This window comes from Streptomyces sp. NPDC015144 (assembly GCF_043079735.1).
Classification (GTDB): Bacteria; Actinomycetota; Actinomycetes; order Streptomycetales; family Streptomycetaceae; genus Streptomyces.
Genome location: NZ_JBIBUU010000013.1, coordinates 1 through 56,562, shown reverse-complemented (window position 1 = coordinate 56,562; position 56,562 = coordinate 1). Strand labels below are relative to the sequence as shown.

The 56,562-nt window shown below is 71.7% G+C and carries 47 protein-coding genes and 2 pseudogenes (1 of these 49 only partly in view); 19 read left to right on the top strand and 30 right to left on the bottom strand.

Features of this window, described 5'->3' with window-relative positions; all coding sequences use genetic code 11:
• Window positions 1-1,309, bottom strand: partial view of an acyl-CoA carboxylase subunit beta gene (locus tag ACF08W_RS22040; RefSeq protein WP_352276243.1) — the 5' portion only. Its footprint begins 275 nt before the window's first position; the window shows 1,309 of its 1,584 coding nt (coding positions 1-1,309); its start codon is at window positions 1,307-1,309; its stop codon lies beyond the left edge, outside the window.
• 251 nt (window positions 1,310-1,560) lie between these two features.
• A complete protein-coding gene (locus ACF08W_RS22035; RefSeq protein WP_392280277.1) occupies window positions 1,561-5,445 on the bottom strand; it encodes an endo-alpha-N-acetylgalactosaminidase family protein in 3,885 nt (1,294 codons plus the stop codon).
• A gap of 226 nt (window positions 5,446-5,671) precedes the next feature.
• On the opposite strand from ACF08W_RS22035, the gene ACF08W_RS22030 reads away from it, so the two are divergent.
• Complete coding sequence (locus ACF08W_RS22030) at window positions 5,672-6,472, top strand: MerR family transcriptional regulator (RefSeq protein WP_392280276.1); 801 nt, start codon at window positions 5,672-5,674, stop codon at window positions 6,470-6,472.
• A complete protein-coding gene (locus tag ACF08W_RS22025; protein ID WP_392280275.1) occupies window positions 6,469-7,683 on the top strand; it encodes a glycosyltransferase in 1,215 nt (404 codons plus the stop codon). The genes ACF08W_RS22030 and ACF08W_RS22025 overlap by 4 nt, the downstream gene beginning before the upstream one ends.
• Window positions 7,684-7,742: 59 nt before the next feature.
• Here ACF08W_RS22025 and ACF08W_RS22020 read toward each other — a convergent pair whose 3' ends face one another.
• Window positions 7,743-8,615 carry a 4Fe-4S domain-containing protein gene (locus tag ACF08W_RS22020; protein WP_392280274.1) on the bottom strand — a complete coding sequence of 291 codons (873 nt, stop codon included), beginning with the start codon at window positions 8,613-8,615 and terminating at the stop codon, window positions 7,743-7,745.
• Between the two features lie 302 nt (window positions 8,616-8,917).
• Here ACF08W_RS22020 and ACF08W_RS22015 point away from each other — a divergent pair, with 302 nt between their 5' ends.
• Complete coding sequence (locus tag ACF08W_RS22015) at window positions 8,918-9,535, top strand: DUF5701 family protein (RefSeq protein ID WP_392280362.1); 618 nt, start codon at window positions 8,918-8,920, stop codon at window positions 9,533-9,535.
• 217 nt (window positions 9,536-9,752) lie between these two features.
• On the opposite strand, the gene ACF08W_RS22010 is transcribed toward ACF08W_RS22015, so the two are convergent.
• The gene (locus ACF08W_RS22010; protein WP_392280273.1) at window positions 9,753-10,328 is read right to left on the bottom strand and encodes a hypothetical protein; all 576 of its coding nucleotides are present in this window, start codon (window positions 10,326-10,328) and stop codon (window positions 9,753-9,755) included.
• A gap of 135 nt (window positions 10,329-10,463) precedes the next feature.
• Complete coding sequence (locus tag ACF08W_RS22005; RefSeq protein ID WP_392280272.1) at window positions 10,464-10,898, bottom strand: ATP-binding protein; 435 nt, start codon at window positions 10,896-10,898, stop codon at window positions 10,464-10,466.
• 111 nt (window positions 10,899-11,009) lie between these two features.
• On the opposite strand from ACF08W_RS22005, the gene ACF08W_RS22000 reads away from it, so the two are divergent.
• From ACF08W_RS22000 to ACF08W_RS21990, 3 genes are all read left to right on the top strand, one after another.
• Window positions 11,010-11,837 carry a Scr1 family TA system antitoxin-like transcriptional regulator gene (locus ACF08W_RS22000; protein WP_392280271.1) on the top strand — a complete coding sequence of 276 codons (828 nt, stop codon included), beginning with the start codon at window positions 11,010-11,012 and terminating at the stop codon, window positions 11,835-11,837.
• A complete protein-coding gene (locus tag ACF08W_RS21995) occupies window positions 11,834-12,097 on the top strand; it encodes a DUF397 domain-containing protein (protein WP_392280270.1) in 264 nt (87 codons plus the stop codon). Before ACF08W_RS22000 ends, ACF08W_RS21995 begins: the two co-directional genes overlap by 4 nt.
• 200 nt (window positions 12,098-12,297) lie before the next feature.
• Window positions 12,298-13,089 (top strand): hypothetical protein, encoded by a 792-nt coding sequence (locus ACF08W_RS21990; RefSeq protein WP_392280269.1) that lies wholly within the window; start codon window positions 12,298-12,300, stop codon window positions 13,087-13,089.
• Window positions 13,090-13,115: 26 nt separating this feature from the next.
• Here the strand turns inward: ACF08W_RS21990 and ACF08W_RS21985 are convergent, their stop codons facing one another.
• Entirely contained in the window at window positions 13,116-14,465 is a 1,350-nt protein-coding gene (locus ACF08W_RS21985; protein ID WP_392280268.1) for a protein kinase, read from the bottom strand.
• A gap of 208 nt (window positions 14,466-14,673) precedes the next feature.
• Between ACF08W_RS21985 and ACF08W_RS21980 the strand changes: the two genes are divergently transcribed.
• Together ACF08W_RS21980 and ACF08W_RS21975 are read left to right on the top strand one after the other, a co-directional pair.
• Window positions 14,674-15,903, top strand: a complete 1,230-nt coding sequence (locus tag ACF08W_RS21980) for a glycoside hydrolase family 64 protein (protein WP_392280267.1) — start codon at window positions 14,674-14,676, stop codon at window positions 15,901-15,903.
• Between the two features lie 152 nt (window positions 15,904-16,055).
• Window positions 16,056-18,209, top strand: coding sequence for a DUF4157 domain-containing protein (locus ACF08W_RS21975; RefSeq protein ID WP_392280266.1), 2,154 nt, complete (start codon window positions 16,056-16,058; stop codon window positions 18,207-18,209).
• A gap of 78 nt (window positions 18,210-18,287) precedes the next feature.
• Here ACF08W_RS21975 and ACF08W_RS21970 read toward each other — a convergent pair whose 3' ends face one another.
• Complete coding sequence (locus ACF08W_RS21970) at window positions 18,288-18,884, bottom strand: hypothetical protein (RefSeq protein ID WP_392280265.1); 597 nt, start codon at window positions 18,882-18,884, stop codon at window positions 18,288-18,290.
• Between the two features lie 402 nt (window positions 18,885-19,286).
• On the opposite strand from ACF08W_RS21970, the gene ACF08W_RS21965 reads away from it, so the two are divergent.
• The 3 genes and pseudogenes from ACF08W_RS21965 to ACF08W_RS21955 form a co-directional block, all read left to right on the top strand.
• A complete protein-coding gene (locus ACF08W_RS21965) occupies window positions 19,287-19,949 on the top strand; it encodes a DUF4232 domain-containing protein (RefSeq protein ID WP_385211783.1) in 663 nt (220 codons plus the stop codon).
• 186 nt (window positions 19,950-20,135) lie between these two features.
• Window positions 20,136-20,270: pseudogene (locus tag ACF08W_RS21960) on the top strand (RNA-guided endonuclease TnpB family protein); the annotation flags it as partial.
• Window positions 20,271-20,293: 23 nt separating this feature from the next.
• Window positions 20,294-20,389, top strand: a pseudogene (locus ACF08W_RS21955) (transposase); the annotation flags it as partial.
• A gap of 674 nt (window positions 20,390-21,063) precedes the next feature.
• On the opposite strand, the gene ACF08W_RS21950 reads toward ACF08W_RS21955, so the two are convergent.
• Complete coding sequence (locus ACF08W_RS21950; protein ID WP_385211781.1) at window positions 21,064-21,498, bottom strand: Rrf2 family transcriptional regulator; 435 nt, start codon at window positions 21,496-21,498, stop codon at window positions 21,064-21,066.
• A 123-nt stretch (window positions 21,499-21,621) separates the two neighbouring features.
• Between ACF08W_RS21950 and ACF08W_RS21945 the strand changes: the two genes are divergently transcribed.
• Window positions 21,622-22,377 carry an SDR family NAD(P)-dependent oxidoreductase gene (locus tag ACF08W_RS21945; RefSeq protein ID WP_392280264.1) on the top strand — a complete coding sequence of 252 codons (756 nt, stop codon included), beginning with the start codon at window positions 21,622-21,624 and terminating at the stop codon, window positions 22,375-22,377.
• 207 nt (window positions 22,378-22,584) lie between these two features.
• On the opposite strand, the gene ACF08W_RS21940 is transcribed toward ACF08W_RS21945, so the two are convergent.
• The 5 genes from ACF08W_RS21940 to ACF08W_RS21920 all read right to left on the bottom strand — a co-directional run bounded on the left by ACF08W_RS21940 (window position 22,585) and on the right by ACF08W_RS21920 (window position 25,398).
• On the bottom strand, window positions 22,585-23,217 hold the full coding sequence (locus ACF08W_RS21940) for a hypothetical protein (RefSeq protein ID WP_392280263.1): 633 nt from the start codon (window positions 23,215-23,217) through the stop codon (window positions 22,585-22,587).
• Window positions 23,218-23,390: 173 nt separating this feature from the next.
• On the bottom strand, window positions 23,391-23,897 hold the full coding sequence (locus ACF08W_RS21935) for a GNAT family N-acetyltransferase (protein WP_392280361.1): 507 nt from the start codon (window positions 23,895-23,897) through the stop codon (window positions 23,391-23,393).
• Window positions 23,898-23,944: 47 nt separating this feature from the next.
• A complete protein-coding gene (locus tag ACF08W_RS21930; RefSeq protein WP_392280262.1) occupies window positions 23,945-24,175 on the bottom strand; it encodes a hypothetical protein in 231 nt (76 codons plus the stop codon).
• A 36-nt stretch (window positions 24,176-24,211) separates the two neighbouring features.
• Window positions 24,212-24,628 (bottom strand): hypothetical protein, encoded by a 417-nt coding sequence (locus ACF08W_RS21925; RefSeq protein ID WP_392280261.1) that lies wholly within the window; start codon window positions 24,626-24,628, stop codon window positions 24,212-24,214.
• Window positions 24,625-25,398, bottom strand: a complete 774-nt coding sequence (locus ACF08W_RS21920) for a methyltransferase domain-containing protein (protein ID WP_392280260.1) — start codon at window positions 25,396-25,398, stop codon at window positions 24,625-24,627. Before ACF08W_RS21920 ends, ACF08W_RS21925 begins: the two co-directional genes overlap by 4 nt.
• A gap of 221 nt (window positions 25,399-25,619) precedes the next feature.
• Here ACF08W_RS21920 and ACF08W_RS21915 point away from each other — a divergent pair, with 221 nt between their 5' ends.
• Entirely contained in the window at window positions 25,620-25,997 is a 378-nt protein-coding gene (locus ACF08W_RS21915; protein WP_392280259.1) for a peptidoglycan-binding protein, read from the top strand.
• 199 nt (window positions 25,998-26,196) lie between these two features.
• Window positions 26,197-29,049, top strand: coding sequence for a BTAD domain-containing putative transcriptional regulator (locus ACF08W_RS21910; protein ID WP_392280258.1), 2,853 nt, complete (start codon window positions 26,197-26,199; stop codon window positions 29,047-29,049).
• 253 nt (window positions 29,050-29,302) lie between these two features.
• Here the strand turns inward: ACF08W_RS21910 and ACF08W_RS21905 are convergent, their stop codons facing one another.
• Entirely contained in the window at window positions 29,303-29,827 is a 525-nt protein-coding gene (locus ACF08W_RS21905; RefSeq protein WP_352276206.1) for a hypothetical protein, read from the bottom strand.
• 294 nt (window positions 29,828-30,121) lie between these two features.
• Between ACF08W_RS21905 and ACF08W_RS21900 the strand changes: the two genes are divergently transcribed.
• A complete protein-coding gene (locus tag ACF08W_RS21900) occupies window positions 30,122-30,739 on the top strand; it encodes a YceI family protein (RefSeq protein WP_385211769.1) in 618 nt (205 codons plus the stop codon).
• Window positions 30,740-30,822: 83 nt separating this feature from the next.
• On the opposite strand, the gene ACF08W_RS21895 is transcribed toward ACF08W_RS21900, so the two are convergent.
• Window positions 30,823-31,842: an NAD(P)/FAD-dependent oxidoreductase gene (locus tag ACF08W_RS21895; protein ID WP_392280257.1), complete on the bottom strand. Its 1,020-nt coding sequence runs from the start codon at window positions 31,840-31,842 to the stop codon at window positions 30,823-30,825.
• A 96-nt stretch (window positions 31,843-31,938) separates the two neighbouring features.
• A complete protein-coding gene (locus ACF08W_RS21890; RefSeq protein ID WP_392280360.1) occupies window positions 31,939-34,563 on the bottom strand; it encodes a SpoIIE family protein phosphatase in 2,625 nt (874 codons plus the stop codon).
• 328 nt (window positions 34,564-34,891) lie between these two features.
• On the opposite strand from ACF08W_RS21890, the gene ACF08W_RS21885 reads away from it, so the two are divergent.
• Window positions 34,892-35,806 (top strand): GNAT family N-acetyltransferase, encoded by a 915-nt coding sequence (locus ACF08W_RS21885; protein ID WP_392280256.1) that lies wholly within the window; start codon window positions 34,892-34,894, stop codon window positions 35,804-35,806.
• 52 nt (window positions 35,807-35,858) lie between these two features.
• Here the strand turns inward: ACF08W_RS21885 and cimA are convergent, their stop codons facing one another.
• The 8 genes from cimA to ACF08W_RS21845 form a co-directional block, all read right to left on the bottom strand.
• Window positions 35,859-37,466, bottom strand: coding sequence for a citramalate synthase (cimA, locus tag ACF08W_RS21880; RefSeq protein ID WP_352276198.1), 1,608 nt, complete (start codon window positions 37,464-37,466; stop codon window positions 35,859-35,861).
• Window positions 37,467-37,745: 279 nt separating this feature from the next.
• Window positions 37,746-39,080, bottom strand: a complete 1,335-nt coding sequence (locus ACF08W_RS21875; protein WP_352276196.1) for an MFS transporter — start codon at window positions 39,078-39,080, stop codon at window positions 37,746-37,748.
• 110 nt (window positions 39,081-39,190) lie between these two features.
• On the bottom strand, window positions 39,191-39,796 hold the full coding sequence (locus tag ACF08W_RS21870) for a TetR/AcrR family transcriptional regulator (protein WP_385211763.1): 606 nt from the start codon (window positions 39,794-39,796) through the stop codon (window positions 39,191-39,193).
• Window positions 39,797-39,800: 4 nt separating this feature from the next.
• Window positions 39,801-40,802, bottom strand: coding sequence for an agmatine/peptidylarginine deiminase (locus ACF08W_RS21865; protein WP_385212145.1), 1,002 nt, complete (start codon window positions 40,800-40,802; stop codon window positions 39,801-39,803).
• Between the two features lie 47 nt (window positions 40,803-40,849).
• Window positions 40,850-42,538 (bottom strand): urease subunit alpha, encoded by a 1,689-nt coding sequence (locus ACF08W_RS21860; RefSeq protein WP_392280255.1) that lies wholly within the window; start codon window positions 42,536-42,538, stop codon window positions 40,850-40,852.
• Window positions 42,535-43,176 carry an urease subunit beta gene (locus ACF08W_RS21855; protein ID WP_392280254.1) on the bottom strand — a complete coding sequence of 214 codons (642 nt, stop codon included), beginning with the start codon at window positions 43,174-43,176 and terminating at the stop codon, window positions 42,535-42,537. The genes ACF08W_RS21860 and ACF08W_RS21855 overlap by 4 nt, the downstream gene beginning before the upstream one ends.
• Window positions 43,177-43,344: 168 nt before the next feature.
• Window positions 43,345-44,433, bottom strand: a complete 1,089-nt coding sequence (locus ACF08W_RS21850) for a branched-chain amino acid aminotransferase (RefSeq protein WP_352276189.1) — start codon at window positions 44,431-44,433, stop codon at window positions 43,345-43,347.
• Between the two features lie 241 nt (window positions 44,434-44,674).
• Window positions 44,675-45,715, bottom strand: a complete 1,041-nt coding sequence (locus ACF08W_RS21845) for a 3-isopropylmalate dehydrogenase (protein ID WP_392280253.1) — start codon at window positions 45,713-45,715, stop codon at window positions 44,675-44,677.
• A 129-nt stretch (window positions 45,716-45,844) separates the two neighbouring features.
• On the opposite strand from ACF08W_RS21845, the gene ACF08W_RS21840 reads away from it, so the two are divergent.
• Window positions 45,845-47,407, top strand: coding sequence for a purple acid phosphatase family protein (locus ACF08W_RS21840; protein WP_392280252.1), 1,563 nt, complete (start codon window positions 45,845-45,847; stop codon window positions 47,405-47,407).
• 13 nt (window positions 47,408-47,420) lie between these two features.
• On the opposite strand, the gene ACF08W_RS21835 is transcribed toward ACF08W_RS21840, so the two are convergent.
• The gene (locus ACF08W_RS21835) at window positions 47,421-47,549 is read right to left on the bottom strand and encodes a hypothetical protein (RefSeq protein WP_352276183.1); all 129 of its coding nucleotides are present in this window, start codon (window positions 47,547-47,549) and stop codon (window positions 47,421-47,423) included.
• A 486-nt stretch (window positions 47,550-48,035) separates the two neighbouring features.
• On the opposite strand from ACF08W_RS21835, the gene ACF08W_RS21830 reads away from it, so the two are divergent.
• Window positions 48,036-48,764, top strand: coding sequence for a nitroreductase family protein (locus tag ACF08W_RS21830; RefSeq protein WP_392280251.1), 729 nt, complete (start codon window positions 48,036-48,038; stop codon window positions 48,762-48,764).
• A gap of 112 nt (window positions 48,765-48,876) precedes the next feature.
• Here the strand turns inward: ACF08W_RS21830 and pruA are convergent, their stop codons facing one another.
• Together pruA and ACF08W_RS21820 are read right to left on the bottom strand one after the other, a co-directional pair.
• Window positions 48,877-50,508: an L-glutamate gamma-semialdehyde dehydrogenase gene (pruA, locus tag ACF08W_RS21825; RefSeq protein WP_352276180.1), complete on the bottom strand. Its 1,632-nt coding sequence runs from the start codon at window positions 50,506-50,508 to the stop codon at window positions 48,877-48,879.
• Window positions 50,509-50,556: 48 nt separating this feature from the next.
• A complete protein-coding gene (locus tag ACF08W_RS21820) occupies window positions 50,557-51,483 on the bottom strand; it encodes a proline dehydrogenase family protein (protein WP_352276178.1) in 927 nt (308 codons plus the stop codon).
• Between the two features lie 179 nt (window positions 51,484-51,662).
• Between ACF08W_RS21820 and ACF08W_RS21815 the strand changes: the two genes are divergently transcribed.
• The gene (locus tag ACF08W_RS21815) at window positions 51,663-52,805 is read left to right on the top strand and encodes a PucR family transcriptional regulator (RefSeq protein ID WP_392280250.1); all 1,143 of its coding nucleotides are present in this window, start codon (window positions 51,663-51,665) and stop codon (window positions 52,803-52,805) included.
• On the opposite strand, the gene ACF08W_RS21810 is transcribed toward ACF08W_RS21815, so the two are convergent.
• The 3 genes from ACF08W_RS21810 to serA form a co-directional block, all read right to left on the bottom strand.
• Complete coding sequence (locus ACF08W_RS21810) at window positions 52,780-53,697, bottom strand: LysR family transcriptional regulator (protein ID WP_392280249.1); 918 nt, start codon at window positions 53,695-53,697, stop codon at window positions 52,780-52,782. The genes ACF08W_RS21815 and ACF08W_RS21810 overlap by 26 nt on opposite strands.
• Window positions 53,698-53,920: 223 nt before the next feature.
• Complete coding sequence (locus ACF08W_RS21805) at window positions 53,921-54,562, bottom strand: TetR/AcrR family transcriptional regulator (RefSeq protein WP_392280248.1); 642 nt, start codon at window positions 54,560-54,562, stop codon at window positions 53,921-53,923.
• A 78-nt stretch (window positions 54,563-54,640) separates the two neighbouring features.
• Window positions 54,641-56,233: a phosphoglycerate dehydrogenase gene (gene serA / locus ACF08W_RS21800; protein ID WP_392280247.1), complete on the bottom strand. Its 1,593-nt coding sequence runs from the start codon at window positions 56,231-56,233 to the stop codon at window positions 54,641-54,643.
• Window positions 56,234-56,562: the final 329 nt, after the last annotated feature.

Sequence of the window (56,562 nt, the reverse complement as noted above, 5' to 3'; positions counted from 1 at the left end):
TGGGCCAGGCGTAGGTGAGGTCGGCACCGATGGACTGGCTGTCCATGACGATGTACGCACCGCCGTACGCCTTGCGCAGGATCAGCGAGATCCTCGGCACCGTGGCGTTGCAGTACGCGTAGAGGAGCTTCGCACCGTGCCGAATGATTCCACCGTGCTCCTGGTCGACGCCGGGCAGGAAGCCGGGTACGTCCAAAAGAGTGATGATGGGGATGTTGAAGGCGTCACACATCTGGACGAAGCGGGCCGCCTTCTCGGAGGCCTCGATGTCCAGGACCCCGGCCAGCGACTGCGGCTGGTTGGCGACGATGCCGACGACCTGGCCGTCGAGGCGGGCCAGGGCGCAGACGATGTTGCGCGCCCAGCGCTCGTGGACCTCCAGGTAGTCGCCGTCGTCGACGAGCTCCTCGATGACCTTGTGCATGTCGTACGGGCGGTTGCCGTCGGCCGGGACCAGGTCCAGCAGGACGTCGCCGCGCCGGTCCGCCGGGTCCTCGGAGGGGACGACGGGCGGGTTCTCGCGGTTGTTCTGCGGGAGCATCGACAGGAGGTAGCGGACCTCGGCGATGCAGGTCTCCTCGTCGTCGTACGCGAAGTGCGCGACGCCCGAGGTCTCCGCGTGGACGTCGGCGCCGCCGAGCCCGTTCTGGGTGATCTCCTCACCGGTGACCGCCTTGACGACGTCCGGGCCGGTGATGAACATCTGCGAGGTCTCGCGGACCATGAACACGAAGTCGGTCAGGGCGGGGCTGTAGGCCGCGCCGCCCGCGCACGGGCCGAGCATCACGCTGATCTGCGGGATGACGCCCGAGGCCCTCGTGTTGCGCTGGAAGATCCCGCCGTAGCCGGCGAGCGCGCTGACGCCCTCCTGGATACGGGCGCCGGCGCCGTCGTTCAGCGAGACCAGCGGGGCACCCGCCGCGATGGCCATGTCCATGATCTTGTGGATCTTCGTGGCGTGGGCCTCGCCCAGCGCACCGCCGAAGATCCGGAAGTCGTGCGCGTACACGAAGACCGTCCGGCCCTCGACCGTTCCCCAGCCGGTGACCACACCGTCCGTGTACGGCTTCTTCGCCTCCAGGCCGAAGCCGGTCGCCCGGTGCCGACGCAGCTGCTCGACCTCCTTGAACGAACCCTCGTCCAGGAGCAGTGCGATGCGCTCGCGCGCGGTCAGCTTGCCCTTGGCGTGCTGCGCCTCGGTCGCCCGGTCACTCGGTCCGCGCCGGGCCTGCTCACGCAGTGCCAGCAGTTCGGCCACCCGGCCACGGGTGTCGCTCGGCTCGCCCGGGGTTTCGTCCACAACGGTCATGTACCGACCCTACGAACCCCGGCAAGTAAATCCTGCCGTCGACTCCGTACAGTCTCCTGCCCCGATTCCTGGCGAGGGTCCACATAGCCCGGACGACGTGCAGGCGAACTACCAGCCAGTACGGGTCCTTCTTTGTGCGGGTCCGACAAAGCGCGGGGGCAGTGGGGTGGCGTCCGCCGTCAGTCCCGGGGTGTGCTCCGGTTGGGGGGTCCGCACCTTCGGTCCGTGGTGCGGACCCCCCGCCCGGTCGCTCAGCGGGCGCAGTGGAAGCGGGCGTCGCCCCAGTCCGCGTGGTCGTTCCCGTTGCCGTCGCCGCCGTCGCCGACGACCAGGTCCACGTAGCCGGCCCCGGTGACGTCGGCCTCCAGCGTCCAGGCGCTGTCGGCCGCCCTGAGCACCGGCGACCTCACCTTCTCCGCGCCGTCGGCCAGGACGGAGAACTGTACGCTCCCGGCACTCTTCTGTACGTCGTCCACCCCCACCCGGGCGGTGAAGGAGGTGCAGTTCCCGCCGAGGTAGTAGCGGATCTTCGCCGGGGCGTGGGTGCCCAGCCCCTTGGCGTAGACGGTGCCGCCGATGGTGAGCGGGGTGCCGTCACCGGCGCCGGTCTCGCCGTTGGAGAGGTTCCGCTCGACCGGGCCCCAGCCGTTCTCGGCCGCCGTCCAGTCCAGGTCGCCGGCCCAGCTGTCGGTGGTGGGCGGCGGGGGCAGGGTGCGTACGGCGGTCTGTGCGCCGAGCGTGCGCCGGGCGCCGTCGACCGCGTATCCGGCCGAGGCGGCCAGCTCGTACGTCCGGTACTCGGCGTCCGCGGGCGGGGTGACCCGCCAGGTGCCGGTGGCCCTGGCGCCGGCCGCGACGGAGTCGAAGGAGACCGGGCCTGAGGGTTCGGCCGTCCAGCCCTCGGGGACGGTCAGGGCGAGCTCGACGCCGGTGGCGGCGGTCGCCTCGTGGTTGGTGAAGGACGCCTCGACGGTGTTGGCCCGGCCCGGTTCGAGGGTCTCGGCGCCGGGGTCGACGGTGAGGGTGCCGCAGGCGGCCCGCTCGGAGTCGGGGGCCGGGCCGAGGTCGGTCACGGTGAAGGAGTCGAGGACGAAGTCGGCCCCGTCCGGGGCGTCGCCGCGCTTGCGCAGCCCGGTCCAGGTGTCGCCGCAGCCCGCGGTGAGGGTCTCGGTGAAGCGGCCGGTGGTGCGCTGCTGCCCGATCGGGGTGGTCCGGGTCTCGACGGAGTCGGGCTTGCCGTCCGCGGTGATCCGGTCGTAGCCGTCGACCCACTCGTAGGCGCCGGCGTGGCTGGACTGGTAGTCGTACGCGATCGCGTAGCGGTGCCCGTCGGTCATGGGGACGGTCCACGGGGCGGTGCGGTAGACGAGCCCGGCGTTCTCCTCGTGGGACTTGAGGGACTCCTTGCCGCCGATCACGTCGTCGACCAGCTTTCCGTTCCACCCGGCCTGGGTGTACGGGGCGTGCAGCTGGGAGATGACGGTGCGGGGGTCGGTGGAGCCGCCCGCGTCGCCCTTGAGGAAGGGGCCCCAGCCCTGGTCGACGTCCTCGAAGTCCTCGTGGACGACGGTGCCCGGCGCGGTCTTCGGGGCGTTGGCGACGATCCGTACGTCGTCGGCCCGTACGGTCGCCGCGCTGCCGCCGGCCGCCTCGATGCGCAGGGTGGCGCGGCCGGTGGCGGGGGCGGTGAAGTTGACCTTGGCACGCTGGAACCGGCTGCCGTGCCAGTCGGACGCGGCGACCTGGTCCGTCACGGTGGAGCGGTCCACGGCGACGGACTTCCCGCCGATCGAGAGCGTGGTGTGCCGGGTCTTCCCAGGCTGCACCTCGATGAGCGCGGAGGCGGTGTAGCGCTTGCCGGGAACGAGCCCGTCGACGCGCTGCGCGAGGGCGGCGGGGGCGCTGCCGGTGAGGGCGGCGCTGTTGCGGCCCCGGCTGTCGGTGTCGCGGCCGACGGTGCCGGTCCTCGTCCAGGCGGTCAGCGCCTTGTCGTTGAAGCCGGGGTCGGCGACCGGGGTGCCCTCGCCCCACTTCGGGTCGGCGGCCTTCGGTGCCTGCCGGGGGTAGAGGACGTAGGGCTGTCCGGCCTTCGCGGTCAAGGTGACCTTCCCGTCGACGGGCTTGACGGTGCCGGATTTCACCCGTCCGTTGTCGGTGAGCTCGTAGACGGTGTACGTGCCGTTCGACGGGACGGACCAGGTGGTGGTCCCGCCGGACTTGTTGTAGTGGTACAGCTTCTTCCCGCCGTCCCAGGGCAGCAGGTAGTCGGTGCCGCTGAGGACCTTGCGGCCGTGGTCGTAGAAGGTCCGCTTCCCGTCCTCGACCGTGCCCCGGACGCCGCCGGTGAGGGTGATGTCGTTGCCGTCCCAGCGGGTGATGCGCTGCTGCTGGAGGTACTTGGCGGGCAGGTTGCGCTGCCAGATGTTGTCGTAGAAGGCGTTCCAGTCGGTCTCGCCGGTCCAGCCCTCGAACTCGGAGATGGCGGTCTGGCCGAGGACCGGGTCGTTGTTCCAGGTGTCCCGCTCGCCGTTGCGGATGAAGCGGATGATCTTGGAGTTGAGGCCCTTGTTGGTGGCGCCGCCGTAGTCGAGGTCGTTGGCCCAGTGCGACCAGAGGGTGCCGCGTTCGAACTTGTCGGACCACTCGCTGCCGACGTTCCAGCCCTGCTTCTGGACGGCCCTGAGCGTCTTGTCGGCGATCCAGCCGTGCGTGTAGTAGACGTCGATGTAGAGGAAGTCCAGGTTGCGGTCGGTCTCGTCGCGCAGTTGCTGGAAGCGCCGGGCGAGGTCGCCGCTGTTGATGTCGCGGCGCTGGTCGATGTAGTAGCTCTGGCCGAGCCAGTTCCAGCCGGGCTTCGTCCTGTCGACGAGCTTCTCGTCGAACTCCCTGGCCTCGGGGTACGCCTCGGTGGCGTTGACGTGGACGCCGAAGGTGGCGCCCCACTTCTTGCCGTCCTTCAGCAGGGTGTTGAGGTCCTTGAGCCCGCCGGCGCGCTTGTTGTAGTCGCCGCCGTAGTCCGGGTGGGCGGAGTCGTGGCCCTCGGAGGCGTACCCCTTGAGGACGGCGAGCTGGCCGAGGCCGTCGGTGGCGAGGGAGACCCGCTTGACGTCGTCGAGGGTGCGCAGGAAGGGGTGGGTCGCCTGGCTGGCGAAGTTGAACGGGATGTGGGTGACGACCCGGTCGGGGGTGGATGCGCTGCCGGGCGCCGTCACACCGATGGAGTGGAAGGCGACGGCCCCGTCCTGCCAGTCCACGGCCTTGTCGCCGTTGGCGTCGGGGGTGACGACGACCTTGGCCCAGGGGAGGTCGTCGCCGCTCTCCGGCTCGGGCGCCCCGTCGCCCCGGTAGGTCCACTGGCCGGACCAGACGCCGACCCGGACGCCGCCGTCGTCGGCGGTGCGGGCCTGGTGCCAGAACCGGGCGTCGTCGCCGTTGGTGGCGCCGGAGGGCTTGTCGTAGGAGGAGTTGGACTCGACGGCGGCGGCGAGCGTGGAGGTGTTGACGAGGGCGTACGTGGCACCGGCCGGGGCCTTGTCGGCCGGGGTGGCGGCGGTGACCTTGCCGAAGACGTCGGCGGTCCGCGTCGAGTCGTTGTCGAGGGTGGTGAAGGCGGTCGCGGCGCCGGGGTCGGTGGAGCCGACGGAGACCAGGTCGTGGCCGGGTATGTCGATGGTGGAGACGCGGAACGCCCCGGTGTCGCGGACGGCCGTGACCTTGAAGGTGGTGGCGCGTCCGGCGACCGAGAGCGAGGCGTCGATCTCGACCCCGGGCAGTCCGGTGAAGGTCAGGGTGTAGCGGGCGGCCGAGGCGGTGATCCGGGGAGCGCCCTTCAGCGTCACCGGGTACGCGGTGCCGTTGAGGGTCACGGAGGTGACCGGGCGCGTGCTGCCGAACAGCCGCCCGCCGCCGGCCCGGTCGGTGTACGCGAGGACCCGGGGGAAGTCCTCGGCCACGGCGACCGCGAGCTGCGCGGACCGGATGACGGGGGCGTCGGCGGGCACGGACGGCGCGGTCGCGGCGGACGGACCGGACGCGGGGACGGCGGCCGAGGCGGGGAGCGCCGCCCCCGCCAGGGCCAGGACGACGGCTGTGGCGGCGGCTGCGGCACCCGCCGAAGTGAATCTTGGAGACGACATGTGCACTGCGTAGTCCCCACTCCGGGACACCGTCAACGACCTGCGACGACTCCGGACGCGGCAGTCCAACAACCGCGTTGCGTAAGTCCAAGTGGGCGTGTGCGCAAGGGTTCTGACGCGCCGCCGCACCACTGCCGACGGGGACAGCTCCTCTGTCCGCCGGAGCGCGGGTTGACCCTCCCCCTACGTCAGGCTTGAGGCTGTGTTCCGACGAAAGGGCAGGTGGATGGGGTACTCCGTGGGACAGGTCTCGGCCTTCGCCGGGGTGACGGTGCGGACGCTGCACCACTACGACAAGGCGGGGCTGCTCTCGCCCAGTGACCGCAGCCGCGCCGGATACCGGCTCTACGGTGAGGCCGACCTGGTCCGTCTCCAGCAGATCCTCTTCTACCGGGAGCTCGGCTTCCCCCTCGACGAGATCGCCACGATCCTCGAGGATCCGCAGGTGAACGCCCTGGAGCGGCTCCGGGACCGGCAGCGGCAGCTGACCGAGGAGATCGCCAGGCTGCAACGGCTGGCCGAGGTGGCGGAACGGGCGATAGAGGTCCAGCGGACCGGGGTGTCCCTGACCCCTCAGGAACGCTTCGAGGTCTTCGGCGAGGTCGCCTTCGACCTGAGTTACGCCACCGAGGCCGAGCTGAAGTGGGCGGAATCGGAGGGGCGGCGCGGGGCGATGGCGCGCGCCGCCGCGCACACGAAGGAGGACTGGCGCCGGCTCATGGAGGAGGCCGCCGCCTGGCGCGCGGAACTGCTCGCGGCCTTCGACGACGGGGAGCCGGGCGACGGCGGGCGGGCCATGGAGCTCGCCGAGGAGCACCGCCTGCACATCGCGCGCTGGTTCACCGCCTGCCCGCCCGCCATGCATGTGCGCATCGCGGACGACTTCGTCGCCGATCCGCGCGCGTTCGCCCTGGTCGTACCGCCGTCCCAGCAACGCCCTGGTCTGGCCGCGTACCTGTGCCGGGCGGTCCACGCCAACGCGGCCCGCCACGCGGATGGCGGCCCCGAACCCGAGGAACACCCATGAGAATCCTGATCGCCACGGCCGGATCGCACGGCGACGTCGCGCCCTACACGGGCCTCGGCGCCACGCTGCGCCGGGCCGGGCACGAGGTCGCCCTCGCCGCCACGGACGCCTTCGCGCCCCTCGTGCGCCACGCGGGGCTGGAGTTCCGCCGACTGCCCGCCGACGCGCGGATGCGGGGCGGGGGCACCGGCAACCGCGCGCTGATGCGTGCCGCCGCCGCGTTCCTCGCCGAACTGGGCCAGGGCTTCGCCGACGCGGTGGACGACGGCACGGACCTGCTCCTGCTGTCGGCCACCACGGCCCCGCTCGGCTGGCACCTCAGCGAGGCCCTGGGCATACCGGGCGTCGGTGTGTACCTCCAGCCCACCGCGCCGACCGGCGACTTCCCCCCGCTCGTGCCGGGCGCCCGCCCGCTGGGGCGTCTCGGCAACCGGGCGGCCGGGCGCTTCGCCCTGCGGATGGCCGACCGCGTCCACGAAGAGGCGGTCGCGAAGCTACGCCACCGTCTCGACCTGCCCCCGGCTTCCGCCGCCGGGACGCGTCGACGGCGGGAACGGGACAACTGGCCCGTCCTGCACGGCTTCAGCCCCACCCTGGTGCCCCGCCCCTCCGACTGGCGCCCCGGCCTGGAGGTCGTCGGCAACTGGTGGCCCCACCACGACCCGGCCGCACGGCTCCCCGCCGAGGTCGAGGACTTCCTGTCCGCCGGGGACCGGCCCGTCCTCATCGGCTTCGGGAGCATGGCGTCCGGCGACGGGGAACGGCTGAGCGGGATCGCCGTGCGGGCCCTGCGCCGGGCCGGACTGCGGGGAATCCTCCAGGCCGGCAGCGCCGGGCTCGCCGCCGACGGGGACGACGTGCTCACCATCGGGCACGTGCCGCACGCCCTGCTGTTCCCGCGGTTGGCCGCGGTGGTCCACCACGGCGGGGCCGGCACCTCGGCCGCCGCGCTACGGGCCGGGGTGCCCGCGGTCACCGTGCCGGTCACCGCGGACCAGCCGTTCTGGGCGGGGCGGCTCGCCGCACTCGGCGCCGCCCCCGACCCGATCCCCTTCCGGTCCCTCACCGTCGAACGCCTCGCCGACTCACTCGGCCGGGCCGTGGGCCGGCGGGCACACGGCCGGGCCGCCGAGGAGGCGGCGAAACGGCTGGCGGCCGAGGACGGGGCGGGCCGGACGCTCAGGGCCATCGAGCGGCTGACCGATGGATGACGCCGGCCTCCGAGCCGGGCCGTCGCGGGGCGGGGCAGCCACCCCACGGCCCCGCCACGTCACCAGCGGACGGCCGTGAAGTCGACCGGCTCGGGCCGCAGCAGCGCCGCGCGTTCGGTGAGGGCGAGCAGCCGCCGGGACATCTCCTCGGCGTCCAGCCGCCTGCGGTCGCCGTGGCCGGGCAGCACCCATTCGAAGGTCAGCTTTCCCGCCGTCCGGGCCAGGGAGGCGGCCTGTTCCTCGATGGAGTACCAGGTCACCGGGGCCACGACTTCCAGGTCCCGGGTGGTGCGCGACCAGTGGAAGCTGTCGCCGCTGAAGCAGTACCGGTCGTCGGCGAGGTAGAGCACGCTGCCCTCGGTGTGGCCGGGCAGCGGATGGACGGTGACGCCCTCGGCGACCTCCACCGGGTCGAGCCCCCGGATCACCTGGTCCGCGTCGGGCGCGGCGTCCAGGTCGCCCTCGTGGATCCAGAGCCGGGCCCCGTAGTGGTCGGCGTAGCGCCGCCCGTGCGCCGCGTGGTCGCGGTGGGTCAGCAGTACGTCGGTGACGGGACCGGCGACCGCCGCGTACCGGTCCGCGAGGGCGGGGCTCCAGCGCGGGGTGTCGATCATCATCGACGTACCGGAGGGCCGCCGGAGCAGGTACGCGTTGGCCCCGGCGGTCTGCGTGGAGTTGTGGCCGCAGATCAGTACACCGTCGTCGAGCGCCATCGGGAACGGGTCGAGCACCGGGTCCAGCTTCCGGGAGCCGGGCCGGATCGAGCGGGTGTGGCAGGCGAAGGCGGCCGCGTGCAAGCGCCGTGCCTCCTCCTCGTTCTCCGGCTGGCGCACCACCTTCGACCGCAGGTCCTCCTCCACGAACAGTTCGGGCGCGAACTGTCGGGCGACGTCGCAGTTGGTGCAGCGCTCGTCCACGTACCAGTCATCCACGGCGGTGCTCCTCGCATGTCCACGTGCTCGGCTCCACGTACCGAGGCCCGGCCGGACCTCCGGACCCAGGCATAGCCGACGCCCGCCCGCGAGTGGAAGGGCGCATCCGGGTCGGGCGCGCCGCACCCCACGGAAGGAAACGGCTTCCGAGCCGGGAACGGGAACGGGAACATTCCGGCGGGCCGCCCCGTTCACCCTGGGCCGTCCACGTCGCCACCCCGGGGAGCATCGTGTCCGAAGCCGTAGCCACCACCTCCGCCACCTCCGCCGCCACTTCCGCGTTCCGCACCGAGCTTCCGGATCTGGGCGCGCAGGCCGAGCGCCTGATCGAGCTGGGGGTGCCCGGGATCGCCGGGCTGTCCGCCGCCGAGCTGCGCGCCTTCGCCGAGGCCGGTGCGGCGGACCCGGCCGCCGAGGGCGCCCTGCTCGCCGTCCACCCGGACCGGGCCCCCGCTTCCGCCCTCGCGCCGCTGCTCCGCCGCGACGACAAGCCGGGGTTCGTGGTCGTCGACATGGCCGACGTCGACCTCTTCACCCCGATCGACACGGTCGTCCTGCCCGACGCACCGCTCTATCTCGTCACCGGCGTCGACCGGGGCGACGAGATGGCCAACTGGAGCCCGGACGAGGCCCTGCCCGCCCTCGCCGCACGGGCCCGCACCCCGCTGACGCACACCGAGGGCATCCACTGGGTGCTGCAACAGCCCGCCGCCCTGGAACGCAATCACTGCTTCATGACGATCGGCTCCCGGCTGCGCAAGGCGAACGGCGCCCTGGACGCCCGTACTCCGGCGATCTGGATCAGCAACGGCACCGGGCGGGACGGCCGCGAGCGCCGCAACGCCCCAAAGGTCGGCTGGTGCTGGGCGGGCAACCGGCACACCTGGCTCGGCTTCGCCTCCGCGACCGGCCGCCACTAGGACCTGTCTTCAAACTGCCGCCTGCCGTGCGGCGCCCGGCACGCACGCTCGCCGCGTTGTCGGGGGTCACCCCGATACATCCAGTATCGGAGCGACCCTCCGCCTTGCGATCGCACGCACCGGACACCGCACGGCCCGGCCTCCGGCCGGACGACGGCAGTTTGAAGACAGGTCCTAGGCCGGGGCACCGGGGCGTGGAGGCGTGCGGGCTCCCCTGTCATGGGACGCCCGCGGCCTCTCGCCCCGGGACGGTCCCCGAGCGGGGACGGGCGATCACCGGGCAGGAGTTCCACAGCTCCGTCCCGGCCCTGGTCAACTCCAGTACCGCGCGCCGTTCATCGGTGGTCCACCCAGCGCACTCACCGTCGAACAGCTTCACGTACGCGCTGTTCCGCACCGGTTCCCGCCGCGGCAGCCGATGGACCGCGTCGAGACCCCGGGCCAGATCGTCGAAGAAGTTCCAAGCCTCCAGCAGTGCGCCCGACGGGACCTTCCGGCGCACCGGCTCCTCCAGCCAGTGCTCGACGCGGGAGAGTTCCAACGTGTCGGCCTCAGGGGTGGCGAGGTCCCGGCCTCGTCGGCGCGCGTACATCCCCGCCTGCCGAACCGTCACGAACACCGGCACGTGCAGACGGCCCGCTTCCGGCAGCGTGAACACCTGGTCGGGCTCGTCGCCCCGCCCACCGACCCACAGAACCACGGCACCGCGCCCGCGCCCCCGCACCCGGTACGCGTAGAGACTCCCGCCCCGGCGTCCCGTCGCGAACACGTCCGTTATCCCGGTCCTTGTCATGCCCTCACACTGGCATGACCAGCAGGGATCCGTCGCGGCACTTCTCCGCAGGGTCGGCGGACCGGGTTCGGCGCCACCGGACCGGGAAGCCCGGAAGGACCGGCCCCGGCGGACCGGTCCCGAAGCGGCCGGGGGCTACACCGGCACCCGGTCCGGTGCGCGTACCGCGAACTCGCACCAGACCACCTTGCCCGGGTCCCGCTCCCCCACGCCCCACTTGTCGGCGAGTGCCGCGACCAGGAGCAGCCCGCGCCCCGACTCCGCGTCGGAGGGCGCCCAGGAGTCGGGGAGCGTCACCTCCTTGTCGCCGCTGTCGTGGACCTCGGCGCGCAGGATGCCGTCGGCCGGGTCCAGGCGGAGCTGGAGGCGGTAGCCCCGGCCGGGCGGAACCCCGTGCAGCAGGGCGTTGGTGACCAGTTCGCTCACGCAGAGCAACACATCGTCGGCGCGCTCCTCGCACTCCCAGTCGAGCAGCGCGTCGCGTACGAACTGCCGTACGAGCGGCACGGATCGGCGTTCCCTCCGGTGGAACGCCTCGCGGAAGTGGGGGAGTTGGGTAGTCTCGTTCACCCCGCCAACATCACACATAGTCACCGGTGTTGAGCAGTGCGCAAGGTCGTACATCTCATCTGTACGACCTCTGACTGATCAATCGGGGTTTCGTACGGGGAGAGGGAGTTCATGCATACACCAAAGCCACGGAAGAGCAAGCAGCTCACCACCTGGACCATGATCGGCAACCTGGTGGCCGATCACCGCAACGATCTCAATCTGACGCAGGTGACTCTGGCCGGAATGTGCGGCGTGAGCGTGGACACGCTCTCGTCGGTCGAGCAGGGGCGGCGGCCGCTCCAGATGGACCTGGCGGTCGTGCTCGACAAGTTCCTCGGAACGAAGAGGACGTTCCAGACCCTGGCGCAGTCGATGCCGAGCAGGGACCGGTTGCCGGTCTTCATCCACGACTTCCTGGACTACGAGCAGGATGCGCTGACGCTGACCTCGTACCAGACTCAGGTGGTGCCGGGGCTGCTCCAGACCGAGGAGTACGCCCGCTTCGTCTTCGAGTGCCAGTACCCGCCCCTGGACGAGGACGAACGGGAGAGCTGGGTGGCGGCCCGGATGGACCGGCAGCGGCTCCTCGAACGCAAGCCCCGCCCCATCCTCCACTTCATCCTGGAGGAGAGCATCCTCCGCAGCCGGCTCGGCGACCCCGCCATGATGCGGAACCAGATCCGCCATCTGCGTCGGCTCATGGAACTCCCCTTCCTGGGGCTCCAGATCATGCCGATAGAGCTTCCGAAACACGCATCGCTCGACGGCCCGATGGTGCTGCTGGAGACCCCCGAGCACGACCATCTGGCCTATGTCGAGGGCCAGCTCACCAGCTACCTGCACGAGGACCCTGATCAGGTCAGTGTGCTTCTGCAGAAGTGTGGGATGCTGCGTTCGCAGGCGCTCTCCGTCGACGCGAGCGCCTGCCTCATGGACGAAATGCTTGGAGAGACATGACCCTCGCAGCACACCCGGATCCCCGCTCCGCCACCCTTGCCTGGTTCAAGTCGAGCTACAGCGGCAGTCAGGGCGGCAACTGCGTGGAGATCGCCTACGACTGGCGCAAGTCCAGCTACAGCGGCTCCCAGGGCGGCGACTGCGTGGAGGTGGCCGCGCACCCCGCCGCCGTCCACATCCGTGACTCCAAGGTCACCGAAGGCCCCGTCCTGACCGTCCCTCCGGCCGCCTGGACCGCCTTCCTCAACGCCACGATCTGACGACCCCGGCACCACCCGAAGAACCAGCGGCCTCGGCCCCCTGCACGGGCCCGAGGCCCTCGGCATGCCACCCGCCTGCCTGGCCGCGCTCCGGCGATCGGATCCTTGCCGCCCCACGTACAACCCCCCACACCCCTCCCCCGTCTCCTAGTCAGCCGCGAGGGCATGCCTCCGGCGCAGGGGAAGGAGCGGGCTCGACGATGAACAGGGCCTTGAGCAGAGCGATGTGGAGAGCGGCGCTGGCCGGAGGTGTGGTGGCCGTGTTCACCTCGGTGACGGCAGTGCCCGCCGGAGCGGCGGAGGGCGGGGTCGCCTTCTCCCGGGTCTCGGTGAACGGCGGGAAGCCGATCGTGGTCGGAGTCAAGGAAGAGGTCGAGGTGCATGCGACCTTCCGGATGACGACCACGCTGAAGTACGACTCCGGGCCGATGGTGTTTCCCTACCGGGGCAAGCTCAGCAACATGGACACCATGCACAGCATGATCATCGGCAGCGACTGCAAGGTGGTGGACCGCGCCAAGGGGATCTGCGACTTCGAGGAGTGGCTGTACATCGACCCCCGGTTCGTCGACTTCGGGAACGAGGACGCCGGTACCTGGCGGACCGCCGCTCGCGTCTTCCTCCCCCATGACGGCCTGGACGTCGACGACAAGAACCTTCCGTTGCAGCTCAAGCGGGCCACCCGCGTCACCGTCAACGCCTCGCCGGAGCCGGTCGCGAAGGGGAGGACAATCACCGTGACCGGGCGGGTCACCCGGGCGAACTGGGACACCCACACCTACCAGGGATACGCGGGCCGAACGGTCAGCCTCCAGTTCAAGGCGGCCGGCGCCTCCTCGTACACGACGGTGAAGAAGTCGACGTCGAGCAGGACCGGTGGGCTCAAGACCACGGTGAAGGCCACCGTGCCCGGGACCTGGCGGTGGACGTACTACGGGAACTCCACCTCCGGGGCGAAGTCGTCGGCCGGGGACTACGTGGCCGTGCGGTAGACGGCCCGCCTCACGCACCCGTTTCCCTACGGCTGTCCGACTCTCCATGCCCCGGGCGGGGCCTTCGTCCCGCGCTCGCCGATCGCCGCGACGACGGCGCCGACCCGGGCCGTGGCGTCGTTGCCCAGGTGGATGGTGAGGAGCGTGCCGCCGACCGGGGCGGTGATCACGACCTCTCCCCCGGGCCAGACGACGTCGAAGAGCGGCTCGTCCGCCGCGACCTCGCCGCCCACCCAGGTGCGCCAGCGCACGATCCTCAGCCGCGTCGACGGCCCCGGCATCGAGAGCTGCCGGGGCAGGGACACGGAGGTGTACCCCCGCGCGGACTCCTGCGCGGTGGCCCTCACCTGCAACGGCTTGCGGGGCGCGGCCCGGTCCGGGAAGGCCGCCGGGCCGGGGCGCGGCGCCGGTCCCGACACGGGGGCCGGTGCGGGGACGGGTGGCGGGGACGGCTCGGGGGTGGTGGGCGCGTCCGCCCGTAGCGTGGGTGCCGTACGGACCGCTCGCATCGTCCGCACCGTCCGCTCGTCGACCATCCCGGCCACCGCGTCCGGGAGGCGGAGCCCGTCCGGTCCGGCCAGGGCGGCGCAGCGTTCGAGGACCTCGCCGACGCCGGGCCGGTCGCCGGGCGCCTTGGCGAGGGCTTCCGCGACGAGCGGGCGGAGGTCCGGCGGCACGGCCGAGAGGTCCGGCTCGCCATGGACGACGCGGTACATGACCGCCTCCTTGCGGCCGCCCCCGAACGGGGCTTCCCCGGTGGCGGCGTAGGCCAGCACGGCCGCCAGGCAGAAGACGTCGCTCGCCGGGCCGGCCTCCTCGCCCCGGACCTGCTCGGGGGACATGTAGGCGGGGGTGCCGATCGTGCCGGACCGGGTGAGCTCGGACGTCTCGTCCAGGGCGCGGGCGATGCCGAAGTCGATGACGCGCGGCCCGTCGTCGGCGAGGAGCACGTTGCCGGGCTTGAGGTCGCGATGGACCACTCCGCAGGCGTGGATCGCGTTCAGCCCCTCGGCGAGGCCCGCGCCGAGCGCCGCGACCGCCTGCGCCGGGAAGGGGCCGCATTCGGTGACCGCCTCGCGGAGCGACGGGCCGGGGATGTAGGACGTGACCAGCCACGGCTGGTCGGCCTCGGTGTCCGCGTCGACGACCTGCGCGGTGTAGAAGCCCCCGACGCGGCGGGCGGCGGCCACCTCACGGCCGAACCGCCGCCGGAAGTGCACGTCCTCGGCGAGCGGCCGGCGTACGACCTTCACCGCGACGGTCCGCCCACCGGGCGAGCGCCCGAGGAACACCTCGCCCATTCCACCGGCGCCCAGCCGCGCCAGCAGCCGGTACGGGCCGACCTTCCGGGGGTCGGCGGGCAGCAGCTCTCTCATTCCGCAGATGCTCGCAGGTCGGAGTGGACCGGCGGTACGGATCACCCACATCCGTTCGAACCGAGCGGGTCGGGTGACACACGCCGCTCCACGGATGACTTGGAGATGTGAAAAGTTCACCCGCTTGAGAGCGCTCTCAGTCATAAGTCTTGACGGCGGGATCGGCCCTCACGACAGTGGAGACTCCCCCCACACCCCAGGAGTCCCCGTGATCTCACGCAGGCTTTTCCTGAAGGGCGGCGCCACCGCCGCCGCGACCGCACTCACGTACCCGGCCTGGGGCGGCTCACTGGCCCCGAGCGCCGAGGCCGCTCCTGCAACCTGTGAACTCGCCCTGGTCAACCGTTCGTTGCCGGGCAGGGTCAACGCGTACGTCACCGGCCACGAGCAGGGCACCGACCGCTGGATCCTGCTGCGGGCCGACGGGACCCCGTACCGGCCGGACTCGCCGGCCGCCCCGCAGACCCCGCTGCCGGTGGACTGCGCCATCCCGTTGAACGCGGCGGGTGCCGCGCCGGTGGTGGTGACGCTGCCTCAGATGTACGGCGCCCGCGTTTACTTCGTACGCGACGACACCCTCACGTTCTATCTGAATCCGGGGCCCGGGCTGGTCGAACCGGCCTTCGCGACACCCACGGACGTCAACTACGGGAAGACCTGGTCCTTCTGCGAGTTCACGTTCAACCCGCAGCAGTTGTACGCGAACATCAGCTATGTGGACCTGGTGACCGCGCTGCCGATCGGGCTGACCCTGGAGGGCGACGCGACGCACACCGTGGCCCCGCTCCCGGACGGCGCGGTCCAACGCATCGCGGACGGCCTCACCGCCCAGGCCGCCGCAGACGGCCAGCCCTGGGACAAGCTGGTGATCCGGGGCGGGGACGGGAACGTGCTACGGGTGATCTCCCCGCAGAACCTGATGGCGCCGTACTTCGACCGGCCGGACGAGATGCCGTTCCGCGATGCGTTCACCTCGTACATCGACCGGGTCTGGGAGAAGTACCGCTCCACCGATCTGCGTATCGACCTCCAGGGCGGGCGCGGTGTGCGCACCGGCCGGGTGGCCGGCGACGTGCTGACCTTCGACGGCGGGCACACCTTCCCCAAGCCGACCTCGAAGGACGTCTTCACCTGCAACCACGGCCCGTTCACCAACAACCCGGCCGACTCCGACGACAAGAAGGCCCTGCTGGCCCGGATCGCCTCAGGTTTCAACCGCTCCCTGATGCTCACCCACCCCGACCAGCCCAACGGCACCTCCCCCGCCGACTACTACCGGGACCCGGTCACCAACCACTGGTCCCGCGTCGTGCACGCCAACACCCCGATCGGCTACGCCTTCCCGTACGACGACGTCCGCCCGGACGGGCAGCCCGATGTGTCGGGCGCCGCCAACGACGGCAACCCGCGCCGGTTCACGGTGAGTGTGGGGGCCTGATCCGGCGGGGCGGCGGCGGCCGGGCGCGAGCCCGTCGCGGCTTGCCCGGCGGGGCCGCGAACACTGCCCCGCGGGCTCTTGCAGACACGTTCCGGGCTTGCGTATCCAGGGTGGGTACGCAAGCCCGGAACCTTCGGAGAGGGGCCCGTCCCATGCGCGCGCACGAGTCCGGCACGAGTCCGGCCACGGCGAAGCCCCGGCAGGCCATGTCCGTCCCCGCCGTGTCCGCCGCGCCCGCCCCGGCCGCGTACGAGGCGGACCGTGTGCCGCCGGGTTCGCTCGCCGCCCTGCAGCGCAGCATCGGGAACGCGGCCCTGGCCCGGCTGCTCGAAGAGGCCGCACGTGAGCACGGCGCGCACGGGCACGAGACACACGGGCACGAGACACACGGCCATGACGCACACGGGCGCGACGCCGGGTGCGACCGTACGCGGGCCGGTGACGGCCCGGCCCCCGTGCAGCGCTCCGCCGTCCACGAGGTGCTCGGCGGTGCCGGGCGGCCCCTCGCCGCGCCGCTCAGGAGCGAGATGGAGGCGCGGCTGGAGGCCGATTTCTCCGACGTCCGGGTGCACACCGGAGCCGCCGCCGCGCGGTCGGCCACCGAGGTCGGCGCCCGCGCCTACACCTCGGGGAACCACATCGTCATCGGCACGGGCGGCGCCGACAAGCACACCCTCGCCCACGAGCTCACCCACGTCATCCAGCAGCGTACCGGCCCGGTCGCCGGGACGGACGACGGCGGCGGACTGCGGATCTCCGACCCGTCCGACCGTTTCGAGCGAGAGGCGGAGGCCAACGCCACCCGGGTGATGCGGGCTCCGTCGCCCTCGGGCGACGGAGGACGGGCCGCCGAGGACGTCCACGGCACCGCGACGACGACCGCGCACACCCCTGGAGAGGCCACGGTGCAGCGCAAGTCGGCCATCACCGCGAACAACCCGAAGGAACAGAACGCCGCCCCGCCGCACCGGAGCCTCAGCGCCGTGTTCGCCCCCTTCTTCGCGACCGCGCAACTGCCGGAGAACTACACGTTCGGCCCGCTGCTCAACGTCTCCCCCCAGGACTACCCGGGCAGCTTCCACCGGGCGGGCACGGTGCGGGCGGAGATCGACCCGCAGTCCGTCTCCAAGGCGGACGGCAGCAACCGGGACAACAGCGTGATCGGCCCGTACGGGCACTTCGGCGTCATGGAACGGGCCATCTTCAACCGGCCGCCGCTGGGAAACACGTACGACGGCGGCCATCTCGTCGAGCACACCCTCATGGAGGGCCAGGACGCCGACGTTCACGGCAACATCGCCCCGCAGGAGAACAAGAACTTCAACCAGGGGCTGATGCGCGGCTGGGAGGCCGTCCCCGAGAAGCTGATGCACAGCGGTCACGCCTTCTACTACAACGTGGCGGTCACCTACTCCTCGGACACCTACACCCGGACGGGAGAGGACCTGGTGAACGCCGGCGTCATCGCGCCCGGCGCCGTGGCGGTGATGAACACCATCGCCTCGCCGCTGAACCCCGCGCTGACCCTCGCCCAGGAACTCGTGCGGCAGACCGTGGAATTCCGCCGCTGGGTTCCCGTGAAGTGGGAGGGGCAGGTCGTCGAGCCCAACCAGGCCGACTTCCCGAACCTGATGCTCACCTACGGGGCCCACTACCGGAACCTGCTCCCGAGCCAGGCCGCGGCCGAACAGGCGGTCATGGACATGGCCTCGCTCGCCCAGCACACGTATCCCCTCGCCGCCCCCGGCACGAACACTCTCGTCAGGCAGAACTCCGGGACGCTGGCGGGGTTCATCGACACGGCCGCCGTCACGACGGCGGGCCTCCTGACGGTCGGCGGGGCGCCCTCGATCTCGGCGGCCATGTACCAGCCGGAGCCCCAGGACGTCCGGGACCAGCCGCACGCCACCACGACCCCGGCCGGAACCGTGCCGGTACCGCTGCCTCCCGCCAACATCGTGACGAACCTGCTGTCCACCCCGGTCAGCCTGAGCGCCATGCACACCGAACTCCTGGCCGTGGCCACCAAGAAGAAGGACAAGCTGGGCGGGCTGTCCCACCTCAACAAGAACGCGGCGACGGTGGACGGCGACGCGAAGAAGCAGTCGCCAGGCTTCAAGGAGATCCGCAGGTTCCTGGTGAACGCCGAGGAGGGGATGAAGCTGGTGGTGGCCATCCAGGGCCACCCCGCGACATCGGCCTTCGGGCGCGTCCAGTTCGACGCCGCCATCAAGAGGTCCGGCATCACGGTGGACAGCCAGAACAAGCTCCAGGCACTGGCCTACGACCCGAATCTCACGTCCTGAGCCCGCTGGGCCCGAGCCCCGATGCGCCTCTCGCGCCACGTCAGTCTCGCCCCCTGCCACGTACGGCAGGGGGTCCGCTTACCCTTCCTGGTTCGACCAGGACAGGAAGTCCGCCCAGAAGGCCGCTGTGACGTCGACGATTGGCCGCTCGCCTTCGGTTCCGTCCTGCGGGCCGCCGAACTCCTGACGCACGTAATCGACCAGGTCGTACCCGTAGGAAATGATGTCGGCGCCCCGGATCGACAACACCGGGTGAGCCCATGTTTCCCGGCCGGCCGGCAGATAGCGGTGGGAACGGACCGGAACCAGTTGTGGCACGGACGCCAAGTGCGCCCTCGCGCCGACCACGGCATCCGCCTGTCGGGCCGGGCGCGTACCCCAACCCGGATGCCAGAAACCCGCCTCCGCCACCGCGAACAGCACGTCCTCCACCGGCCTGTCGAGCCAGGAACGGAGCAGGGCGGCATTGCCATGACGCCAGTCGGGCCACCCTTCCCCCGTGGGCAGCCCCACCGCGAGAAACGCGCGGTGGTCGTCGGCGAACGCGAACCCGAACCGCGTTTCGATACCGGCCAACTCCCGCTCCGTCAGCCCTGGACGGATCTCGGCGCACCCGAGCCGGGCCAACAGACGCGCGGCCCGGGAACCGAGCCTCACCCCGGACGTCTTGACCATGCGCGCAGGTTACAAAAAAGAGGGGGCCGGGGCGGCAGTCGGTGCGGGTTCGTCGGGCTGTGCCCGGAAAACCGGGCCGGGTGGACACGGCCGACGCGCGGCAGGTGCTCCTCGACTTCCTGTTCCGGGCGGAGGAGCTCACTGTCGAGGTCAAGGGGCACTCGTATCACGGGAGCCGGGAGCGGCACCGGCGCGTCCGGCGCACGTCGTCGCCCAGATCCGCGCGGCGCCCCAGCGGTTGCGTACGGCGGGTCGAGTGCGGCGGTCCGCGTGCCGGGCCCGTGTGTAACAGGTCTGTCAGGGACACGTCCCAGCAGTGTGGGATCGGAACGGGCCAGGCGCGGGCTGTGTCCTAATGATCAACAGCGCACCACCGTCCCACACCACAGCAAGGAAGTCCCGATGCACGTCCAGCCGAAGCTGACGAAGAAGCTGACCCTCGCCACCGTGGCCGTCCTCGCGGGCCTGACCCTGACGGCCTGCCAGGAAGGCGACCTCGACGCCGCTCCGTCGCAGGACAGCGCTTCCTCCCCCGCGGCCGAGAACGGCGCGGGCTCCTCGGGCAGCACCGGTGGCAACGGCGGCACCGCCACGGACGGCGGCAGCACGGGCGGCGACTCCGGCGACGGCAGTGACAAGGGCAGCGGCGGCGGCCAGATCAACACCGGCCCCTGCAAGACGGCCAATCTCACCTTCACCGCCGCCCACGGCATGGGCGAGGGCGATGTCCTGGTCAGCCTGAAGAACAACAGCGACGCCTGCTCGCTCAAGGGCTTCCCCGGCGTCGACCTGAACACGTCGGACGGCGACACCTTCAGCGCGGACCGCAGCGCGAACACCCCGCAGGAGGTCGTCCTCGGCGGCGGCGAGACCACCCGCTTCACGCTCCACACCCCGCCCAACAACACCGGCGGCACCGGCCTCCGGATCGTCTCCATCGTCGTGACCCCGCCGAACGAGACGCACTCCAAGACGCTCCGGATCGGCCTCAGCATGCCGGTGACGGACGGCTCGGAGTCCGGTCCGGGCGTCACGGTCGACCCGGTCGGCTTCGGCAAGCAGTGATGTGCGTCCTCTCCTTCGGGGAGAGGACTCTGGCCTTCCGGTCCGGGGCCTGCGCCGCGTAGCGGGGCAGGCCCCTTCCTTGAGTCGAGGGGTTCGGCCCCGTCGACATGCCCGCAGGCGTGGCAGCAGCGGGTGGCCGGTTCGAATCGGCCGATCTTGGTGTCCGCCCGCCCGCTGTTTCCGCGGTCCACCTGCATCGTCTGCGAACACCGAGCGGTCGCCGTGGAGGACCTCGCGGTGTCAGGAAGGGTGCGCACCAGATCGGCCCAGGGCGTGCACGACGCGGGCTGGTCCGCTTTTGTGAACATGCTCCGGTACAAGCCCGGCTGTGCCTCCAGGGCATCCTGCCCTTGGAGCCAGGGTTCGGCTCGGGGCAGACCTGTTGGCGTCGCCTGGACCGGTGGCAGAAAGCAGGAGTATTCGACCGGCTGCACCGGGTTCAGGCGCCTGGCCGTCCGCTGGGAACGCGGCACCGAACTTTACGACGCCTTCGTCTCCCTCGCCCGCAGCCTCAGCCGCTGGCGGCGGCTTCGGAAGCCCAAGAACGGCTGGGGCAGGCCAGGGCCCCGATGGGCTGCTTCAGAACGTTGGTACCCTCCGCATCTACGGCCAGGCGGGGAGATGATCGTGGGAGCAGAGCCGTCGAGTCCTCCGAGCCGCTGGTTGAGAGGAACTGGTCTTGGGGTCGTCTTCGGTGGGCTGACCGCGGTGGTGACCACTGTTGCCATTGAGAGGGCCTGGGCTGCTTGTGACATCGGTAGCGGCGCAGCAGCCAACAGCATGACTTTGCTGCTTCTTGCGCCTCTCATATGGATCACCGCTGCAGTTCCGTGGGTGATCCTGTACGGCCCCCTCGGGAAACGTCATCGCAGGACAGCCCTGACTGCAGGGCTCGTCTTCACCCTGTGGTTCGCCTGGTTCCTCGTCACATGGCTCGGCGTGCCGGACTCCTACCCCGCCCCGCTTTGCCCGGCCAACGTTCCACCCTGGTGGCCGAGCTTCGTCCCGGCATGACTCCGGCGAAGCCCATGGACGACCTTGGCACAGGGAGCAGCGACCTACTCAACTGCCCTGGCCAGGCCGCTGCACGCCAGCAAGATCGTGTTACGAGTTCTTAGCGAGGTGCCGCGAGTACGTCCTGGAGTACGTTCTCGAGCGTGACGCGGGACAACTCGTGTCTCAGGGTCTCCTCGATGCCCTCGTAGATGCTCTGCATTGCCGGCTGGATGCCGTGACCCACCACGCATCCCTGGTCCGGGGTGGTGCGGTGCATTGCGAACAGCGGGCCGGGTTCCACTGCCTCGTACACGTCGAGCAGGGTGATCGACTTCAGCTCGCGTGCCAGCGACCAGCCCGCGCCTACGCCCCGCCGGGACTCCACGAGCCCGGCCCTGCGCAGCTCGCCGAGCAGCCGTCTGATCACCACGGGGTTGGTGTTCGCGCTGTTCGCGATCTGCTCGGAGGTGGCGACCTCATGACCCTGGCGCTGGTAGAGACCGATCCAGGCCAGCGCGTGGGCGGCGATGGTCAGCCTGCTGTTTGCGCTCATGGGCTCCTCCTCTCGGCCACAACGCTTCATGATACGGCAGTCGTAACAGTGAAGGTTGCAACGAGCTGTCGTAACAATTAACGTTGCGACTGTCGGAAAGGGTCAATCAGTGAGGTGAGAAGAATGAGCAAGCCACTCACGGGCAAGGTCGCCCTGGTCACCGGGGGATCGCGCGGACTGGGAGCCGCGACCGTACGGCTGCTGGCCGAGCAGGGCGCCGATGTCGCCTTCACCTACGTCAGCTCCGAGAAGCAGGCGCAGGCAGTCGTCGACGAGGTGCACGGCAAGGGAGCCAAGGCCGTCGCCTTCAAGTCCGACCAGGCGGACACGAGCCGGGCGTCGGCGCTGATCGACGATGTGGTCGCGCACTTCGGCGGCCTGGACATCCTCGTCAACAACGCGGCGATCTCGGTGGAGCAGGGCCGCACGGTGGACGACCCGGACGCCGACACCGCCGCACTGGACCGGATGCACGCCACCAACTACCTCGGCGTGATCGCCGTCATCCGGGCTGCCTCCCGAGTGCTGCGCACGGGCGGCCGCATCATCACGGTGAGTTCGGGACTGGGCTCCCGGGTCGGCGTCCCGGGCGTTGCCGACTACTCGGCGACCAAGTCAGGCATCGAGAGGTACACCATGGGGGTCGCACGGGACCTCGGGCCCCGCGACATCACGGCCAACGTCGTGGAAGCCGGGCTGATGGACAGCGGCATGCAACCGCCGGACCCCGACACCCTCAAGGCCCTGCTCAGCTCGCTGTCCCTGCAACGCATGGGGCACCCCGCCGAAATCGCCGCGGCGATCGCCTTCCTGGCGAGCCCCGCCGCGTCGTACGTCACGGGCGCGGTACTGGACGCCCACGGCGGCTACAACGCCTGAACCCGAACCCCTGCCGCGCGCCCCGAAGGACATCGCGTCTTCGGGGCGCGCACCGCCAACGCTCCGCGTGTGCGTGGACACGCCTCAAGAAGCCCGGATCGTGATCGTGTTACGAGCTCATAGAATCCGCAACGCGCGCCCGAACCAGGACCGGGCTCTCACTCACACGCCCACGCAGGGTCCGGCGAGCAACCCCTTCGAGGCTCATCAACTCGGCAGAACTCGCTCGGCCAACCGCTCTCGAGCCCAGGTGAGGAACTTGGGGAAAGTCCCGCCTTCCTCCCCTGCGGCCAGCAGCCCCTCCACTTCCTCAACACTCCCGTCATCAACCCTAAGTAGAATCTCACACACATTCAGGCCACAGAGTCGCAGGATCTCAGATTCAGGGTTCCGCAGTTCGGAAAGGAGAATCACCCGATCCAACAATCTCACCATGCATGGAATAGACTCCACTTCGATCATTCGCCTCAGCACTTGCCCGCACGACTCAATCCCTCCATCATCAAACGCCCATCGAGAACGAAAAGGCATTTCCTCATTGGGGGCATGAGCGAACTCATCAGGCGGAATGACCAAGAAAGTAGCGATTGCTCCAGAGCTGTCTGGAATCTTCACTTGGGTTTCGTTGCGCCTCAACCAACTCCAACGTGTCGCCGGCACAATCCAGCAGATCACATCAAAAACGAATCTGTTCGGATCGACATGTTGGACGGAAATTTCAAGGATGGCGGAATCCCCTCTATCCGAAACCCGTTGAAAACGCCGACCACGCCTGGAGAATTTCGCCGATCTCGCCACCGGATAAACGTACTGGCGAATCATTTCATCCATGGAGTTCACGCCTGGAATCCCCTCCCCGCTCGCATTAAACCGTCAGTTCGAACAAGCGTGCAGTCGTGCCATTTCAGCATGCGATGCGCTGCGCTGGAGCCCTGCTTTGCGCAACCACGAGGCCACGCGTATGTGCTGCCGTCTTGACAGGAACCGGTCTGGAGGCTTGGCCTGGTCCGGGATCAGCGGATCAGTTCGGCGGCCAGGAGGTCCATCAGGAGGCCGTCGTGCCAGGTGCCGTCCGCGCCGCGCTCGTACTGGCGCATGACGCCGACCGGGCGGAAGCCGACCTTGGTGTAGCAGCGGATCGCCGCCGTGTTGTCGGCCGCCGGGTCGATGACGAGGCGGTGGAAGCCGTGGTCGTCGACGAGATGGCGGGCCAGTGTCCGTACGGCGTCGGCGCCCAGGCCACGGCCGTGCACCGAGGGGTCGAGGAAGAGGTCGATGCCTGCGTGGCGGTACTCGGCGTCCTCCTCCGCGTACCACTGGATCATGCCGACGACCCGGCGCCCGTGCTCGACGGCCAGGCAGTGCGTGCCGGGGTCGTCGAGCCCGGTCAGGACCTCGGTCTCCAGGTCCTCGCCGCCCCGCCACCGCATCCGGACCTCGGGCGTGGCCCGGATGGCGGCCAGGGCAGGGGCGTCCGCGCGTACGGCGGGCCGGAGAACCACGGAAGCACCACGCAACACATCCACACCCGGGACTCTACGGGCCGCCCACTCGCCGGAACCGACCCCTACCGCAGCGACAGCGCCGACCACACCGCCAGGAGCACCGCCCCGGACCAGCAGGCCGAGCGGAGGACGACGCCCCAGCCCGAGATCGCGGAGTCACGCCCCACATGTGCGACGGGCGGGCGGAGCGAGTGGGGTTCCGTCCAGAGGTAGGCCGGCGTGCCCGGGCCGATGAAAGCGGAGATCAGCCAGTATCCGGCGCTGGGGGTGCGCCTCATCTCCCGGGTGAGCATCGCGGTCACGCTCGCGGCGAAGACGGCCAGGGAAGCTCACTTGAGCCAGGCGGCCTCGATGACGCGCCAGTAGAGCAGGGGGACCAGGGTCGACAGACCGCCCAGGGCGGCCAGCGGGTCCTTGTCGTCGAACGTCAGGTCCTTCGGCGCCTCGTCCCCCAGCCGTTCCCGGACCATCCGCTGGAAAGCGTCCTCGGCGTCCTCTCCCAGCAGGGTGTCGGGCCGGAACGTGTACGTCTTGCTCTCCAGGAACCCGTCGCCCCACCGGGCCTGCCCCTCCCCCAGGGACACGTCGACGAGATGGATCGAGGATGTCCGGCCCGACCGCGCATCGCTCAGGAGCTCCGCCATCCCCGCCCGCTGGGGAAGCACGGCGGACGCCGCGCTCGCCGCCCCCGCCAGGAACACCAGGATCCCCAGCGCGCGGGCGACCCGGCCCACCAGGGACGTCACCGGGAACAGACCACGCCGACGAGGGTGAACGACGCGAAGAACGGCCCCTGGGACAGACCGGCGAACCAGCGGTGGCCCCGGTCGCGGTCGACATGACCGGCGTCGATGGCGTTCTGCATGTTGCGGCCCAGGCCCAGGGTGTGGTCCGCGTCCTGGAAGTCGCGGAAGACCGGTGCGGTGGCGAGGACCGTCTCGACGTGGAAGCCCGCCTGTTCGGCGAGGCGGGCGAGGCCGCGGCCGATCGTCGCGTGGCGCACGACCTCCGTCGTGGTCCAGCGGGTGAAGGCGCGGCTCGTCTCCAGGTCCTCGGCGTCGACGATCAATGTGTCCCAGTCGGGTTCGGCCAGGGTGATCCGGGCGCCGGGCCGGGTGGCGCGACGGAGTTGGGCAAGCACATCGGCGGGTTCGGCGACGTGCATCAGGACCCGGTCGATCCTGGCCCGGTCCACCGTGCCCGGTTCGACGGGCAGGGCGTGCGCGTCGGCCTCGCGGATCTCCACCCGGCGCAGGTCCTTCGTACGTTCCCGGGCGCGGGCCAGCATGTCCGGGTCGCGGTCCACGCCGATCACCGTGCCGTCGTCCCCGACGCGTTCGGCCAGCGCCGGCAGGTCCGTTCCCGGGCCGCACCCCACGTCCAGGGCGGTCTGGCCGGTACGGACGTCCAGCAGGTCCAGCAGTTCCCGCTTGTACGCACGGCCGGCTCCGGAGGCTGCGGCCCGCAGCATGTAGGCGGCCTGGTCGGGTCGGGGGGTGCCGAGGGTCGATGCCATACGGGGCAGTCAAGCATCCCGCCGTCCGCCCCGGCAGGCGCGTCTCCGTCTCGCGGGCCCGTTCCGCGCGGGACCTCCCGTTCCGCGTGGGACCTCCCGTTTCGCCGGGTGGGTGGGGTCCGGGGTGTTGGTTCCGCGTTGGGACGGTATTGCGGGGATCGATCAGGGTGAGGGCCGTCAAGCACCGTAACGCCAGCCGAGAGAGCCGGAGTTCAGCAGAGATGAAGTCACGTATCGCAAGGGCCGGAGCGAAGGCCGGAACGACCGTCGCCGCCGCCGTCTGCCTGGCCGTCGGAGGGTGGGGGGCGGGCGCCCACGCCGCCGTCGGGGCCCCGTGGATCGGCTACGGCCAGGCGAACACGTACAACGGCGTCAAGTGCGTGCAGCAGCTGGTCAACGACCTCTCCTTCTCGACCGGTTACCACACCGTCGCGGTGGACGGCTCCTTCGGCCCCGACACCAACGGGGCCATCCGGGCCTTCCAGTCGTGGGAGCACCTGCCCGTGGACGGCATCGTCGGCCCCAACACCGGTGACGCCCTCCTGATCGCGACCAAGGACGGGTACGGCTGCAACGCCTACGTCCCGAGCAACCACTGAGCAGCCCGGGAGCCCGCCGGTGAGGACCGCCGGGCGGGCCTGCGGCGGGGGCGGACGGTGGGGCAGTCGTCCGCGCCCGCCCGCCCGGTGAGCCGGCCGCGCCCACCCGTCCGCACCCGGCCGCCTGTTGATCTTGTGTCCCCCGTTCGGATTACGATGTGCCCCAGCCGGTCCTCCGTTCCTCGCCTCCGCAGCACGGATGCCGACCGTTGGCGCCCTGGGGGACGACATGATGAGGTTCGGGCTGCTGGGACCGTTGGTGGTGCACGACGGCACGGCGCTGCGGCCGGTGTCCGGGCTCAAGGTCCGGGTGCTGCTGGCGGCGCTGCTGCTCCAGGCGAACCGGGTGGTGTCCAAGGACGCGCTGAAGGAAGCCATGTGGGGCGACGAGCTGCCCTCCAGCGTCGAGGCGTCCTTCGCCAATCACGCGACCCGGCTGCGCAGGCTGCTGGCCCCGGCCGGGGAGGAGCGGCTGCTGACCGTGGCTCCGGGCTACCAACTCCTGGTGGCCGAGGGCGCTCTGGACGTCGAGGTGTTCGAGACCCGGGTGCGCGCCGCCTGCCTCGCCCATCAGGCGGGCGACTGGGCGACGGTCCTCGCGGAGAGCCGGGCGGCGCTGGCCCTGTGGCGCGGCGCGCCGCTCGCCGACCTCGTCCCGTACCGCGACCAGCCGGGCCCGAGCCTGCGGATCCACCAGCTCGACCAGCTCCGCCTCCAGGTGCGGGAGTGGGCCTTCGACGCCGAACTCCACCTCGGGAACCACGGCGAGATCCTCACCGACCTGGCCGTTCTCGCCGCCGAGAACCCGCTGCGCGAGGAGCTCCACCGCCAGCTCATGCTCGCCCTGCACCGCACCGGGCGCCAGGCCGAGGCGTTCGAGGTCTTCCACGCGCTGCGCCGGTCGCTGGTGGACGAGCTCGGTACGGAGCCCGGTCCCGCCGTCCGCCGGGCGTACCAGGAGCTGCTGGACGGGGAGCAGCCCCCGGCCCCGCCGGTGCCGGCCCCGGCGCCCCGCCCGCCGTACCAGCTCCCGTCCTCCGTGCCGGAGTTCACCGGCCGGGAGGAGGAGACGGCGGCGGCCGTGGCGGCGCTGCGGCGCGAGGTCGGGGCGCCGCTGCGGCCGGTGGTGATCTCGGGGATGGGCGGCATCGGGAAGACCGCCCTCGCCGTCCGGGTGGCCCGCCTGGTCCAGGAGGACTTCCCGGACGGCACGCTCTACGCCGACCTCAGGGGGTTCAGCGGCGGGGGCCCGCGCAGTGCGCACGATCTGCTCGCCCGGTTCCTGGACGATCTCGGCGCGCGCCCGGCCTCGTTGCCGGACGACACGGACGACCGGGCGGCGCTGTTCCGGTCGGCGATCGCCGACCGCCGCGTCCTGCTGGTCCTGGACAACGCGCGGGACGCCGCCCAGGTGGCCCCGCTGCTCCCGCCGCAGGGGCCGGGCGCGGCCCTGATCACCAGCCGCCAGCTCCTGGCCGAGCTGCCCGGGGTCGAGATGATGGCGCTGCACCCGCTCGGCCCCGAGGAGCAGCTCACCCTGCTGTCCCGGCTCTGCGGCGCGGACCGGATCGCGCACGAACCGGCGGCCCTGGCCGACATCCTGGCCGCCTGCGGCGGGCTGCCGCTGGCGTTGCGGATCGTCGGCGGGCGGCTCTCCTCGCGCCCGTCGTGGCCGCTGGCGCTGCTGGCCGAGCGTCTCGCCCCGGACCGGGGGCGGCTCCAGGCGCTGTCGATGGGCGCGGTCGCCGTGCGGCACACCTTCGACATGAGCTACCAGGCGATCCGGGACAGCGGCAACGCCGCGGAGCGCGAGGCGGCGCGCGCCTTCCGGCTGCTCGGTCTGTGGAAGCCGCACCTGTTCACCACCCAGTCCGCCGCGGCCCTGCTGGGTGCGGACGAGTACGACGCGTCGGCCGCCCTGGAACTGCTGGTCGACGCGAACCTCGTGCACAGCCCCGCCCCCGGCCGGTACGCGCTCCACGACCTGCTGGGCGAGTACGCGGCCCAGCGCGCGGCGGAGGAGGAGCCCGCGGACGGCCGGGAGGCGGCCACCGTCCGGATGCTCGTCTGGTACGCGCGGGCCGTCAGTACGGCCTGTGCCGTCGCCAGTCACGAGACACAGTCCCCGCCGCCGCTCGACGCGCCGGCGGGGCCCGCCCTGCCGGTCTTCGCGGAGGACGCGGACGCCATCGAGTGGACCAAGCGGGAGCTGCCCGCGATCCGGGAGTCCCTCACCCGGGCCGGGGAGGCGGGCCGCTCCGACCTCGCCTGGCGTCTGGCCGCCGGGCTCTTCGGCTACGCGACGACCCACTGGTGGACCGGTGAGTGGGACGCCTGCCTGCGTCAGGCGATGGAGATCGCGGTGGCGCACGGGGACACGCTCGGGCAGGCGTGGCTGCACCGCAGGACCGCCGTCGCGCACGGCATGGCGTACCGCAACGAGGCGTGCCTGGAGCATCTGACCCTGGCCCTGGCGTTCTTCACCGACACCGGTGACGTTCTGGCCCAGGCGTCGATCCTCGGCAACATGGCGTCGCTGTACGTCCAGCTCGGGGACGCCCGGCAGGGGCTGGTGCACGCCGAGCGGTCGCACGAGCTGTACCGCCGTACCAGCAGCCCGCGCAGCGAGGCGCTGGCCCTGAGCCGGATCGCGGACGCCCAGGCGATGGTCGGCGAGCACGCGGACGCCGTGGCGAACTACGAGAAGGTCGTGGCGGCGCTGCGCGAGCAGCGGCACGGCGTCTTCCTGGCCACCACGCTCACCAATCTCGGCGACGTACGGCGTCAGCTCGGCGACCGGGAGGGGGCGCTGGAGGCGCAGCGGGAGGCCCTGGCCATCCGGCGGCGGATGGACGACCTCGGCGGCACCGCCGACTGCCTGGCCTTCATGGCCGGTACGTACCAGCACTTCGGCGAGTGGGGCGACGCCCGGTCGTGCTGGGAGCAGTGTCTGGAGCTGGGGCTGCGCCACGGCATGGCGCAGCACATCGAGGCGAGTCGCGCGGGCCTGGCCGGTTTGCCGACCCTGCCCGCGCCCACGCCCCCGCAGTAGACGGCCGTATCCCCCGTGCCGCCGCTGCGGGAAGTGTCGGACCCCCCGTGTCTCCCCCGTGTTCCCCCCGTACGACAGGAGGGGTTTCCGTCACGGGAAGAGACTCCCGCGGGGTCCCAACGGCGCCGCAACGTGCCGCCAACGTGCCCGTGACGGAGCCGCCGGCCGGTCAGTGCGTGTCGACGCGCGCGAATGCCTCCGCTCCGGTGGGGGCCGGGGCGGAGGCACGTACGGGGTGTGCGCGGTGCGGGGGTCAGCAGCCGCCGCAGTTGTAGTACGTCACGTCCCAGTGGTTGCCCTCGTCGGCGTAGACGTTGCCGGAGCCCGCCTGGTACTGGGGGGCGCCGTCGCCGCGGACGCCGATGTAGGTGAACGTGTTGTGGACGTAGTTGGTGAGGCAGGTCGACTTGGCGAAGTCGAGCTTGTAGCCGTTCCAGTGCGAGTACGTGCCGCTGGCGTGGCCGGTCTCGGTGCCGCCGGTGATGTTCAGCGCGCAGCCCGTGGCGCTCTTGAGGGTCTGGGCGCCCTGGGCGGTGGGCAGGTTGAGCTGGTCGAAGGACGTGCAGGTGGCGACGTTGCGGTCGGAGCAGCCGCCGGACGACGACCAGGTGACCCCGGAGGAGCTGAAGCGGGCGGTGGCCTGGGCGTGGGTGAGCTTGGTGACGGCGTGGGCCTGGGGGGCGGCTCCGCCGATCACACCGAAGCCCGGGGCGAAGAGCACTCCGAGCACCAGGGCGAGCGCGGTCAGGGCGGGGCGCAGTCTCATTGCGGACGACATGGGGGGATCCTCCTGCTCATGACAAGTAAGGCCAGGGAGATACTGCCCGAGTTCTACGCGCGTCCGCCAGAGGCAGACGCCTTCAACAGGGGGCAATTGGCGGGACGTTCGGCCATCATTCACGCGCCACCCCCTCCCCCGCCCCCCTCCGGCACGCCCTTTCGGAGGACGACCGGGAGCTTCTGTTGAATCTTTAACTAGATTCGGCTACAGTCAATCTCGTTGAAGGTTAAACAACAACCGCGCCGGACCGCTCATGTCCCGTCCGTCGCATCACGTCCCCGAGGAGGAGCCATGGCTCTGTTCAACCGCAAGAACAACGACACCCCCGCCGCCACCCCCGCCGCCGTGGACCCGGCCCTGGCCGCCCTCAGCGGTGACTACACGATCGACCCGGCCCACAGCAGCATCGGCTTCACCGTGCGCCACGCGATGGTGACCAATGTGCGCGGCTCGTTCGGCGACCACGAGGGTGTCCTGAAGCTGGACGGCGCCAACCCGTCGAACTCCACCGCGTCCATCGACGTCCGGATCGCCAGCGTCGACACCGGCATCGCCGACCGCGACGGCCACCTGGTCAGCGGCGACTTCTTCGACGCCGAGAAGTTCCCGCTCATGACGTTCCGCTCGACCAGCGCCGAACTGCTCGGCGGCGACGACTACCGGGTCACCGGCGACCTGACGATCAAGGACGTCACGCGCCCCCTCTCCATCGACCTGGAGTTCAACGGCTCCGCCACCGACGTCTACGGCAACGAGCGCGTCGGCTTCGAGGGCAGCGCGACCATCCTGCGCTCCGACTGGGGCCTGACCTGGAACGCGGCGCTGGAGACCGGCGGCGTGATGGTCAGCGACAAGGTCAAGCTGAACTTCGACATCTCCGCGATCAAGGCCGCCGCGCCCCAGGCCTGAGGCCGCCCCGGGCCCGAGGCCCTCCCCCGCCGGCCCCGGCCCGGCACCCCCTCACCGCGCGGTCCCCGTCCGCCGGGCTCCGCTCAGGCCCGGCGGGCGGCGACCGCGCGGCGTACGTCGTCGTCGGTCAGGTCCGCGTTGAGCGCGGTGGCGGCCTGCACCCCGGCCGCCGCCGCCACGACGACCGTCGCCTTCGGGTCCGCGGCGTTCCCGGCCACCCGGACGCGGGGCACCTCGGTGGCCCCGGCCGGGCCGGTGGCGACCTGGCTCCCCACCGTGGCGCCACCCACCACCACCACCGCGGTCACGTCGAGGCCCAGACCAGCCAGCCCCTCCGTACGGGCGGTGAAGCGCGGCTGCACCACGACCGCCTCGCGCTCCACCAGCCGGCCGTCGGCCAGCCGTACCCCGGTGAGCCGGTCACCGGCCACCTCCAGGCCGGTGACCTCGCCGTCGACCACGGCGATGCCGCGCGCCGCGAGCTGTTCGTACTCCTCGTCGGTGGGGGCCGGACCGGTGTGGCGGAAGAGCGTGACGTCCTCGGTCCACTGGCGCCACATCAGCGCCTGGTGCACCGCGAGCGGGCCGGTGGACAGGACGCCGACCGGCCGGGAGCGGACCTCCCAGCCGTGGCAGTACGGGCAGTGCAGCACCTCGCGCCCCCAGCGCTCGGCCACGCCCGGCACCTCGGGCAGCCCGTCCACCAGCCCGGTGGCCAGCAGCAGGGCGCGCGCCACCACGGCCGCCCCGTCCTCCCGCACGACGCGGAAGCCCTCGTCGCCGGGGAGCCGTTCGACGGCGACCACCGCGCCCCGGACCACCTCGCCCCCGTACCGGGCCACCTCCTCGCGGCCGTCGGACAGCAGCCGGGCGGGCGGGTGGCCGTCGTACCCCAGGTAGCCGTGCATGTGCGCGGCCGGTGCGTTGCGCGGCTCGCCCGCGTCGAGCACCAGCACCGAGCGGCGCGCCCTGGCCAGGGTCACCGCCCCGCTCAGCCCGGCGGCGCCGCCGCCGATCACCACCACGTCGTAGCGCCGGTCCGCACCGGCCCCGCTCTCCGCCCCGCCGTCCCGCGGGCCGTCGTTCTCGGTCGTTCCGTTCATCAGGAGCACCTCCCTTTCACGGGAGAGCGTCCATGAGGCCACACCATTTCAGCAAGAAGGGTTGCCGTACCAGCAAATCCCGCCCGGGGGTGCCCCTCAGGGAGCGGGCTCCTCCTCCGTCTCGCCGACCGTCTGCTCGGACCAGATGACCTTGCCCGTCTCCGTGTAGCGGGTGCCCCAGCGTTCGGCCATCTGGGCGACGAGGAAGAGGCCCCGGCCGCCTTCGTCGGTGCTCGCCGCGTACCGCAGGTGCGGGGCGGTGCTGCTGCTGTCGGAGACCTCGCAGATGAGGTTGCGGTCGTACAGCAGGCGGACGCCGATGGGGGCGGTGCCGTAGCGGACCGCGTTGGTGACCAGTTCGCTGAGGATCAGCTCGGTGGCGAACGCCTCCTCCTCCAGTCCCCGCTCGGTGAGCCACTGGGCGACGTTCTTGCGGACCCCGGCGACCGCCGCCGGGTCGGTGGCCACGGCCCACTGCGCGACCTGTTCGGGGTCGAGGGTGCGGGTGCGGGCCACGAGCAGCGCGACGTCGTCGTCCGGCCGCTCGCCCAGCAGCGCGTCGAGCACGGCGTCGCAGGTCTCCTCCGGTGTCCGGTCGGGCCCGGTGAGCGCCTCGCGCAGCCGGTCGATGCCGACGTCGATGTCCCGGCCGCGCCGCTCGACGAGCCCGTCCGTGTACAGCACCAGCCGGCTCCCCTCGGGCACATGGAAATCGGTGGCCTCGAAGGGCATGCCGCCGATGCCCAGCGGGAGCCCGGTGGGGACCTCGGGGAACTCGACGGTGCCATCCGGCAGGACCAGTGCGGGGCCGGGGTGGCCGGCCCGGGCCACCGAGCAGTTCCCGGTGACGGCGTCGTAGATCGCGTACAGGCAGGTGGCCCCGGCGATCTCGGCGTCGCCGTCCTCGATCTCGTCCCGGTCGATCCGGGCGACCAGCTCGTCCAGGTGCCAGAGCAGCTCGTCGGGCGCCGGGTCCAGCGAGGAGAAGTTGTGGACGCTGGTGCGCAGCCGCCCCATGGTGGCGGCGGCGTGCAGTCCGTGTCCGACCACGTCGCCGACGACCAGGGCGACCCGGGCGCCGGAGAGCGGGATCACGTCGAACCAGTCGCCGCCGACGCCCTCGTGGGCCGGCAGATAGCGGTAGGCGACGTCCAGGGCGCTCTGCTGGGGCAGCCCGCGCGGCAGCAGACTGCGCTGGAGCGTCACGGCGAGGGCGTGCTCCCGGGTGTAGCGGCGGGCGTTGTCCACCCCGACGGCGGCGCGGGCGACCAGCTCCTCCGCGAAGGACAGGTCGGCGTCGTCGAAGGGCGGCGAATCGCCCGCCCGCCAGAAGTTGACCATGCCCAGCACGGTGCCGCGCGCGTGCAGCGGCACCGACAGCATCGAGTGGAAGCCCTGGGCCCTGATCCGTTCGGCCACCTCGGGGTCCCAGTTCCGCAGGCCCAGCCGGGCGAACTCGCCGGAGAGGTCGGCGTCCTCGTGGTGGGCGCGCATGGCGCGGGTCCGGGTGGGGACGAAGCCCACGACGTGGCCGACCGGGTACAGCGGGTTCTCGGTCGTCACGGAGGTGACGACGGCGCGGCGCATCTCCAGGGTGGCGCCTTGCGGGGTGACCGGTTCGTCGCCCCGGCGCACCGGGTCGGCGATGTCGACGGAGGTGGCATCGGCGAATCCGGGGGTGGCGACGTCCGCCAGCTCCTGGGCGGTCCGGGTGACGTCCAGCGTGGTGCCGACGCGGGCCCCGGCCTCGTAGAGGAGCAGCAGCCGTTCGGTGGCGAGTTCGGCCTCTCCGGTGACCGCGCGGAGTTCGGTGGTGTCGCGCAGGGTGACCACCGTGCCGGGCGGGCCGCCCCGGGCGTCGGTCGGGCGGAGGTTGACGGCCAGCAGCCGGTTGCCGGCCCGGAGCACCTCGTCGGTGACGGTGCGGCCGGAGACCAGCAGCCGCGCGGTCTCCGGGGCCAGCCCGAGCATGCCCACCGGCCGGCCCTCGGCGTCCTCGGGCAGGTCGAGCAGGCGGCGGGCCTCGTCGTTGGCGAGGGTGAGGCGCCGGTCGGCGTCGACGATGAGGACGCCCTCGCGGACCGCGTGCAGGACCGCGTCGTGGTGTTCGTACATCCGGGTCATCTCGGCCGGGCCGAGCCCGTGGGTCTGCCGCCGCAGTCGGCGGCTGAGGAGCGCCGCGCCGCCCGTGGTGATGGCGAGGGCGCCCGCCGCGGCGGCCGCGGCGAGCAGGAGGGAACGGTCCGCGAGGCTGTTCACCGATTCGACGGTGATGCCCGCGGAGACCAGGCCCGCCAGCGAACCGTCGGGCCTTCGGACCGGCACCAGGGAGTTGACCGCCGGGCCGTGGCTCGCGGCGACGGTCCAGGTGTACCCGGGGCCGGTGAGGGCCTGCTGGGGAATGTCCTTGATGCGCTGCCCGATCAGCGACGGGTCGGGGTGGGTGTAGCGCACGCCGACCGGACTCGTCACGACGACGTACGACACGTCGGTGTCACGGCGGATCGCCTGAGTGCGGGGCTGGAGCCGGGCCGTGGGGTGCGCGCTGTCCAACGCCTCCACCATGCCCGGCGAGTGGGCGAGGGCGGAGGCGACGCTCAGGGTGCGGTCCTTGGCGTCGGACATGCTGTCGCGGCGGCCCTGCACCACCAGCGCGACCGCCCCCGCCGCGACGAGCAGCAGCACGAGACCGAGGACGCAGAGGAAGACCTGGCCGGACAGGGTGCGCACGCTGAACAGGGAACGCAGGCCACCGCCCGGGGACCGGTGGGGTGTGTCCCGGGCGGTCGGCGCGGGCCCACTGCGGCCCGGGCGTCCTTCATCGTGCCGATCTGATCGCCGGGAGTGACGTCGCAGTCGCGCCCGGAATCGGCCGATAACAGCCATATAGTCAGGTCTAACACGGATCGCGGCTCCCCGAGAGGCGGTGACCGGCCGGTCCGGGCTTTCCGGGGAGCGGCGTCCCGGCCCCCGGCGTCCGGGACGAGGGGTGGCGCCGCCCGGGAACAACCGCCTTGGTCCGGCCCAACGCCCCGCTTAGGGTGGCCGGATGACGGAATTCGATCTTCTCGACGACACGACGCGGTGGCGGCAGGACTGCGAGCGGCGGCTGCGCGTCGCGTACACCGCGGCCGGGCTGGACGGCCCCGCCACGGAGGGCATGCTCGACGGGACGCTCCGGCGGGCCGATGACTGGACCGTCGCCGGGATCACGGACGACGGGGCCCGGGTGGGGTACGTCGCCGTGCACGTGGCGGAGGAGAACGGCGCAGTCGACGGCCGCATCGGCGACCTCCACGTCGAGGCGGCCCACACCGGTCGGGGCCATGAGCGGGCCGCCCTGGAGTGGGCCGAGGCGTGGTGCGCGGAGCGCGGCGCGGAGCAGATACGGGTCCGGCTCTCCGGGGCGCACGACGGCCTGTTCGACGGCTACGGCGTACGCGGCCAGCTCCGGGCGCGGCGGATCGACTCCCCGCCGGAGGCCGTCGAGGGCTTCACCGCCCGGCCGATGACCGCGGCCGAGTACCCCGCGTGGGTCACCGCCGAGAAGGCCGAGTACGCGGGCGACATCGCCCGGTCCGGGGCCCTGACGCCGGAGGAGGCCCGGAAGAAGTCCGACCGCGACTTCGCGCAGCTGCTTCCCGAGGGTCTGGACACGCCCGACAACACGTTCCTGGTGCTGGAGGCGGCGGGCGAGCCCGTCGGCACCGGCTGGCTGAAGCACGGCTACCTGCCGGGGGTGACGTACGGCTACTCGCTCTTCGTCGACGAGAAGCACCGGGGCCGGGGGTTCGGCCGGGCGGCGATGGTGGCGGGCGAGCTGGCGACGCTCGCGGCCGGCGAGTCGACGCTGATGTTCAGCGTGTGGGGCGGCAACGAGGTGGCCATGAACCTGTACACGCGTACGGGGTACCGGATCGTCGAGGAGAACCGCTCCCTGGCCCTGCCCCGCTCGGCCGGCTGACCGCGCCTCCCGTGCCGGCGGCCCCGCGACGGGCCCGCCGGCACGGGGACGGTCACTCCGTGGGCTCGACCCCGGCCCGCAGCAGACCGTAGGTGCAGGCGTCCTCCAGCGCCTGCCAGGAGGCGGCGATGACGTTGTCCGCGACGCCGACCGTGGACCACTCGCCCTCGCCGTCGCCGGTGGTGATCAGGACGCGGGTGGTGGACTCGGTGCCGGTGCGGCCCTCCACGATGCGGACCTTGTAGTCGATCAGCTCCAACTTGGCGAGCTGCGGGTAGATCCGCTCCAGGGCGACCCGCAGCGCCCGGTCCAGCGCGTTGACCGGTCCGTTGCCCTCGGCGGTGGCGACGATCCGCTCGCTCCTGGCCCAGAGCTTCACGGTCGCCTCGTTGGCGTGCGTGCCGTCGGGGCGGGTCTCGACGATGGCCCGCCAGGACTCGGTACGGAAGTAGCGGCGCACCCGGCCCTCGACCTCGGCGCGCAGCAGCAGTTCGAAGGAGGCGTCGGCGGCCTCGTAGGTGTAGCCCTTGAGTTCGCGCTCCTTGACCCGCTCGACGATCCGGCCGACGAGTTCGCGGTCGCCGCCGAGGTCGAAGCCCAGTTCCTTGCCCTTGAGTTCGATGGAGGCGCGGCCCGCCATGTCGGAGACCAGCATCCGCATGGTGTTGCCGACCAGGGCGGGGTCGATGTGCTGGTAGAGGTCGGGGTCGACCTTGATCGCGGAGGCGTGCAGCCCGGCCTTGTGGGCGAAGGCCGAGACGCCGACGTAGGGCTGGTGGGTGGAGGGGGTCAGGTTGACGACCTCGGCGATGGCGTGCGAGACGCGGGTCATGTCGGCGAGGGCGCCCTCGGGGAGCACGGATCTGCCGTACTTGAGCTCCAGCGCGGCGACGACCGGGAAGAGGTTGGCGTTGCCGACGCGTTCGCCGTAGCCGTTGGCGGTGCACTGGACGTGGGTGGCGCCCGCGTCCACGGCGGCCAGGGTGTTGGCGACCGCGCAGCCGGTGTCGTCCTGGGCGTGGATGCCGAGCCGGGCGCCGGTGTCGGCGAGCACCGTGGAGACGACGGCCTGGATCTGGGCGGGGAGCATCCCGCCGTTGGTGTCGCAGAGGATGACGACGTCGGCGCCGGCCTCGGAGGCGGCGCGGACGACGGCCTTGGCGTACTCGGGGTTGGCGCGGTAGCCGTCGAAGAAGTGCTCGCAGTCCACGAAGACCCGGCGGCCCTGCTCGCGGAGGTGGGAGACGGTGTCGACGACCATCTCCAGGTTCTCCTCCAGGGTGGTGCGCAGCGCGAGTTCGACATGGCGGTCGTGCGACTTGGCGACCAGGGTGATCACCGGGGCGCCGGACGCCAGCAGTGCCTTGACCTGCGGGTCGTCGGCGGCCCTGGCCCCGGCCCGCCGGGTCGCGCCGAAGGCGACCAGTTGGGCGTTCTTGAAGTCGATCTCCTGCCGGGCGCGGGCGAAGAACTCGGTGTCGCGGGGGTTGGCACCGGGCCAGCCGCCCTCGATGAAGCCCACGCCGAAGTCGTCCAGGTGGCGGGCGATGGTGAGCTTGTCCGCGACCGTCAGGTTGATGCCCTCACGCTGTGCCCCGTCGCGCAGCGTGGTGTCGAAGACGTGGAAACTGTCGTCGGTGGCGTTGGCCTTGGTGGTCATGCTGGTCTGACTCCTGTCGGATGAGCGGATCCGGAAGATCGGGCTCCACTTGCCCCCATCATCCCGCGCGCGTCCCGCCCCGGCCGGGGTGAGGCCGGAAAACGAAAAAACCCCTCGCGGGTGCGAGAGGTCTGCGCGCGGGTCTGGGGCACGATGGCCGTGCCGCACATGGTGATGCGGGACGGTCACTGCGGACCGGCGCGCCTGCTGCCGATAATCATGGCGTACGAGGGCACGGTCGCAGTCTTGCACAGGGCCGCGGCCGCGCCCCCCTCCGTCTCAGGATGCGGGCGTGACGTCGGCCGCACCGGGCCGCGCCGCGGCGCTCCGCTCCTCGTCCCCGGTGCCGATCCGGCCCAGGTCGATGTCGCGGGTCTCCCGCATGGTCAGGTAGACGACCAGGGAGACCGCCGCGCAGCCGGCCACGTACCAGTAGAAGCCGGACTCGACGCCCGCCTTCTTGAACCAGAGCGCCACGTACTCGGCGGTGCCGCCGAAGAGCGCGTTGGCCAGGGCGTACGGGAGGGCGACGCCCAGGGCGCGGACGCCGGTCGGGAAGAGCTCCGCCTTCACACAGGCGTTGATCGAGGTGTAGCCGGTGACGACGAGCAGGGCGAGCAGCGCCAGTCCGAAGGCGGGCCAGAAGGTGCCCGCGTGCTTGAGCATCGTCATGATCGGCACGGTCAGGAAGGTGGAGCCGACCGCGAAGGTGATGAGCAGCGGGCGGCGGCCGATCCGGTCGGAGAGCATCCCGGCGAGCGGCTGGACGCACATGAAGACGAACAGGGCGCAGAAGCTCACGAGCGAGGCGGTGGACTTCGCCATGCCGGCGCTCGTGGAGAGGAACTTGGTGAGGTACGTGGTGTACGTGTAGTACGCGACGGTGCCGCCCATGGTCAGCGCCATCACGAGGAACGCCTCGCGCCTGTGCTGCCACAGCGCCTTCAGGGTGCCCCGGTCCTGCTGCTCGGCGGCGCCGGACTCCGCGTAGACCTCGGTCTCCAGCATGTTGCGGCGCAGGTAGAAGACGATCGCGGCGCCGAGCGCGCCGATGATGAACGGGATGCGCCAGCCCCAGCTGTGCAGGGCCGCCTCGGACATGTTGCGCTGCAGGACGATCTGGAGGCCGAGGCCGACGAGCTGCCCGGCGGTCATGGAGACGTACTGGAAGCTGGAGGCGAAGCCGCGCCGGTCGGGGGCGGACGCCTCGGTGAGGTAGGTGGCGCTGGCCGCGTACTCGCCGCCGACCGAGAGGCCCTGGAGCAGCCGGGCGACCAGCAGGACGGCGACACCGCCGTACCCGGCGACGTCGTAGGTCGGGGCGGCGGCGATGAGGATCGCGGAGGCCGACATGAGGGTGACGGTGAGGGTGAGCGCCGCCTTCCGGCCCCGGCGGTCGCCGATCCGGCCGAGCAGCCAGCCGCCGACCGGCCGCATGAAGAAGCCCACGGCGAAGATGCCCATGGTGTTCATGAGGTTGGCGGTCTCATTGCCTTCGGGGAAGAACGAATCCGCGAAGTAGACCGCGAAGGTCGCGTAGACGAACCAGTCGAACCACTCGACCATGTTCCCGGCCGAGCCGACCCAGATTTTCTTCCACTGCTCTCGTCCCATGGTCCGCCACCGTGCCCGAACCACCGGGAGGGGAACAAGGGCGCACCCCGCAACGATCGGGCGTACTTGTGTACGTTTCGTTCACGGCGGTGCGGGGCGCGTCGCGGGCCTCACCGGGCGAGCAGCGACTCCTCGACGAACTCCCCGACCCGGTCGAGGACCTGGCCCCGTCCGGTGCCGGGGAGGCCGACCGCGACATGCACGCTGAAGCCGTCGAGCAGGGCGCGCAGCCGGGCCGCGAACCGACCGGCGTCGACCGGGCGGAACTCCCCGGCCGCCGTGCCCCGCGCCAGCAGCTCCACCAGGTCGCGCTGCCATGCCTCCTCGATGGCGGCCTGCCGGGCGCGGGCGTCGTCGTCCGCGTTCCGCGAGCGGTTCCACACCTCCAGCCAGAGCGTCCAGTGCGGGTCGCCGGGGCCGTCGGGGAGGTAGAGGCCGATGTACCCGTCGAGCTGTTCGCGGGCGGTGCCCGGTCCGGACAGCAGGGCGCGCCGCCGGGCCCCGAGCCGCTCCTCGCTCCACTCCAGGGTCTGGAGCAGCAGCTCGTCCTTGGTCCGGAAGTAGTAGAGGAGGTGTCCGCTGCTCATCCTGACCTCGCGCCCGAGCCCGGCCATCGTGAGGCCGTCCAGTCCGCGTTCGGCGATGGTCGCCATGGCGGCGGCCAGCAGTTCCTCGCGGGGCGGGGCGGTGTTGCGGCGGCGGGGCTCGGGGGGCACGGTGTCAGACCTTCGGCTGCTGCTGGGTGATGCAGTGGATGCCTCCACCGCCGGCGAAGATCGTACGCGCGTCGACGAGGGTGACCGTGCGGTCGGGGAAGAGCTCGCCGAAGACGGCGGCCGCTTCCTGGTCGCGCGGGTCGTCGAAGGCGCAGAGGACCACGCCGCCGTTGCAGAGGTAGTGGTTGATGTAGGAGTAGTCGACCCACTCCCCGTCCTCCTTGAGCACGGTGGGCGCCTTGACCTCGACGACCTCCAGCGAGCGGCCCCGGGCGTCGGTGGCCCCGCGCAGGATGCGCACGGTCTCCCGGGTGATCTCGTGGTCGGGGTGGGCCGGGTCGGGCTGGACGTGGACGACGACGGTGCCGGGGCGGGCGAAGGCGGCGACGATGTCGACGTGGCCGAGGGTGCCGTAGTCGCCGTAGTCGCCGGCCAGGCCGCGCGGCAGCCAGATCGCCTTCTCGGTGCCGAGGCGGGCGTGGATCTCGGACTCGACCTGCTCGCGGGTCCAGTCGGGGTTGCGTTCCCTGCCGAGCTGGACGGTCTCGGTGAGCAGGACGGTGCCCTCGCCGTCCACGTGGATCGCGCCGCCCTCGTTGACCAGCCGGGAGCTGTGCACGGGGACGTCGGCGAGCTCGGCGACGGCGCGGGCGATGTGCTGGTCGTGCTCCCAGCGGGCCCAGCCCTGGGCGCCCCAGCCGTTGAACGTCCAGTCGACGGCGGCCAGTCGCGTCCCGTCGGTGACGAAGGTGGGGCCGATGTCCCGCATCCAGGCGTCGTCCAGGGGGCGTACGGCGATCTCCACGTCCGGGCCGAGCAGGGCGCGGGCGCCGTCCTCCTGGCCGGGGCCGACGACCACGGTGACCGGCTCGAAGCGGCGCACGGCGCGGGCGACGGTGGCCCAGGCGTCCCGGGCGGCGGCCAGTTCGGCTTCGGTCCCGAAGGTGGGGTTGGGGCCGGGCCAGGCCATCCAGGTGCGTTCGTGCGGGGCCCACTCGGGGGGCATGCGGAAGGTCACTGCGCGTCCTTGGGGTCTGCGGTTCGGCGGAGATGTCAGAGGAAGTAGAGGCGGTTGAGGGAGACGGAGTCGGCCGGCTCGGAGCGCAGCGGGTCGCCGTCCAGGGTGACCAGGCCGCTGCGGGCGTCCACGGCGACCTCCCCGGTGCGGGAGTTGTGGACCAGGTCGCCGGGGCCGATGCCGCGGGTGCCGCGCACGCCGACGCGGCGGCGCCGGGTGGGCATCCCGTCGGCGCCGAGCTGGGCCGCCGCCTGCGAGACGAAGGCCACGGAGAGGTCGGCGGCGGTGGCCCCGTGCGCCCCGAACTGCGGCCCGAGGACCAGGGGTTCGCAGGTGTCGGTGGCGGCGTTGGGGTCACCGGTGACCCCGTACGCGGGGAAGCCGGCCTTCAGGACCAGCTGCGGCTTGGCGCCGAAGAACTCGGGCCGCCACAGCACGATGTCGGCCAGCTTGCCGGTCTCGATGGAGCCGACCTCGTGGGAGAGGCCGTGGGCGATGGCGGGGTTGATGGTCAGCTTGGCGATGTAGCGCAGCACCCGGGCGTTGTCGTCGCCCGGACCGTCGCCCTCCATCGGGCCCAGCTCCGCCTTCATCTTCCCGGCCATCGCGAAGGTGCGGCGCACCGTCTCGCCGGCCCGGCCCATGCCCTGCGCGTCGGAGGAGGTGATGCCGATGGCGCCCAGGTCGTGCAGGACGTCCTCGGCGCCCATCGTCCCGGCGCGGATGCGGTCACGGGCCATCGCCGCGTCGCCGGGCAGGTCGGTCTTGAGGTCGTGTACGGAGACGATCATCCCGTAGTGCTCGGCGACCGCGTCCCGGCCGAAGGGCAGCGTCGGGTTGGTGGACGAGCCGATGACGTTGGCCACGCCCGCCATCTTCAGGACGTTGGGGACGTGCCCGCCGCCGCAGCCCTCGATGTGGAAGGCGTGGATCGTACGGCCCTCCAGGACGCGGAGGGTGTCCTCGACCGACAGGCACTCGTTCAGCCCGTCGCTGTGCAGGGCGACCTGGACGTCGTGCTCCTCGGCGACCCGCAGCGCGGTGTCCAGGGCGCGGGTGTGGGCGCCCATGTCCTCGTGGACCTTGAAACCGCAGGCCCCGCCCTCCGCCAGCGCCTCGACCAGCGGAGGGCGGTGGGAGGACGAGCCCCGGCCCAGGAAGCCGATGTTGACCGGCCAGGCGTCGAAGGCGTTGAAGGCGTGGCGCAGCGCCCAGGGCGAGTTGACGCCGACGCCCCAGACCGGGCCGAACTCCTGGCCGATGATCGTGGTGACGCCGGAGGCGAGCGACGCCTCCATGATCCGCGGCGAGAGCAGGTGGACATGGGTGTCGACGGCGCCCGCCGTGGCGATCATGCCCTCGCCGGAGACGATGGTGGTGCCGGTGCCGACGACCACGTCGACACCGTCCAGCGTGTCCGGGTTCCCGGCCCGGCCGATCGCGGCGATCCGGCCCTCGCGGATGCCGATCGACACCTTGCGGATGCCCTGCACGGCGTCGATGACCAGGACGTTGCTGATGACGACGTCGCAGGTGTCGCGGACCGCGGCGGCCTTGAGGTGGAGGCCGTCGCGGGCGGTCTTGCCGAAGCCCGCGAGGAACTCCTCGCCGTACGCCTGGGCGTCGGACTCGACGCGGACGGTCAGCCCGGAGTCGCCGAGCCTCACCCGGTCACCGGCGCGCGGGCCGTGGACGGAGGCGTACTCGGACGGGTCGATGCTCATCGTTCAGCTCCCAGGTATCCACAGGCGGCCGCGCGCCGCAGCGCCTCCTCGCGTGCGCCGGGCGCGTCCAGCGGCCCGTCCACCAGTCCGGCGAAGCCGATCGCGATCCGCTCGCCGCCGATCGGGACGAGCCCGACCTCGACGCTCTCGCCCGGTCCGAACCGCACGGAGGACCCGGCGGGGACGCAGAGCCGCATCCCGTAGGCGTCGGCGCGGGCGAAGTCGAGCCGGGGGTTGGCCTCGAAGAAGTGGAAGTGCGAGGTCACCGAGACCGGCACGGCCGCGGTGTTGCGGACGGTCAGCCGTACCGCGGGCTCCGGCTCGGGCGCGGCCGGTCCGGGCAGGACGGCCCCGGGGGCCTCGTCGCCCAACCCGTCGCCGAGCGGCCGGGACACCACGGCGAGCCGCGAGCCGTCGTCGAAGACGGCCTCCACATGGACCTCGGTGACGACGTCGGCGACGCCCGGCAGCACGTCGTCGGGGCCGAGCACCGAGCGGGCCGCCTCGCAGACGGTGTCCGCGATCAGGGCGGTGGCCTCGGGGACATTGAGCCGGAGCCCGCGGGCGCGGCGGGCACGGGCCAGCTCGGCGGCGCTGAACAGCAGCAGCCGGTCACGTTCCGTCGGAGTCAGTCTCATGTCTCCCCGCCTCTCGGTTAGAGCGTCACTCTAACTCAAGGTTAGAGTGTGAGAGGCCCCACTCCGGATGCCCGAGACCCTCCCCCGGGCATGCGGAAGCCGCGCCGGCTAAGACGCCTGGCGCGGCTTTCACACGTAAGGCCCGGACCGGGCCCGGGATCGGGACGGTCAGCCCAGGGGGTGCATCCAGCCGTGGGTGTCCTCGACGGTGCCGCGCTGGATGTCGAGCAGCCGCTCGCGCAGCTTCATCGTGACCTCGCCGGGCGTGCCGTCGCCCTGGACCCACTCGGCGCCCGCGCACTTGACGGTGCCGACGGGGGTGATGACGGCGGCGGTGCCGCAGGCGAAGACCTCGGTGAGGCTGCCGTTCGCACTGTCCTCGCGCCACTGGTCGATGGAGACGCGGCCCTCCTCGGACTCGTAGCCGAGGTCACGGGCGACCTGGAGCAGCGAGTCGCGGGTGACTCCGGCGAGCAGCGAGCCGGTCAGCGCCGGGGTGACGATCTTGTTCCCGTACACGAAGTACAGGTTCATCCCGCCGAGCTCCTCGACCCACTTGTGCTCGATCGCGTCGAGGTAGGCGACCTGGTCGCAGCCCTTCTCGGCGGCCTCTGCCTGGGCGAGCAGGGACGCGGCGTAGTTGCCGCCGGTCTTGGCGTCGCCCATGCCGCCGGGGACGGCGCGCACCCGGTCCTCGGAGAGCCAGATGGAGACCGGCTTCACACCGCCGGGGAAGTAGGCGCCCGCGGGCGAGGCGATCACCGCGAACAGGTACTCGTTGGCGGGCTTCACCCCGAGGCCGACCTCGGTCGCGATCATGAACGGGCGCAGGTAGAGGGACTCCTCGCCGCCGTGCGCGGGCACCCATGCCTTGTCCTGCTGGACCAGCGCGTCACAGGCCTCGATGAAGGTCTCGACGGGCAGCTCCGGCATGGCCAGCCGGCGGGCGGACGCCTGGAAGCGCTTGGCGTTGGCCTCGGGGCGGAAGGTGGCGACGCTGCCGTCGGGGCGGCGGTACGCCTTGAGGCCCTCGAAGATCTCCTGGGCGTAGTGGAAGACGGTGGTGGCCGGGTCGAGCGACAGCGGGCCGTAGGGGACGAGCTCGCCGTCGTGCCAGCCGCGCCCCTCGGTCCAGCGGATCGTCACCATGTGGTCGGTGAAACGGCGGCCGAAACCGGGGTTGACCATGCTGGCCTCGCGCTCCGCGTCGGACAGGGGGTTCGAGGAGGGCTTGAGCTCGATCGTGGGCGTCGTCATGAGTGCGTGTCCTTCACCGGTTGTATGGGCTGGACCGCGTTCACGCCGCTCCCGCCGGGCGGGTGCGAGGACGCCCGAGCTTTCGTTCGAGGCGCGGCCCCGTTCGATTATCGCTCCCGGGCGGCCGTGCGGAAAGCATGACGGAAACACGGTCCGGTGGTCGATGGTGGCACCCGGAACGGCGCAGGTGAAGCCGCCGGGTGCGGCTGCTACCCGGCGGCTTCGAAGTGGAGTCGTCGGGTCAGCCCGCTACGCGTACCGCGAGCGCGTCGCCGATCTGTTCGGTCGTGCGGTTCGAACCGTCGCGCTCCGCGAGATCGGCGGAGACGGCGTCCTCGATGCGCGCGGCCGCGGACTCGTGGCCGAGGTGGCGCAGCAGGAGGGCGACGGAGAGGACCGTGGCGGTCGGGTCGGCCTTGCCCTGGCCCGCGATGTCGGGCGCGGAGCCGTGGACGGGCTCGAACATCGACGGGAAGGCGCCCGTCGGGTTGATGTTGCCGGAGGCGGCCAGGCCGATACCGCCGGTCACGGCGGCGGCGAGGTCGGTGAGGATGTCGCCGAAGAGGTTGTCGGTGACGATGACGTCGAAGCGCTCCGGCTGGGTGACGAAGAAGATCGTCGCGGCGTCGACGTGCAGATAGTCGGTGGTGACCTCGGGGTACTCGGCCGCGATCCGGTCGAAGGTGTTCTTCCAGAGGTGGCCCGCGTAGACCAGGACGTTGTTCTTGTGGACCAGCGTCAGCTTCTTGCGCGGGCGGGCGTTCGCCCGCTCGAAGGCGTCGCGGACGACCCGCTCGACGCCGTACGCGGTGTTCACGCTGACCTCGGTGGCGACCTCGGCGGGGGTGCCGGTGCGCAGCGAGCCGCCGTTGCCGGTGTACGGGCCCTCGGTGCCCTCGCGGACGACGACGAAGTCGATGTCCGGGCGGCCGGCCAGCGGGCTCGCGGTGTTCGGGAAGAGCTTGGAGGGACGCAGGTTGATGAAGTGGTCGAAGGCGAACCGCAGCTTCAGCAGGAGGCCGCGCTCCAGGACGCCGGACGGCACGGAGGGGTCGCCGATCGCGCCGAGCAGGATGGCGTCGTGACCCTTGAGGGCTTCGAGCTCCTCGTCCGGGAGGGTCTCACCGGTGCGGTGCCAGCGCCGGGCGCCGAGGTCGTACTCCTTGGTCTCCAGCTTCACGTCCTGCGGGAGGGCGGCGCGGAGGACCTTGAGTCCCTGGGCCACGACCTCCTGGCCGATACCGTCACCGGGGATCACTGCGAGATTGATGCTGGAAGACATGGACGCACCCTACTGCTCGTCCCACTCCATGACACGTGGCGTCCACCATGCGGACACAGAGGGGGCCGTACGTGTGCCGTTCGCCCGGACGGCCGGACAGCGTCGGCCGACGGGCGGATGTTCTGTTCCATGGACATCCCCCGTTTCGGAATCCCCGAGAAGCTCGCCGCCCGGATGAGCATGGCCGAGCAGCACGCGTACCTGCGCACCCGGCCGACCCGGCGCGGCGCGCTCCGCGCGGGCGTGGCGACCGCCGCCGTCACCGGCGCCGGGCTCGCCGCCCGGCCCGCCCAGGCCGCCCCGACCGTGCTCACCGCGCCCCGCGCCTCCACCCGGGTGGACGGTTCGCTGGTGGCCCCGTTCGGTCGGCATCTGGCGTACGGCGCCGACCCGAGGACACGGATGTCGGTCGGCTGGCAGGTCCCGTTCGCGGTGGAGCGGCCCTTTCTGCGCATCGGCCTCCAGCCGTGGGCGCTGAGCCGCCGGATCGACGCCGAGGTCCGCCATCTGACCACCCCGGAGCTGAACGGCGGGAAGATCGCCGCGGCCGAGCAGTTCTATCTGCACGCGCGCCTGGAGCGGCTGCGGCCGGGCACCACGTACTACTACGGGGTCGGCCACGAGGGCTTCGACCCCGCCGACGCCCGCAACCTGGGCACGCTCGGCACCTTCACCACCGCGCCCGCCCGTGCGGAGCCCTTCACCTTCACCGCCTTCGGCGACCAGGGCGTCAGCTACGACGCGCTCGGCAACGACCAGTTGATCCTCGGTCAGGACCCAACCTTCCACCTGCACGCGGGCGACCTCTGCTACGCGGACCCGTTCGGTTCGGGGCGCCCCATCGACGGCTACGACGCCCGCACCTGGGACCAGTACCTGGCGCAGACCGAGACGGTGGCCAAGACCGTGCCGTGGATGGTCACCACCGGCAACCACGACATGGAGGCGTGGTACTCACCGGACGGCTACGGCGGCCAGAACGCCCGCTGGTCACTGCCCGGCAACGGCCCGGACCCGGTGAACCTGCCCGGCGCCTACTCCTTCGTCCACGGGAACGTGGCCGTCGTCGCGCTGGACGCCAATGACGTCTCGTACGAGATCCCGGCCAACTTCGGGATCAGCGAAGGCCGTCAGACCCGCTGGCTGGACCGGCGCCTGGGGGAGCTGCGGGCCCACCACGACATCGACTTCGTCGTGGTCTTCTTCCACCACTGCGCCTTCTCGACGTCCAGCGTGCACGCCTCCGACGGCGGGGTGCGCGACGCCTGGGTACCGCTCTTCGAGAAACACCGGGTGGACCTGGTCGTCAACGGCCACAACCACGTCTACGAACGTACCGACGCGATCCTGAACGGCGCCGTCCGGCGCACGGTGCCGATCGGCGAACGCGTCGACCCGGCCCGGGACGGCATCGTGTACGTCACCGCGGGCGGCGGGGGAAGGGCGCTGATGCGTTTCGCGGTTCCGGACAGCTACGAGGGCCACCCCGCCGAGCGGGAGAGCGTGGACACGTTCCACACGGTCAAGGGAGGCGGGAGGGCGGCCGAGACCGTGGAGTGGTCCCGGGTGCGCTACACCGGGTTCTCGTTCCTGGCCGTGGCGGTCGAACCCGGCCCCCACCCCCGGATGGAGGTGTCGGCGCTCGCCGAGTCGGGCGAGCGCATCGACCACTTCGAGATCGCCCGGGGCTGACCGGGGCCGGTCGTCAGTGACCGGTGGAGCCGCCGTTGTCCCTGCGGTCGAGGGCGCGCTGGAGGGCGGCGGCGGCGTTCCGGCGCTCCGACTCGGTCGGGCGGTGGGAACGGCGGACACGGCGGAGGGTGGTCTGGACCATGATGGATCGACTCCTTGAGATCACGGGGATTTCGAGATCGAAGATCGAGGATCGAAGATCGTGAAGCTGATTTCGAGATCAGGATTTCGAGGCGCCGGAAGGGCGGGGAACACGCGCCGCAGGGGTTGCCTGCGCGAGGCGCGCGCTCACGACCGCCAGTCGCTGGATCGAGCGTGACGTTCGGCTTCTACAAAGCTAGGGCAGCCGGGCCGGTCTGTCTCCACAGTTACTCGGACTTCCTACTATCTGAGACGGGCGCACGGCCCGAACCTCTCCCCCCGGCCGCCCGATCGCCCGGAGGAATCGACATCGTCCCTGCTCAACGGGGGTGACGGGGTCGGCCTCCGCGCAGGAGGCAGTTGACCGGCAGGAACCCGGCAATATGCCCGCCGCGTGACGTTCCCGGCACCGCGACACCCCCGGAAGCCCGGCCTCCGGTCCGTCGCACCCTGGTCCGGACCAGTCATGATCCGCCACACTGCCGCCATGTCCGACACCACGGCCGCCACGGCCGCCACCACCGCACCCCCGCAGTGGGCGCCCATCCACGGCGCACCCTACGAGCCGGTCCCCTACCGCCCCGAGCGGATGGCGGCCGACGAGTCCCTCGCCACCGCCGCCCGGCTGCGGCGGCGGATGGACGAGCGCAGGACCGTACGCAGCTTCTCCCCCGACCCCGTGCCCGAGCAGGCCGTCCGGGACGCGATCGCCTGCGCCGCGACCGCGCCGTCCGGCGCCCACCAGCAGCCGTGGACCTTCGTCCTGGTCAAGGACCCCGAGGTGCGCCGGCGCATCCGGGAGGCGGCCGAGAACGAGGAGCGGATCAGCTACGACGGGCGGCTCGGCGAGGAGTGGCTGGCCGCGCTGCGCCCGCTGGGCACCGACGCCGTCAAGACCCATATGACCGACGCCCCGGCACTGCTCGTGGTGTTCCAGCAGCGGTACTGGGTCGGCGAGGACGGCACCCGGCACAAGCACTACTACGTCGACGAGTCGGTCGGGATCGCGGTCGGCATGCTGCTGAGCGCCCTGCACCAGTCGGGGCTGGCGGCGCTGATCCACACCCCGAGCCCGATGCGCTTCCTGCGCGAGGTGCTCGGCCGCCCGGAGAACGAGAAGGCGTTCGCGGTGATCCCGATCGGCTACCCGGCCGAGGACTGCGAGGTGCCCGGCCTGGTCCGCAAGTCGCTCGACCAGGTGCTCGTGGAGATCTGAGACCGGGGCCCGCACGGGCCCGGACATGGAAACCGCCTCCCGGCCGGCAGGGGAACCGGGCGGGAGGCGGAGTTCACGGGAGGGGCGCCGGGGTGGGGCGCCCCGTGGGGTGTCAGCCCTGGTGGGGGTAGGTGTAGTCGGTCGGCGGGACCAGGGTCTCCTTGATGGCCCGGGTCAGGGTCCAGCGCTGGAGGTTCTGCGGGGCGCCCGCCTTGTCGTTGGTGCCCGAGGCCCGGCCGCCACCGAAGGGCTGCTGGCCGACGACGGCACCGGTCGACTTGTCGTTGATGTAGAAGTTGCCCGCGGCGTACCGCAGCTTCTCCATCGTGTGCGCGGCGGCGGCGCGGTCGTTGGCGATGACGGAACCGGTCAGCGCGTAGTCGGAGACCGACTCCATCTGCTCCAGCATCTCGTCGTACTTGTCGTCCTCGTAGACGTGCACGGCGAGGATCGGGCCGAAGTACTCGGTCGTGAAGACCTCGTTCTCCGGGTCGGTGCACTCGATGACGGTCGGGCGGACGAAGTAGCCCACCGAGTCGTCGTACGTGCCGCCCGCGACGATCGTGCAGCTCGGGTCGGCCTTGGCCCGGTCGATCGCGGCCTTGTTCTTGGCGAACGAGCGGTCGTCGATGACGGCGCCGATGAAGTTCGACAGGTCGGTGACGTCGCCCATGGTGATCGAGTCGACCTCGGCGGCGAAGGTCTCCTTGAAACCGGAGTTCCAGATGGAGGCCGGGATGTACGCCCGCGAGGAGGCCGAGCACTTCTGGCCCTGGAACTCGAAGGAGCCACGGGTCAGCGCGGTCTTCAGGACGGCCCGGTCGGCCGACGGGTGGGCGACGACGAAGTCCTTGCCACCGGTCTCGCCGACGAGCCGCGGGTAGGTGCGGTAGTTGGCGATGTTGTTGCCGACCGTCTTCCACAGGTGCTGGAAGGTGGGGGTCGAGCCGGTGAAGTGGATCCCGGCCAGGTCGCGGTGGTTCAGCGCGACCTCGGAGACGGCGAGGCCGTCGCCGGTCACCAGGTTGATGACGCCCTTGGGCAGACCGGCCTCCTCGAGGAGCTGCATCAGCAGCACCGCGGCGTGGGTCTGGGTCGGGGACGGCTTCCACACCACGACGTTGCCCATGAGGGCGGGGGCGGTGGGCAGGTTGCCCGCGATGGCCGTGAAGTTGAACGGCGTGATCGCGTAGACGAAGCCCTCCAGCGGGCGGTGGTCCATGCGGTTCCACACACCCGTCGAGTTGGCCGGCGGCTGCTCGGCCAGGATCTGGCGCGCGTAGTGCACGTTGAAGCGCCAGAAGTCGACGAGCTCGCAGGGGGTGTCGATCTCGGCCTGCTGGGCCGTCTTCGACTGGCCGAGCATGGTGGAGGCGGCCATCGTCTCGCGCCACGGGCCGGACAGCAGCTCGGCGGCGCGCAGGATGATCGCGGCACGGTCGTCGAAGGACATCGCGCGCCAGGCCGGGGCGGCGGCGAGCGCGGCGTCGACCGCGTCCTTGGCGTCCTGCTCCGTGGCGTTGGCGTACGTGCCGATGACGGCCTTGTGGTTGTGCGGCTGCACGACGTCGAAGCGCTCGCCGCCGCCCATCCGCTTCTCGCCGCCGATGGTCATCGGCAGCTCGATCGGGTTCTGGCTCAGCTCCTTGAGCTTCTCCTCCAGGCGGGCACGCTCCGGGGAGCCCGGGGCGTAGGAGTGGACCGGCTCGTTGACCGGCGCGGGGACCTGGGTCACAGCGTCCATGGTTTCCGTTGCTCCTTGGGTAGAGAGGTGGAGGGGAGGGGGGAGGGCTCAGCCCTTGGTCAGGACGGAACGGCCGAAGAACAGCAGGTTCGCCGGCTTCTCCGCGAGACGGCGCATGAAGTAGCCGTACCAGTCGGTGCCGTACGCGGTGTAGACGCGCATCCGGTGGCCCTCGGCGGCGAGCCGCAGGTGCTCCTCGCTGCGGATGCCGTAGAGCATCTGGAACTCGTACTCGTCCAGCTTGCGCCCGGCGCGGCGGCCCAGCTCCTGGGCGATGGCGATCAGGCGCGGGTCGTGCGACCCGATCATCGGGTAGCCCTCGCCGTCCATGAGGGTGCGCAGGATCCGGACGTACGCCTTGTCGATCTCGGCCTTGTCCTGGTACGCGACGGAGGCGGGCTCCTTGTAGGCGCCCTTCACGATGCGGACGCGGCTGCCGGCGGCGGCCAGGCGGCGGGCGTCGTCCTCGGTGCGGAACAGGTAGGCCTGGATCACGCAGCCGGTCTGCGGGAAGTCCTTCCGCAGCTCCTCGTGGATGGCGAACATCGAGTCGAGGGTGGTGTGGTCCTCGGCGTCCAGGGTGACCGTGGTGCCGATCGCGGCGGCGGCCTCGACGACCGGGCGGACGTTGGCGAGCGCCAGCTCGTGGCCCCCGTCCAGCGACTGACCGAACATGGAGAGCTTCACGGACATCTCGGCCCGGGTGCCCAGGCCCAGCTCCTTGAGCCGCTCGATCAGTTCGAGGTAGGCGTCGCGGGCGGCGGCGGCCTGCTCCGGGGTGGTGATGTCCTCGCCGACCACGTCGAGGGTGACTTCGAGGCCCTTGGCGGCGGCGTCCTCGATGACGGGCACGACCTGGTCGACGGTCTCGCCGGCGATGAACCGGTCGACGACCTGCTTGGTGCCGGGCGCGGCCGAGATGAATCGGCGCATCTTGTCGCTGCGGGACGCGGCGAGAATCACGGGAGCCAGCACGGGGCACCTCCACGGAAAGTACGGACGAAGGCCATATCGGTCGAGGGGTGACAGACCGGTACAGCACGGAGAACCACCGTGAAATCTAAGGATCGCTCCGATCGTGTGCCATCGACAGCTGTCACGCATCCGCTCCCCCGTTCTCAGACATATGTCTGAAGGGGTGCGAGAATGGCTGGGTGAAGGGCGATTACCAGGAGCTGGTCGACGAGATCTCCGGGCTGCTCGGCGCCCCCGCGACGCTGGAGAACCGGGATTTCGGCCTGGTCGCCTTCGGTGCCCACGACAGCGACGACGACAGCGCGATGGACCCGGTCCGCACCCGCTCGATCCTGACCCGCCGCTCCACCCCGGCCGTCCGCGCCTGGTTCGAGGGGTTCGGCATCACCCGCGCCACCGGCCCCGTCCGCATCCCCGCCGCCCCGGAGGCCGGGGTCTTCCGGGACCGGATCTGCCTTCCGGCGCGCCACCGGGGAGCGGTGCTCGGCTACGTGTGGCTGCTGGACGGGCACCCCGGGCCGACCGACGAGCGGCTGGCCGCGGCGATGGAGGTGGCGGCCAGGATCGGTGCGCTGCTGGCCGAGGAGGAGCGGGCGGGCAGCGACCCGTCCCGGGAGTTCGGCGCGCTGCTGACCGCCGGGCGGGGCTGGCAGCGCGACATGGCGGCGGCCGCGCTCGCCGAGGCGCTCGGCCCGGACGCGCACGGGCTGCACACGGTGGTCTGCGTGACGCCCTGGCCGCAGGACCCGCCCTCGGTGCGTACGGTGCCGTCGGCCGCCGCGCTCGCCCCGGTCGTCGGGACGGGCCCGCCGCACGCGCTGGCCGCGCTGGTGCGGCTGCGCTCCTCGGGGGTGCTCGACCCGGCATTCGCCGCCGCCGACCGGCTGCGCGCGGTCGCGGGACGGCCGGTCACCGCCGGCATCGCGGTGCCCCGCCGGGGCCTCGCGGAGCTGGCCCCGGCCTGGTACGAGGCGGTGGCGGCGGCCCGTGCGGCCGCGGCCGAGGAACGGTTCGGCGAGGTCGTCGAGTGGTCGGCGATCGGTCCGTACCGGCTGCTGACCACGCTCCCCGCCGACACCGGCGCGGACCCCGCCGTACGCGCCCTGCTCGCCCCGGCGCACAAGGACCTGGCCCACACCGCCGAGGTGTTCCTCGACTGCGCGGGCCAGGCGTCCCGGACGGCCGCCGCGCTCGGCGTCCACCGCCAGACGCTCTACTACCGCCTCTCCCGCATCCAGCAGCTCACCGGCCTCGACCTGAACGACGGCGAGGACCGGCTGCTGCTGCACATGGCCCTCAAGAGCGCCCGGCTGGGAGCCTGACCCGGCGGCCCGCCGCGAAGGCGAGGGCGAGCTGGTCCAGGAGCGGCGCGGCGGCCGGGTGCGGGTCGTGGCGCGGGGTGACCGTGAAGACGCCCCGGGTCGGCGGGTCGACCAGCGCGGCGGTGGCGACATCGGCGCGCAGCGCCCGCGTCAGCACCCCGGGGATCAGCGCGATGGCGTGACCGGCGGCGACCAGGGCGAGCTTGCCGGGGAGATCGGCGGCGGCGAGATCGATGCGGGCGTCGGCCCCCGCGCGGGCCGCGTGGAGCCGCAGCAGCGCCGCCGACCCCTCGTTGTCCTCCACCCAGGTCTCCCCGGCCAGCGCCCTTACGGGTACCGGATCCGCCCCGGCCCGCGGGTGTCCGGCAGGCAGGGCGACGACCATGTCGTCCACGCCGAGGAGCCGCCGCTCGATCCGCCGGTCGTCGGGGAGCCCTGGCGGCGCGTCGGTGACGACGGCCACGTCGAGGTCGCCGTCGAGCACACGGGCGCAGAGGTCCGCGCTCAGCCCCGGCAGGAGGCTCCAGGCGAGTGGCCCCCCGGACTCCAGCAGCCCCCGGACCGCCTCGGGAACGACCCCCGCGGCCAGTGACGGGGTCGCGCCGACGGTCAGCGGCCGGGCGGCGGATCCGTGCCCGGCGTCCCGGGCGGCGCGTACGGCGCGGTCGGCCTCGTTGAGCGTGGCCCGGGCATGGCGCAGGAACGCCTCACCGGCCGCCGTCGGACGCACCCCGCGCGCATGACGCTCCATCAGGCTCGCGCCGACCTGGCGTTCGAGGCCGGAGATCTGCCGGGACACGGCGGACTGCGTGTGGTGGAGCTCGGCGGCCGCCGCCGAGAGCGAACCGAGCCGGCACACCGTCACAAAGGTCCGCCACACCGTCAGATCCATGGGCTCAGTATGTGTCGGGCATGCGAGCGCCGCATGGCATTTATGCGAGATCTGCGCTTGCGGCAGGGAGCGGTGCGCAGCAGGCCGGCGGAAGTTCCGCGCCCTCTTCCCGGGCCACCCGGCCCCGGACGAACCGGCCCGCACCCGCCGCATCGGCACCGTCGACGTCCACGGCTCCGTGGCGACCGCCAACAAGGCGTACCACCGGCACCACTGACGGCGGTTAAGACAGGCCCTGGGGGGCGCCGTGCCCCGCACCGGGCCCTGCGCATTCCTGATCCGCGCGGCCCCCCAGCACGACCTTCAGGCCGTCCGTCAGATCCTGGGCGGAGGGGGCGGACTCCTCGTCCATCATCCACTGGACCATCACGCCGATGAGCAGCGCCTGGCAGAACAGCCCGGCCGTCCTCGCCCGCTCCGGGTCCTTCTCCGGGTCGATGCCGAGCATGTTCTCGGCGAGCCCGTCCCGCCCCGCGCGCTGCGGGCCCAGCAGGGCCTCCCGCAGTCCGGGGTCCTTCTCCAGCCGGGAGACGACCTCCATCTGGAGCTGCCAGACCGACCGGGCCTCCGGGTAGCTGGCGATCACCCGCTGCCAGGTGTCGCGGAACTGGTCGAGCGGCGCTGGGGACCCGCCGCCGTCCGCACCCTCCGCCCCCTCCTCCGGCGAGGTGAGGAGGTCGCCCCACTCCTCCGTCACCTGGAGGAAGGCGAGGTTGAGCAGCGCCTCCTTGGAGCCGTAGTGGTAGCCGATGGAGGCGAGGTTGGTGCCGGAGGCGGCGACGATGTCCCGCGCCGTCGTCCGGGCGTACCCCTTCTCCAGCAGGCAGCGCTTGGCGCCTTCGAGCAGATCCTCACGGTGTCCCATGACAGCAGCGTACCCGGGGTCCAGACGTACGTGTAAGACGTACGTCTAGATTCCGGGTACGCGACGGCGGTACGGCCGTCAGTCGGTGAGGTTCACCGTGCGGGCCGAGGCGGCGCCGATCTCCGTGGAGATCTCGGCGAGCACCGAGGCCGGGACGTCGTCGTCGACGGTGAGGACGACCAGCGCCTCGCCGCCCGCGCCGGTCCGGGAGACCTGCATGCCCGCGATGTTCAGACCGGCCTCGCCGAGGATGCGGCCGACGGTGCCGACGACACCGGGGCGGTCCTCGTAGCGCAGCACGACCATGTGGTCGGCCAGGGCCAGGTCCACGTCGTACTCGCCGACGGCGACGATCTTCTGGAGGTGCTTGGGGCCGGCCAGCGTGCCGGAGACCGAGACCTCCTCGCCGCCCGAGAGCGTGCCGCGGACGGTGACCACGTTGCGGTGCTCCGGCGACTCGGAGCTGGTGGTGAGGCGCACCTCGACACCGCGCTCCTGCGCGAAGAGCGGGGCGTTCACATAGGACACGGTCTCGTCGACCACGTCCTCGAAGACGCCCTTGAGCGCGGAGAGTTCGAGCACCTTGACGTCGTGCTGGGTGATCTCGCCGTAGACCTCGACGTCGAGACGGACGGCGACCTCGCCCGCGAGGGCGGTGAAGATGCGGCCGAGCTTCTCGGCGAGCGGCAGCCCCGGGCGCACGTCCTCGGCGATCACGCCGCCCTGGACGTTGACCGCGTCCGGCACCAGCTCACCGGCGAGGGCCAGGCGCACGGACTTGGCGACGGCGATGCCCGCCTTCTCCTGGGCCTCGTCGGTGGAGGCGCCGAGGTGCGGGGTGCAGACGACCTGGTCGAACTCGAAGAGCGGGGAGTCCGTGCAGGGCTCCTTGGCGTACACGTCGAGCCCGGCGCCGGCGACCCGGCCCTCCTTGAGGGCGGAGGCGAGCGCCGCCTCGTCGACGATGCCGCCGCGCGCGGCGTTGACGATACGGACGGAGGGTTTCACCTTGTGCAGCGCCTCGTCGCCGATCAGGCCGATCGTCTCGGGCGTCTTGGGCAGGTGCACGGTGATGAAGTCGGCGACCTGGAGCAGCTCGTCGAGCGAGAGGAGCTTGACGCCCATCTGCGCGGCCCGCGCGGGCTGCACGTAGGGGTCGTACGCGACGATCTTCATACCGAAGGCCGACATGCGCTGGGCGACCAGGACGCCGATGCGGCCGAGGCCGACGACACCGAGGGTCTTCTCGCTCAGCTCGACGCCGGTGTACTTGGACCGCTTCCACTCGCCGTTCTTGAGCGCGGTGTTGGCCTGCGGGATGTTGCGCGCGGTGGCGACCAGCAGACCGCAGGCCAGTTCGGCGGCGGTGACGATGTTGGAGGTCGGGGCGTTCACGACCATCACGCCGGCCTTGGTGGCGGCGGAGACGTCGACGTTGTCGAGACCGACACCGGCGCGGGCGACGACCCTCAGCTTCTTGGCGGCGGCGATGGCCTCGGCGTCGACCTTGGTCGCGGAGCGCACCAGGATGGCGTCGACGTCGGCGATCGCGGGGAGGAGTTCGGCGCGGTCCGCGCCGTTGCAGTGCCGGATGTCGAAATCGGGTCCCAGCGCGTCCACCGTGGCGGGCGACAGCTCTTCAGCGATGAGTACGACAGGTTTCGAGCTCACGTGAGTCCTCACAGGTCCAGTGCGGACGGCCGTCCCGACGGCCGCAGGCGTGGAGGGGCTTGCCGCGTGGAAGACGCACGACACTGTGGGCCTGACGCGTGTATGTGTGGAGCAGTGTAGTCATGCAGCAGGGCGCACATTGCGCCCCGTTGGAAGGATCACCCACACGGGGGTGGACGACTTGTACACACGTACGACGCCGCGACTTCCAGCGGTGGGGAACGAGAACGCCCCGGGGGCGGGCGGGTGGGCCCGCCCCCGGGGCGTGGGTGTTACGCGTCCTCGTCGTTGACCCAGCTCATGAGCTTGCGCAGCTCGCGGCCGGTGGT

Bases quoted from the DNA above. Each gene is read 5' to 3' on its own strand.
- ACF08W_RS21875 (WP_352276196.1), bottom strand. From the start codon at position 39,080: ATGGGACGAGAGCAGTGGAAGAAAATCTGGGTCGGCTCGGCCGGGAAC.
- ACF08W_RS21905 (WP_352276206.1), bottom strand. From the start codon at position 29,827: ATGTCGTCCGCAATGAGACTGCGCCCCGCCCTGACCGCGCTCGCCCTG.
- ACF08W_RS22000 (WP_392280271.1), top strand. From the start codon at position 11,010: ATGCATACACCAAAGCCACGGAAGAGCAAGCAGCTCACCACCTGGACC.
- ACF08W_RS21945 (WP_392280264.1), top strand. From the start codon at position 21,622: ATGAGCAAGCCACTCACGGGCAAGGTCGCCCTGGTCACCGGGGGATCG.
- ACF08W_RS21805 (WP_392280248.1), bottom strand. From the start codon at position 54,562: ATGGGACACCGTGAGGATCTGCTCGAAGGCGCCAAGCGCTGCCTGCTG.
- ACF08W_RS21845 (WP_392280253.1), bottom strand. From the start codon at position 45,715: ATGTCTTCCAGCATCAATCTCGCAGTGATCCCCGGTGACGGTATCGGC.
- ACF08W_RS21930 (WP_392280262.1), bottom strand. From the start codon at position 24,175: ATGCTCACCCGGGAGATGAGGCGCACCCCCAGCGCCGGATACTGGCTG.
- pruA (WP_352276180.1), bottom strand. From the start codon at position 50,508: ATGGACGCTGTGACCCAGGTCCCCGCGCCGGTCAACGAGCCGGTCCAC.
- ACF08W_RS21810 (WP_392280249.1), bottom strand. From the start codon at position 53,697: ATGGATCTGACGGTGTGGCGGACCTTTGTGACGGTGTGCCGGCTCGGT.
- ACF08W_RS21970 (WP_392280265.1), bottom strand. From the start codon at position 18,884: ATGGTCAAGACGTCCGGGGTGAGGCTCGGTTCCCGGGCCGCGCGTCTG.
- ACF08W_RS21840 (WP_392280252.1), top strand. From the start codon at position 45,845: ATGGACATCCCCCGTTTCGGAATCCCCGAGAAGCTCGCCGCCCGGATG.
- ACF08W_RS22010 (WP_392280273.1), bottom strand. From the start codon at position 10,328: ATGACAAGGACCGGGATAACGGACGTGTTCGCGACGGGACGCCGGGGC.
- ACF08W_RS21830 (WP_392280251.1), top strand. From the start codon at position 48,036: ATGTCCGACACCACGGCCGCCACGGCCGCCACCACCGCACCCCCGCAG.
- ACF08W_RS22035 (WP_392280277.1), bottom strand. From the start codon at position 5,445: ATGTCGTCTCCAAGATTCACTTCGGCGGGTGCCGCAGCCGCCGCCACA.
- ACF08W_RS21915 (WP_392280259.1), top strand. From the start codon at position 25,620: ATGAAGTCACGTATCGCAAGGGCCGGAGCGAAGGCCGGAACGACCGTC.
- ACF08W_RS21860 (WP_392280255.1), bottom strand. From the start codon at position 42,538: ATGAGCATCGACCCGTCCGAGTACGCCTCCGTCCACGGCCCGCGCGCC.
- ACF08W_RS21855 (WP_392280254.1), bottom strand. From the start codon at position 43,176: ATGAGACTGACTCCGACGGAACGTGACCGGCTGCTGCTGTTCAGCGCC.
- ACF08W_RS21835 (WP_352276183.1), bottom strand. From the start codon at position 47,549: ATGGTCCAGACCACCCTCCGCCGTGTCCGCCGTTCCCACCGCCCGACC.
- ACF08W_RS21985 (WP_392280268.1), bottom strand. From the start codon at position 14,465: ATGAGAGAGCTGCTGCCCGCCGACCCCCGGAAGGTCGGCCCGTACCGG.
- ACF08W_RS21850 (WP_352276189.1), bottom strand. From the start codon at position 44,433: ATGACGACGCCCACGATCGAGCTCAAGCCCTCCTCGAACCCCCTGTCC.
- ACF08W_RS21990 (WP_392280269.1), top strand. From the start codon at position 12,298: ATGAACAGGGCCTTGAGCAGAGCGATGTGGAGAGCGGCGCTGGCCGGA.
- ACF08W_RS21950 (WP_385211781.1), bottom strand. From the start codon at position 21,498: ATGAGCGCAAACAGCAGGCTGACCATCGCCGCCCACGCGCTGGCCTGG.
- ACF08W_RS21910 (WP_392280258.1), top strand. From the start codon at position 26,197: ATGCCGACCGTTGGCGCCCTGGGGGACGACATGATGAGGTTCGGGCTG.
- ACF08W_RS21895 (WP_392280257.1), bottom strand. From the start codon at position 31,842: ATGAACGGAACGACCGAGAACGACGGCCCGCGGGACGGCGGGGCGGAG.
- ACF08W_RS21900 (WP_385211769.1), top strand. From the start codon at position 30,122: ATGGCTCTGTTCAACCGCAAGAACAACGACACCCCCGCCGCCACCCCC.
- ACF08W_RS21995 (WP_392280270.1), top strand. From the start codon at position 11,834: ATGACCCTCGCAGCACACCCGGATCCCCGCTCCGCCACCCTTGCCTGG.
- ACF08W_RS21885 (WP_392280256.1), top strand. From the start codon at position 34,892: ATGACGGAATTCGATCTTCTCGACGACACGACGCGGTGGCGGCAGGAC.
- ACF08W_RS21965 (WP_385211783.1), top strand. From the start codon at position 19,287: ATGCACGTCCAGCCGAAGCTGACGAAGAAGCTGACCCTCGCCACCGTG.
- ACF08W_RS22030 (WP_392280276.1), top strand. From the start codon at position 5,672: ATGGGGTACTCCGTGGGACAGGTCTCGGCCTTCGCCGGGGTGACGGTG.
- ACF08W_RS21975 (WP_392280266.1), top strand. From the start codon at position 16,056: ATGCGCGCGCACGAGTCCGGCACGAGTCCGGCCACGGCGAAGCCCCGG.
- cimA (WP_352276198.1), bottom strand. From the start codon at position 37,466: ATGACCACCAAGGCCAACGCCACCGACGACAGTTTCCACGTCTTCGAC.
- ACF08W_RS21920 (WP_392280260.1), bottom strand. From the start codon at position 25,398: ATGGCATCGACCCTCGGCACCCCCCGACCCGACCAGGCCGCCTACATG.
- ACF08W_RS22025 (WP_392280275.1), top strand. From the start codon at position 6,469: ATGAGAATCCTGATCGCCACGGCCGGATCGCACGGCGACGTCGCGCCC.
- ACF08W_RS21865 (WP_385212145.1), bottom strand. From the start codon at position 40,802: ATGCCCCCCGAGTGGGCCCCGCACGAACGCACCTGGATGGCCTGGCCC.